Genomic DNA, 57,671 nt, shown 5'->3' on the forward strand with positions numbered 1-57,671 from the left:
CGCTTCTCGCGGCCACCGCCGGGCTTGCCGCTGGTGCTCCGCTCGGGGCGGTAGCCACGGCGGCTGGTTTGCTGCTCCTGCTCGCGACGCTTCACAAAATCGGGGCGGTCGTCTACCAGCTCGAAGTCAATGGTGCGGTCGAGCAGGTTGGCCGATTTCACGATTACCTGCAGCTCGTCGCCGAACTGAATGAAGCGCTTGGTGCGTTGTCCCACGAGGCGGTAGTTGTCCTTATCGAGCTCGAAGAAGTCGCCCGGAATGTCGGCTACCCGAACCATGCCTTCGCACTTGTTCTCCTCAATCTCGACGTAGAGGCCGCGCTCCGTCAGGCCCGAAACTACCCCCGTAAAGGTGTCGCCGATGCGGTCCTGCAGGAACTCCACCTGCTTGTACTTGATGCTTGCCCGCTCAGCGTTGGCGGCCAGTTTCTCGCGCTCCGAGGAGTGCTTACATTCTTCCTCGATAGGCTCCGCCTCCATGTTCTTGCCACCTTCCAGGTAGTGTTCCAGCAGGCGGTGCGCCATCATGTCGGGGTACCGGCGGATGGGCGAGGTGAAGTGCGAATAATGCTCGAAGGCCAGGCCAAAGTGACCGCGCGGATCGGTGGTGTACGTGGCCTTCGCCATGGTCCGAATGGCCAGGTTCTGGATAACGTTCTGCTCCGGCCGGCCTACCACTTCGCTGCTCAAATCGTTCAGCTCGGTGCTCAGCTTCTTCGGATTCGTGAGGTCGAGCTGGTGGCCAAACTTCAGGGCGAAGAGAGCAAAGTTCTGTAGGCGCTCCTCGTCGGGGGCGTCGTGCACACGGTACACCATCGTGAAGCGGGGCTTCCGATTCTTGAGCTTGAACACGAACTCAGCCACCTTGCGGTTGGCCAGCAGCATGAACTCCTCAATCATCTTGTGGGCGTCCTTGCGCTCCTTCACATACACGCCCTGGGGCTTGCCATTCTCATCGAGCTTGAACTTCACCTCCTGGGTTTCGAAGCTGATGGCACCCTGCTTAAAGCGGGCCGCGCACAGCTTCTTGGCGATGTCGTTCATCAGCACAATCTCTGCTGAGTAGTCGGAGTCCAGTCCTTCAATGCGCTCCTGGGCCTCTTCGTAAGCGAAGCGACGGTCGGAGTGAATGATGGTTTTGCCAAACCACGAGCTGTAGAGCTTACCGTTCTCGTCGAGCTCAAACACGGCCGAGAACGTCAGCTTGTCTTCGTTCGGGCGCAGCGAGCAGAGGCCGTTGGACAGGCGCTCGGGCAGCATCGGAATTACGCGGTCTACGAGGTACACCGAGGTAGCGCGGTAGCGGGCCTCTTTTTCCAGGGCCATGCCGGGCTTCACGTAGTGCGTCACGTCGGCGATGTGCACCCCAATTTCCCAGTGCCCGTTTTCGAGCTTCTGAATGGACAGAGCATCATCAAAGTCCTTGGCGTCGGCCGGGTCAATGGTGAACGTGGTGACGTTGCGGAAGTCGCGGCGGCGCTCAATTTCACTAGCCGGAATCTTCTCCGGAATGCCTTCCGACTCTTCCTCCACCTCAGCGGGGAATTCAAATGGCAGCCCAAACTCGGCCATGATGGCGTTGATTTCGGCTTCGTTTTCGCCGGCCTGACCGAAGCTGCGCACTACCTCGCCTACGGGCAGCTGGCCACCGTCTTGGTCCGGAAACTCCGTCACGCGCACCAGCACCTTCTCGCCGTGGTTGGCGCCGTGCATGTTCTCGAAGGGCACGAACACATCAAAGTACAGCTTGCGGTTGTCGGGCTTCACGAAGCCCATGCCGCCTTGTATCTGGAGGCGACCGACAACCTCCGGACGTACCCGGTTCAGTACTTCCACCACGTCGCCGACAGGGCGACCGTCGCGGGAGCCGCGCAGGCGTAGCCGCACCGTGTCGCCGTGCATGGCAAACTTCAGACGGTCGGTGAATACGCGCACATCCGATTCGCTTTCCTCACTAATGACGAAGGCAAACTTATCAGTAGCCAAGGCCACTGTACCCGTAATGATTTCGCCGCTTGGCTCGCGGTGGCCGCGGCGTGGGGTGGTAGGCTCATCGGCATTCGGGAAGTCGAAGCCTGCCTCGCGGCGGCGGTGCACCACGGGATCTTGGCCGAATTCCGTTTCCATAGGCCGGCCCGCTTTGCGGGGGCTAGCGAATGGTTCCTGGTCGTTGCGGCGCGTTTTGCGGCCGCCAGCGGGCTCGGTAGCCGCGCGGGCAGCACCTGGGTCAGTCAGCCGATATTCGTCGTTCTGAAGCAGGGTAAGCAGGCCGCTTTTCTTGAGGGCCTTGAGGTGATTAAAAATCTCGTCGCGCTGCTCTTTGGTCGTGACACCGAGGCGGCGGGAGAGTTGGCGGTAGGCAAAGACTTTGTCGGGGTTGTCGCGGAAAATGCGAAACACCAGGTCCTTGCTAATAGCAGCAGCGGCTTGCTCGCCGCGAGCCGCCTTCGCGCGTGGGGCGCGGGGGGCGGCGGAGTCGTCTTTTTCTTTCATGTAGAAAACGGGCCGCCAGTTGTTGTCTTTTTCGCAGGCGGCGCAGGTTGAATAAGTGGGAAAGCTAGTACCAATACGAGGCTTTCCCGGGTAAAGTAATCCAGCCCGAAAAAGGGCCTCGAGGAGATGATACGGAATATATCGGCGAATAACTATTTCTAGTCGAAAATCCGAGGTTACGGTTGAGTTACTAGGGCGGCCAGATGCGTAAAGCCTGCCACCAAATGAAAGCAGAAGCGAGCTACTAGGCAGGGCCAAGAGCTTTACCCTACGCTAATGAACGAGCCGGCCACAGCAGAACTGAAGACGGCCTAGATACCGGTTTGACTTGTTTGCCGACCTAGGCGCGGCTAGCTACGGCTGCCCGGATATCGGCGGGCTCATCTTTAGGAATAGCGGCCAGCAGTTGTTTGGTGTACTCGTGCTGGGGGTTGGCGTAGAGCTCAGCCGCGGGGCCGCTCTCCACAATTTTACCCTGACGCATGACCAGCAGCCGGTCGCTCATAAACCGGGCCACCGACAGGTCGTGGGTGATGAATAGATAGGTGATACCGAACTCACGTTTGAGGTCGTTGAGCAGGTTGAGCACCTGCGCCTGCACCGATACATCGAGCGCCGATACGGACTCGTCGCAGATGATGCATTTGGGCTGCAACGCCAGAGCGCGGGCAATACAGATGCGCTGGCGCTGGCCGCCGCTGAACTCGTGCGGATACCGGAGGTAGTGCTCATCTTTGAGCCCAACCGTCCGGAGCAGTTCCAGCACCCGCTCCTTTTGCTGTTGCCGGGTACCGCCCACGTGGTGCACACGCATCGGCTCCAGTATAGCTTCGCCCACGGTCATCATGGGGTTCAAGGCCGCATAGGGGTCCTGAAATACCATCTGAAACTCCCGTCGCTTGCGCCGTAGCTCTTCGGCCGGCAGCGTGGCTAAGTCAACTCCTTCGAACAGAATACTGCCTGAGGTTGGTTCCACCAGCCGTAGCAACGTCCGACCCAGTGTGGTTTTACCGCAGCCCGACTCTCCTACTAGGCCCACGGTTTCGCCGGGGTAAATGTCAAAGCTCACCCCATCCACGGCTCGTACATATTCGGTGGTACGGCGGAAGAAACCCTTGCGAATGGGAAAGTGCACGTTCAGGTTTTCTACCTGCAATAGCGGAGCTTGGGCAAGCACGCTCTGGGGCGCTTGGCTTACCAAAGGCTCACTGGCCGCAGAAGTAGCCTGAGGCTCGGAAGCATTAGGTAAGGTTGCCTCACCGTCGGGGGCTAGGCCCGTTGCCGACACCAACAACGGTTGGCCCGATTCTATCCCCGGGGCCGTTTCTAGGCCGAAATGTGGTTCCACAGGGCGTGAAACAGAATGTTCCACGGGAAACGTTTTGGTGGTTTCAGCTCCATGTTGAGGGCCTGATTTGCTTACCTCACCAATTTCAGTAGCAAGCAGTTGCGTTGCGCCAATTTCAGTAGCAATGAAGCCTCCATCGGCCGTTTCCTGCATAAAATCGGCTACTACGGGTAATTTTTTTCGCCCAACTGAAAGTTTTGGGCGGCAGGCCAGCAGGCCTTTAGTGTAGGGGTGTTGCGGGTTGGTAAAGATGTCGAGCACCGAGCCCTGCTCCACCACGCGGCCACGGTACATCACCAGAATGCGGTCGGCAATTTCTGCTACTACGCCTAGGTCGTGGGTGATGAAAATGACGGCCGTGTTGTGCTGACGACGGAGGTCGTCGATGAGGCGGAGCATCCGGGCTTGCACCGTTACATCCAGGGCGGTGGTGGGCTCGTCGGCAATTAGGATGGCGGGGTTACAGGCCATGGCCATGGCAATCATCACGCGCTGCTTCTGGCCCCCGCTGATTTCGTGGGGGTAGCTGCTGAAGATTTTCTCGGGCCTAGGCAACTGCGCCATTGTGAACAGCTCGACGGTACGGGCGGCAGCTTCCTTTTCAGTGAGCGAAGTATGCAGGCGCAGGGCTTCGACTACTTGGCTGCCGCACGTGTATACCGGGTTCAAGGAGGTCATCGGCTCCTGAAAAATCATGCTGATGTCGTTGCCGCGTACCTTCTGCAATTGCTCATCGGTGAGGGTTAGCAGATCAACCTCCCCTAGCGCCTCCGACTGAAACCGGGCCTCACCCGAGGTAATCTGGCCGGGCGGCAGCGGAATCAGCCCCATCAGCGCCAACGATGTAACGGATTTGCCTGAACCCGATTCGCCTACAATGGCCAGGGTTTCGCCGCGCCGAAGCTCGAAGGAGATATCCGCCACGGCCCGCGTATTGCCGCGGTGGCTCTGAAAATCGATGGTCAGGTTGCGAACGGAGAGAATAGGCTGGGACACGGCAACGAAAGACGAAGCGGAAAAAAGTAAAGATAGGCAGGCCCGCTGTAGCTTGCCGTGCCGATCCGGCGTATGCAACTTCCACAGAATATCAACCAATCCATCAAGTTACTAGCTCATGCAGTACCGCAAACTCGGCAAAACCGGCTTCAACGTTTCTGAAATCAGCCTGGGTACCTGGCAAGTAGGAGGCAAATGGGGCGAGCCATTCAGCCACGAAACCGCCGACGCCATCCTGAATTCCGCCGTTGATTCCGGCATCAACTTCATTGATACGGCCGATGTGTACGGCGACGGGGAAAGCGAAAAGGCCGTGGGCCGCTTGGTACGCAGCCGCTCGGAGCGCGTGTACGTGGCCACCAAATGCGGCCGCCAACTGCAGCCCCATACCAATGAGGCCTATCAGCCCGCGGCACTTCGCAAGTTTGTAGAGGCTAGTCTGCGCAACATGCAGCTCGAAACCCTGGACCTGATTCAGCTACACTGCCCTCCTACCGACGTGTTTTACCGGCCCGAAATCTTTGAACTGTTTGATCGGCTCAAAGAGGAAGGCAAAATCCTGAACCTAGGCGTGAGCGTGGAAAAAGTGGAGGAAGGCCTTAAAGCCCTCACCTTCCCTAACGTCACCACCATCCAGCTTATCTTCAACATGTTTCGACAGCGCCCCGCGGAGCTATTGTTCCAGGAAGCCAAGCGCCATGATGTGGGCCTGATTGTGCGCGTGCCGCTGGCCAGCGGCCTGCTCACCGGCAAATTTTCGCCCCAAACCACCTTCTCTGCTGAAGACCACCGCCAGTTCAACCGCGACGGCGCCGCTTTCGATAAAGGTGAAACCTTCTCGGGCGTAGATTACGAAACGGGCCTAGCTGCCGTGGAAGAGCTGAAACAGGTGTTTCCTGGCCAGGAGAACCTAGCGCCCTTGGCCCTGCGCTGGGTGCTGATGTTTGAGGAAGTAAGCTGCGTGATTCCGGGCGCCTCCAAGCCCAGCCAGCTGGCCTCCAACCTGCAAGCCGCCGAGCTACCTGCCCTTACTACGGAGCAGATGCAGGCCGTGCGCCACATTTATGAGCAGCGCATCAAGCCGCTGGTACACACCCGCTGGTAGCACTCTCGGTTTACGCTTGCTCAGACCCTAGTAGCGAGCCTGAGGATAGTTTGCTTCTAGACGAGGCCTAGTAACCTGATTCATAAAAAAGGCCTGCTGGAGTATTCCAGCAGGCCTTTTCAACTTTTAAACCGAAGCATTACACGAGCTCTGAGGCTTCCGCGTCGCGGCGGGCCTGGGCAGCGGCGGCATCATCGGCCGCTATGGGGTGCGCTTCCTCCAAGTGGTGGCCATAGAATCGGTTCTGGAAAATCAGAATTAGCGCTACCCCCACAAAAATGGCCGAGTCGGCAATGTTGAAAATGGGCCAGAGCGAGAGGTGCGTCCCCCCGATCAGCGGCCAGGAGCTAGGCAGAATGCCTTCGTAGATGTCTACGTACAGCATATCAATCACCTGCCCATGCAGCCAGGGTGTGGGCACTCCAAAAGGCGCGTTGTCGTAAATAATGCCGTAAAAGATGGAATCTATGAGGTTGCCGATGGCCCCGCCCAAGATCATGGCAATGCAGATAACAAGGCCATTGGGGGCATGCTGTTTCCAGAGCCGGTAGATGTAGTAGCTAATGCCCGTAACGGCCACCAGGCGGAACAGCGTCAGTAGCGCCTTACCATACGGCGGCGGCAGCTCCACCCCAAACGCCATACCCGGGTTCAGCGTGTAATGCAGCTTAAACCAGTCGCCGATCAGCGGAATCTCGCCGGGCATGCCCATGGTCATGTAGCGGTTCACGGCCCACTTCGAGAGCTGATCAATGACGATGACCAGCAAGGCCACCAAGTAGTATTTCCAGTACTTCATACAGTAGAAGTGAGAGGTTGGAAGCGAGAAGTGAGATGAGCAACTGACAAAAGTGCAGTCTCGGCCCCTAGCTCCTCTCCTAGCACAAAGTGACGAAGAATTTTGGACTTCGCCGCTCTGCAGCTTACTCCTTTTCCTGCGCCTATGGTATATGTTCGCAGAGGCTGTTTGTGCCCTTTTGAACTGATTTAGAGAGACGTTGAAATGCTTTATACGCTGGTGTGCCAACCGGCCTTTTTACAAAACCGATTGGCACCTCAGCCTCAGGCAGTTGCCACGTGTAGCTGCACAGGCACGCTGAACTCGTCGAATTCCAGCACCGAACCACCGTTCAGATCAGGCGCGAAACTCAGGGCCAGCGCTTGCACTTCTTCGCGGATGTAGTCGCCAAACGACTGCACTGCTGCTTCCAGCTCCGGCTGGTGACCTAGTGTTACCCGGATCTTGTCCTGTACTTCCAGGCCGGTGTCTTTGCGCAGGTTCTGGAGGCGGTTCACTAGCTCGCGGGCCACGCCTTCCTGGCGCAGCTCATCGGTCAGGGTCACGTCGAGGGCTACCGTGAGGGGGCCGTCGGTGGCAACGAGCCAGCCGGGCAAGTCCTGGGTCCGGATTTCCACGTCGTCCGGAGCCAGCGTAAGGACTTCGCCATCGACTTCTACGGCCAGCTGGCCGGTCTTTTCGAGGGTGCTGATTTCCTCCGGCGTCATTTGCTGGATGCGGGCGCCTACGGCTTTCAGCTTAGCACCGTACTGCTGACCTAGGCGCTTGAAGTTAGGCTTCACCGACTTCACCAGCACGCCGCTGGTATCGTCGAGGAACTCCACGTGCTTCACGTTCACCTCGGCACAGATCAAGTCTTCCACCTTGCCTACTTGCTCGCGTGTGCTCTCGTTAAACACCGGCACCAAGATGCGCTGCAGCGGCTGACGCACCTTCAGCACCGACTTTTTCCGCAGGGAGTGCGTGAGCGAAGAAATCCGCTGGGCCAGCTCCATGCGCTCTTCCAGCGCCTTATCGATGCGGGTTTCATCGGCCTGCACTAGCAGCGTGAGGTGCACCGATTCAGGCGCCAGCGGCGTGTTTTTAGCCACTGCTTCTTCGCGCATGCCGTCGGTCATGTTCTTGTAGAGCCATTCGGCGAAGAAGGGCGCAATGGGAGCCATGAGTTGCGAAACCACCACCAAGCATTCCTGCAGGGTTTCGTAGGCGGCGCGCTTGTCGGTAGACAGTTCGCCCTTCCAGAAACGGCGGCGCGAGAGGCGCACGTGCCAGTTGGAGAGCTGATCGGTCACGAAGTCCTGAATGGCGCGGGCGGCTTTCGTGGGGTCGTATCCATCATAATAGCCGCGTACTTCCACAATCAACGACTGTAGCTTGCTGAGAATCCAGCGGTCCAGCTCGCTTAGCTCCGTGTAAGGCACACGGTCAAACTCGCGGGCCTGGAAGCCGTCGAGGTTAGCGTAGAGGGCGTAGAAGGAGTAGGTGTTGAACAGCGTGCCGAAGAAGCGGCGCTGCACCTCTGTGATGCCGGCGAGGTCGAACTTGAGGTTGTCCCAGGGCTGGGCGTTAGCAATCATGTACCAGCGCGTGGCATCGGGCCCGAACTGGCTGATGGTCGCAAACGGATCTACGGCGTTGCCGAGGCGCTTGCTCATCTTGTTGCCGTTTTTGTCCAGCACTAAGCCGTTGGCCATTACGTTCTTGTAGGCCACTGAATCCTCCAGCATTACGGCCAGAGCGTGCAGAGTGAAGAACCATCCGCGGGTCTGGTCCACGCCTTCGGCGATGAAGTCAGCGGGGAAATTCTTCTGGAATTTCTCGCTGTTTTCCAGCGGGTAGTGCCATTGGGCGTAGGGCATAGCGCCACTATCAAACCACACGTCGATGAGGTCAGTTTCGCGGTACATAGGCAGGCCAGAGGGCGATACCAGGAAGATATCGTCCACGTAGGGGCGGTGCAGGTCCATCTTCTCCCCGTTGGCGTAGGGGTTATGGGTCATGACTTCAGCCGCAACGGCCTTGTCAATCTCCGCTTTCAGCTGCTCTACGGAGCCAATGCAGATTTCCTCCGTGCCATCCTGGGTGCGCCAGATGGGCAGGGGCGTGCCCCAGTAGCGCGAGCGGCTCAGGTTCCAGTCAACCAGGTTTTCGAGCCAGTTGCCGAAGCGGCCGGTGCCGGTACTGGCGGGCTGCCAGTTAATGGTTTTATTGAGCTCGATGAGCCGGTCTTTCACCGCCGTGGTCTTGATAAACCAAGAGTCCAGGGGGTAATAGAGCACGGGCTTATCGGTGCGCCAGCAGTGCGGGTAGGTGTGCTCGTACTTCTCCACTTTGAAGGCCGTACCGTCGCCTTTCATGCGGATGGCAATGCTTTCGTCGAGGGTCTTGTAGTCGGCGCCGCTCTGGTCGTGGCCATCGTAGTTTTTCACCCAACGGCCGCCGAATTCGCCCATTTGCTGCACGTAGCGGCCGGTGCGGTCCACGATGGGGCCTAGCTTGCCCTCATCGTCGGCTACCATCAGCGCGGGCACATCAGCCTGCTGAGCGGCCCGGAAGTCGTCGGCGCCAAATGTGGGCGAGATGTGCACGATGCCGGTACCATCCTCGGTGGTCACGAAGTCGCCAGGAATCACGCGGAATGCGCGCTCCTCGCCTTCGAAAGCTGGGAAGCCTTTGTCTTGACCGAACAGACGCTCGTAATTGATGCCTACCAGATCGGAGCCCTTTAAGGTGTTTTCGATGCGCCAAGGCAGTACTTTGTCGCCGGGCTTGAAGTCTTCAAACGAAGCGTTTTTGCCTTTCTCCGAGAAGTACTTTCCTACCAACGCCTCCGCCAGCACCACCCGAACGGGGGCGTAGGTGTAGGGGTTGAAGGTGCTCACCAGCACGTAGGGAATGTTCTTCCCTACTGCTAGGCCAGTGTTAGCCGGCAACGTCCAGGGCGTAGTCGTCCAGGCCAAGATGTACACATCCGGCTCCGATGCACTGTCGCCATACAAGGCAGCCAACGGCACCTCGTCTATCTTGACATTGCTGAACAAGGCCTCCGATTTCTCGTTGCGCTTCACCTTGAACTGGGCCACGACGGTTGTGTCCTTTACGTCGCGGTAGGTGCCGGGCTGGTTCAGTTCGTGCGAGCTTAGGCCAGTGCCGGCCGCAGGCGAGTAGGGCTGAATGGTGTAGCCTTTGTAGAGCAAGCCCTTGTCGTAGAGCTTCTTGAGCAGGGCCCAGCAGGTCTCAATGTACTCGGGCTCAAAGGTAATGTACGGGTCATCGAGGTCAACCCAATAGCCCATTTTCTCGGTGAGGTCGTCCCACTGGGCCTTGAAGCGCATCACGGTTTCGCGGCAGCGCTGGTTATATTCCTCAATGCTGATTTTCTTGCCGATATCTTCCTTCGTGATGCCTAGCTCCTTCTCTACCTGCAACTCAATGGGCAGGCCGTGGGTGTCCCAGCCGCCTTTGCGGTTTACCTGCTTGCCCAGCAAGGTCTGGTAGCGGCAGAAGATGTCCTTCACGGTCCGGGCCATCACGTGGTGAATGCCGGGGGCGCCATTGGCCGAAGGCGGGCCTTCATAAAACACGAACGTAGGCTGCCCTTCGCGGGTGCTTACGCTCTTCTCAAAGATGCCGTTCTGCTTCCACCACGCCAGGATATCGGTGCCGACCTGGCCATAGTTGAGCGGCTGCTTGTATTCGGGGTAGTTCATTGAGTGGGGTCGTTGTATCAGAACGTCATGCTGAGCTGGCCGAAGCATCTCTACTGCTGGCTAACTGGCCTATGAAGCAGTAGAGATGCTTCGGCCAGCTCAGCATGACGGTGGTTTTTTAAGTTGTGTTCTGGTTTTAATCGTTCAGTTTCGGCTGCACCTGCATTCTATCCAAGTTGAGTTCGAGGTCATCATCTTCCTCGTGGTAGTTGTCATCGTAATGACGAATACCGGTTTGGTCGATAACATCCTCGTCCTTGCCGTGCTCGAAAGTAACGAGCAGGCAGGGCAGCAGAATCAGGTTAGAAAAGTTGGTTATCAGCAGACTGGCCGACATCAGAAGCCCTAGGGCTTTGGTGCCGCCAAACTCCGAAAAAGCAAACACTGAGAAGCCGAGAAACAGCACAATGCTGGTGTAAATCATGCTGGTACCGGCCTCCGAAAGCGTGGTGCTAATGGCAGCTTTCACGCGGCGGCCATTAGCGGCCATTTCCTGCCGGAACTTGGCCAGCAGGTGAATGGAGTTGTCGCCATCAATGCCCAGTGCTATGCTGAAAATCAGGGCTGTGCTGGGCTTGAGCGGGATGCCGAAGTAGCCCATAATGCCGCCCGTGAGCAGTAGCGTAAAGAAATTGGGCAGCAGCGTAAAGAACACCGCCCGGATGCTACGGAACAAAATCAGAACGACCAAACCCACTAGCACAAAGGCAATTACCAAGCTTTCTTTGAGCATCCCAATCAGGTACTCATTGCCTTTGGTGAAAATGATGGTAGTGCCCGTGAGCTTGACATCCATACCCGTGCCGTTGAAAATCTTGTTGATTTCGGGCTTGATGCGGTTGTTGATCAGGGTATCGAGGTTGTGCGAGCCGATATCGGCAATCTTCAGGGAGATGCGGGCCCGCTGCATAGTGCTGTCGGTGAAGGAGCGCAGCAGTTTGCTGGTCAGTTGGCCCTCGCTGCCCTTCGTCGACTGAGAATGCGCTAAGTAGCTGAAAATGTAGTTTTTCTCGGAGTTATCGGGCAGGCGGTAGTACTCCGGGGAGCCATTGTAAAAGGCCTGCGTAGAGGCCTTCAGGAAGGTTACCACACTGACGGGGGTAGTAAGCACGGGCTGGGTGCGCAGGAAGTTTTCCAGGCGGTCAATCCGCTCCAGCGTTTTCAGCTTCAGCAGGCCTTTGGGCTTGCCAGTATCCACTACCATTTCCAGGGGCATTACGCCGTTGAAATGCTGCTCAAAGAACTTCAGATCGGAGTTGACGGATGAGTCTTTGGGCAGATCATCTACCATATACGACACTGATTTCACCTTCATCACGCCAAACGAAGCCAGCACGACCAGGGCGGCAGCCGTCAGGTACACGGTGCCACGGCGCTCCAACACTAGGTAGTCGAAGAACTCCAACAGCTTAGTAAGCGGCTTGGCCTCCAGGTGTTCCAGCTGTTTGGGCGTGGGCGGTGGCAGAATGGTGAAGATGATGGGCATCAAGATAAACGAGACCATAAAGGCCACGAAAATATTGACGGTGGCCACCAGCCCGAACTGATACAGAATGGCAATGTTGGTGAAGCAGAATACCACAAACCCGATGGCTGTGGTGGTATTGTTCATCAGGGTTACTAAGCCAATTTTGCGCACCACCCGCGCCATAGCCAGCACTTGGTTGCCCGATTTACGGTAGTCGTAGTGGTAGCGGGAAAGCAGGTAGGTGCAGTTCGGAATACCGATTACGATGATAATACTCGGAATCAGGCCCGTGAGCAGATTGATTTTGTAGCCCAGCAGCACCATGGAGCCAATGCACCACGTCACGACGATGAGCACGATGAGAAGCGGGAACACCACCGCCGACCAGGTCCGGAAGAACATGAACAGCGTGAGAGCCATCATCACAATGGTCAGGCCCACAAACAGCTTCATTTCGCTGGCCACTTTCGTGGTCATGGTAGCACGCACGTACGGCAGACCAGCGTAGTGCATTTTGATGCCCGTTTTCTTCTGAAACCGCTCGGCATGGCCCAGAATCTCCTGCATCACGGCTTCGCGGCGCGAGGAGTTCAGGTACTTGGGATCCATGGTGAGGGCTAGCAGCGTGGCTCCGGTAATGGGCGAAATCAGCTGGCCTTTATAAAACTCCTGAGCGTTTACTACCCGCATCAGCGAGTCCAACTCAGGCTGCGTTTGCGGAAAGTTGCGGAAGATGGGCGTGGCCCGGAAGGTTTGGCTAGCCGTGTCTTTTTCCAGCTTCGGCAGGCGCGTAACGCCCAAAATGCCCGTTACGCCTTCTACCTTACTTAGCGTATCGGTGAGGGTACGCAGCTCATTGAAGTTACCGAGCTTGTATACGGAGCTGTCCTGCATGCCCAGCACGAGTACGTTGCCATCCTCGCCAAACGTTCGTTTGAACTTCTGGAAGTACACCATGTCCGGATCCGTAGGGCTTACCACTTGGGCAAAGTCGTAGGTCATCTGCACCTTTCGAGCTTCCCACGCCATAAACACGGTAATCACGGCCAAAAGCCCGATGAGCAAACGGCGGTTCTTAATGACAAACAGGGCGAGGTTCCTCCACATAGGCTGCTAAAATGCAGCAAAGGTACACAACGCCCCGCAGCTATGCGGTTAGTGCACAGCGATTAACCTTCTCGTTTGTAAAGGAGTCTGAAAAAGGAGGTTAGCAATAATTTCATTTTTTGTTCTGAATATAGAGAACTTTTTATGCTATTTATGTCGTAAAAGCAGGTATCCCAGTAAGTTACCTCGGGCAATAATTGTACTTTAACGCTTATTGGTTGTTGTTTTTCATTTTCCATGACTTTGTATTATTCCCCGGACGCCTCGCTTACGTACAACGCGGATTCCGAGACTCTGCATCTTAACTACAATGCTACCCGGCTATCGGTCTCTTTCGGGCAGGCCTACCACCGGGCGCTGGAAGAGATGCTGGCTCATAACGTAGGCAAGCTTTTACTGGACCTGAAGCGCAACGCGACCCCAACTGATGAGGACGACGAGCTGACTGGCCCCCTGGCGACTGTGCTGCCTGAGCAGCTGGCGCGCCCACTGTTTATAGCCGCGGTAGTCTCAGAAGGCCAGTACCAGTATCAGATTGGTAATTCCATTGCTTCCTCCACGCTTCCTTCCTCGCAGGTAGAGTTCAATTACTTTACCTCCCACCGCGACGCTGTGCAGTGGTTAAGTGAGAATTAAGACCTAGTACCACAACATGTTGTAGCAACGCAAAAGGCCGCCGGATTGCTCCGGCGGCCTTTTGCGTTGCTAAGGAACTAGTACCTGCTTACAGCTTTTCGAAAATACGGGAGAAGCTCACGGCCTCGCCAATGTAGCTGCGCAGTTCCGAGATAGGCATGCGCGTTTGCTCGCGCGAGTCGCGGTGGCGCACGGTTACGGTGTTGTCTTCCAGGGTCTGGTGGTCAACGGCAATGCAGAAGGGAGTGCCGATGAGGTCCTGGCGGGTGTAGCGCGTGCCGATGGAGTCCTTCTCCTCTACCACCAACCGGAAGTCGTGGCGCAGGGAGTTATAGATTTCGTTGGCTTTGTCAGGTAGGCCATCTTTTTTCACCAGCGGGAAAATAGCGGCCTTGATGGGCGCCACGGCGGGGTGCAGGCGCAGCAGCTTGCGGGTTTTGGTTTGCTGCTTCTCGCCTTCGCCTTCGGTGATGGTTTCCTCCTGATACGCCTGGCAGAGCGTGGCCAGGAATAGGCGGTCGGCTCCCACCGAGGTTTCTACCACGTAGGGCACGTAGTTGCCGTAGGGCTTGCCGGTTTCAGGGTTAATGTCGTTATCGAAGTACTGCTGCTTTTTGCGGCTCAGGTTCTGGTGCTGGGTCAGATCGAAGTCGGAGCGGGAATGAATGCCCTCAATTTCCTTGAAGCCGAAGGGGAATTCATACTCGATATCAACAGCCGCCTTGGCGTAGTGGGCCAGCTTCTCGTGGTCGTGGAAGCGGAGTTTGTCGGCGGGCAGGCCCAGGGCCTCGTGCCAGCGGCGGCGCGTAGCCTTCCAGGTATCGTACCACTCGCCTTCGGTGCCAGGGCGCACAAAGAATTGCATTTCCATCTGCTCGAACTCCCGCATCCGGAAGATGAACTGGCGGGCCACAATCTCGTTGCGGAAGGCCTTCCCGATCTGGGCAATGCCAAACGGAATTTTCTGACGCGCCGACTTCTGCACGTTCAGGAAGTTCACGAAGATGCCCTGAGCCGTTTCTGGGCGCAGGTAAATCTTGCTGGAGTCTTCGGCCACGGCGCCTACCTGCGTCGAGAACATGAGGTTGAACTGGCGCACGTCGGTCCAGTTGCTGGTCTTGGAAACCGGGCAAAGGATCTGCTCATCAATGATGAGCTGCTTAACGCCGGCTAGGTCCTCGGCCGTGAGCAACCGCCCCATTTCAGCCAGCAAGGTTTCAGCGCGGGCTATTTCGTTGTTTTTCTCGTACTCGGCGGCGCGCTCCTCCAGCAGCACATCGGCGCGGTAGCGCTTCTTGCTGTCGAGGTTATCAATCATGGGGTCGGAGAAGCCATCCACGTGGCCGGAGGCTTTCCAGGTGAGCGGGTGCATAAAGATGGCCGCATCAATGCCCACCACGTTCTGGTTGAGCTGGGTCATGGCCTTCCACCAGAGCTGCTTCAGGTTATTTTTGAGCTCCACGCCGTTGGGGCCATAGTCGTACACGGCAGCCAAGCCATCATAGATTTCCGAAGAAGGGAATACAAAACCGTATTCCTTGGCGTGCGACACGATATCGGCCAGGGTGCTCTCGGCCGTGGCGGCGGATTTCTGCTCGTTGCTCATGAGGGAAAAGTAGGTACTAGGTACGTAGTGGTTCGTAAGCCGAAAGAAGTGAGCTGCTAGGTCGGCGGTGGCCTTCAACCGCTGAATGCGGCAGTCCGGCGGGCTCTACAGTCTTCTTTTGGGTACTGAAATAGCAAAAGTAGCCAAAGCTTTAGCTTGTGCCCTAGCCTGGCCTACACAAATAGCCCAGAGGCGCTGCCACTCAATAATTTACTGTGCATCAGGCCTTCGGGTTAAACCCAACATCGGTTCTTGCGTTTAGCGGCTCATTACACAGGGTGTCCGGCGAGTACGGTAACAATTTCATAATCTTGCGCCCCCTTTGGGCGGTCCTACCTTTGTTTACCGAAACTGAATCTTCACCAATCCCCCCCTTATGTTTGGCTTAGAGCCTCATGTGCTATTGCTGCTAATCGCCTGCTTGGTGGCAGCTTGCGCGTTTGAATTTGTAAACGGCTTCCACGACACGGCTAACGCCGTTGCGACGGTAATTTACACCAACACCCTGCGGCCGTGGGTGGCAGTCGTCTGGTCGGCATTCTGGAACTTCATCGGGGTGCTCACGGGCGGTATTGCCGTGGCGATGGGCATTGTGTATCTGCTCCCGGTGGAAAGCCTCGTCGATCAGAATGTGTACCACGGCATTGCCATGGTAGCAGCCCTTATTCTGGCCGCTATTATCTGGAACGTGGGCACCTGGTACTACGGCATTCCGGCTTCCAGCTCGCATGCTCTTATTGGGTCTATTCTGGGAGTAGGCATTGCCTACAGCTTCCTGCCCGGTGCCCGCGACGCGGCCGTGAACTGGAGCAAAGCCGGCGAAACGGGCCTGGCACTTATCATCGGGCCGGTGTTTGGCTTCACACTCACCATCCTGCTGATGTTCCTGCTGAAGCGCCTGGTGAAAAACAAAACCATCTTTAAGGAGCCGCATAAGCGCAAACCACCACCCCTCTGGATCCGCCTGATACTGATTGTAACCTGTACGCTAGTAAGCTATTTCCACGGCTCCAACGACGGACAGAAAGGTGTGGGCCTGATTATGCTGATTCTGATTGGCATCGTGCCCTCCTATTTCGCCCTCGACCACACCAAGAACCCCTTGGATATGCGCGACTCACTAGTGCGCGTGGAGCAGGTAATGAGCAAGATAAATGTAGGGGACCTAAGTGCCGATGACCGTAAAAACGTAGCCGATATCCGCACTCAGACCAACATCCTCGACCAGGTATTTGTCGAAAAAACGCGGGTGGAAGAGCTGCCGCAGAACGCTCGCTTTGAGATTCGTCGCGCTATTCTGCTGCTTTCCAACAAAGCCAAAAAGATTCAGAGCAGCGACAAAGTAAGCTTGAGCACACTGGACCGGAAAACGCTGGATGATGGCCTAAAGGATATGAAAGGCTTCACGGACTACGCCCCTACCTGGGTGTTCGTGATTGTATCCATCTCTCTGGCTGTTGGTACCATGGTGGGCTGGCAGCGCATTGTGAAAACCATTGGCGAGCGTATCGGGAAGGAACATCTAACCTATGCTCAGGGCGCTTCCTCGGAGCTGGTAGCCGCTACCATGATTGGGGTTAGCTCGGGCCTAGGCCTGCCGTCCTCTACTACGCACGTATTGTCTTCGGCCATTGCGGGTAGCATGGTAGCCAACCGCGGCATCAAGAACCTGAACCCGCAGATGGTGCGCAACATTGCTCTGGCCTGGGTGCTCACCCTGCCGGTCACGATGGCTCTGTCGGGCGGATTGTTCTTGCTGTTCCGGGCCATTATGCCTTCCTAAAATTTTCCTGGAAATACACAAAAAAAGCCGCTCCAATTCTGGAGCGGCTTTTTTTGTGTTCGGCTGATTTTCAGCGCACTGGCTTTATGGAGGGTTTGTTAGCTTTGCGTACCTAGTGTTGGGTAAAACCCCGGACAATTAAGCACTTATCCACTTATCAACACAATTTTTGGTTTGTTTTGTGGATAACTCTAACCTAGGCGGGCCATTGTACCTCTAAGTCGTCGTTGATGAACACGCCGAAGTTGACAAACTGCAGTTCGTTTTCATCGAAATACATGTCAATCATTTCCTTTTCGTAGGAGATGCGCATCTCGCCAGTGTCCATTTTCTCTACTTCGCTTTGCTCGTGTCCGTGGCGCTTCATTAGCTCCTGAATTGCTTCGGGGCTCTTGCCATGAATGGGCTCGCCGTAGAGGCTGATACCGGGGTGGTCTGTCTCGATGCAGCTCAGGCGGTAGTCGTCTTCGCGGTCGAAATACAGAGAATATCCTTCCTCGAGGTAGTTCCAAGCTTGGTGCTCAAACTCATCGTCGTCTTCCGACTCTTCTATTTCTTCGGGCTCTCCCATCAGGGCGCGTACCTCATCCATGGTAGCGCCAAACTTGAGCGGGCCCATGCCGATGCCTAGGCTGATTTCGTTTTCTTCGGTGCTGGAGGATTGGGCTGGTGTCTGCATAACCGTTAGGTCAAGGGTGAAGGGTTCAGGGAAAGTAAAGGTAGGGGTTCTGGAATGTCATTTGCCGTAACGCGCTTCGAACGCGGCGCGTTGCCGCACATAGTCCGGATGCTGCTTAGCCTCGTCCCACTTCTGCTTGAATATAGCAGCCGCTTCAGCCTTTTCAGGGTCTTCGGGGGAACGAGGAAGCTCCGCGCGTCCGTGGGCGCCGCTCTGGCCTTTTTTATCGGCTGGTACGGGCCCGTCATACTTTTTGCCGCCCTGATGGTTGGCGTAGCGCCGGGCCCTAGTAAACCCCATCTGCAGAAACTTACGAGCCATATCGGCCCCCACAAAGTCTTCGTTCTGTAAATAGGCCTCAAACAGCCCGTAGATATACTCCGATGACTCCCGGGCCACATCTGGCGTCCGGAAGCGCCAGTGGGGCAGAATCTCGGCTTTATACGGCTGTACAAGCAGCACCCCCTGCTCGCCTTTACCCACGCGGTACAGCTCGGGGTGCTGGCGGAAATCAACGATCCGGAAATCCAAGGTATAGTCGAACGGCATGGGCAAAGGCAGTAAGGCTGAGCTAAAGCAGCTATACGCCGGTAAGTACCCTAGGGCTGCGTATTTGTTGCTTCCTGAAACCTATGTCGTGGATAACCGGGCTTTTCATGTGGATAACCGGCTGGTTATAAACAACTAAACAATATACATGTGGGCATAGCAACTGCTATCCACAAGCCTATCCACAGAGATGGCCGTTTTGTAGGTTTCAGCAGTTTAGCTTCCCACAAAGCCTAGTGTTTGGGAGGATGCACGGGCGGTTTTCCACGGAAGGCAGCTCTGCATCACCCGGCCGCACCGGTTTGGCGGCCTGAACGACCTAGGCCGTGTGGATAGCGAAGGAAGCACAGTAATGCATAGCGAAGCACCTCGCTTGCAGCACTGAGTTACGAGCCTACTGTCAGCACACGGGACGCTACTAGACCCAGCATAACGCTCTTTCTGCTAGACGAAAACTTTACGGCCTACGCACCCTAGGCCTCGAATTTGCCCAAACCACTTGACGTGCGTTTTCTGAGCCGCAGACTTTTCCGGGCAGCGACCAGGGTCCGAACTGCATTTTGGTTCAGCCCCGCTTTTCCACACAGTTAATAACTTTTAAGATTCTTTTTTAAATAAATTCTTCTTTGTTATCCATCGTTAGGGCTGTGTATAAGTGGATAAGAAAATGAGGTTATGCACACCGGGGATAACATGTGAACAAGAATGCAGTTATACACCGTCTATCAACAGGGTGTGTGGAAAATAATCATCTGATTTATAACACGTTAAATACGTTTTTCACAATTCACACAGCTTGTACACAAATCCACAATTCACATTCCTGTACGATGTGGATTGTAGTATTTTCGGGGGATAGTTATCCACCCTTATCCACGCTTGACTAGGGCTCGAAGGCAGGTGTAAGGGCCACCGAACATCCAAAAAAACTTCTCCGCAAGTTCTCCACGAGTTATCCATAGGTTTCCCCACCATTATCCACAGATTATGCCCTCAGTGAATCAGGACGTGGAAAACTATGTGGATTGCTGTAACCGGGGTAGCTAAAAACAGCCCTGATGAAGCAGGAGGCCCAATTTGCTGTGTGGATATCTAAATGGAGCATAGCCTATATAGCCCGCAGTAGGATTATTCCGACTTCGGTGCCGGCTGCTACTTGTCGGGACACTAATAGCAACTGCTAGCCAGCGCGCCTAGGATGCTACACAGGACTACCCTGACAACAGGCGTACCTATGCGGCTTTGCAACGTGAAGCGACGGCAGAACCATAGGCCAAACAAAACGCCCGATTCCGGAGACCAGAATCGGGCGTTGCTGCGTGAAAACATAGGGAGCTAGAAGCTAATGGCCTCCACGTTATCGAAATTAGAGCGGACCTGAATGGTTTTGGGAAAGAGGTACACCGGCTCCGTAGGCACCCGCAGCTGGGGGTCGGGGCCTTGCCAGCGCCCGTCTTTGTTCGCGTCAATCAGCACCCGAATGCGATAAGCGCCGGGTTGCAGGTTATTGAAGCGGTAGGTGCCACGGGGGCTATCGAGGGTTGTTTGGACCTGGCCGGTACCGTCCAATAGCTGCACCCAATACCGGGTAGCTTTGGTCTGGATGGAGCCGCTGAGCGTACCGGCAGCATTCTGATCTGTTACACGCAAGCGCAACGGCTTTAGTCCAAGCGGCTGCCCCGATAGATTTTGAATAGCTGTACTATCAAGCAGAATAACGACGTTTTTACGGGCAGTGGTGTTTAGAGCTACGGTGAGGGTAGTGCGGTCGGGGCTCAGCGCTCCGTCTTGTGGCACGCGGAGCGGCCGGCGCTTCACCGAGTCTTCTACTAGCGTGCCAAAGGGCCTTTTGGCATCGAAGCGAATGGGTTCATTAAACACAAACCGCACTTGCCCTTGCCGGTACACCTCCCGCGGGCTGCCTTCCACGGCATAGGTAGCGCCCCGTTTGGCCGGTGCCGTGCCCTGAAACCGGACATTGACAGTATCACGGCCTACGTTGCCGGCACTGTCGGTAGCGGCCAGCAGGTAGCGGCCCTCCGTGAGTGCTGGCGTACGAAACAAGACGGCCGTGCGCCCGCGCTCCGTTAGGAGCACACCTTCATTAAGCTGGGGAGCGGCTGGGGCGGCCGCCGTTGCGCCCAGTGGGGCAAGTACAATGCGCTCCACCCCTTCATTGTAAGAAATCCGATACTCCGTTGGGCCGGGCTTTTGGGTAGTGATAAGGGCACGGCGCGAATCGGGGCGTACCAGCTGAAAACGCAGGCTGTCGAGTGTGGTGCCGCTCACAGAAAGCAAGTCGGGCAGATACGCAATACGCTCTCCTTCCTCGTAGCGGTTGCTTTGGTTTTTGTCCAGCAATGCATACGCCCGGTATTTTCCAGCTTTCAGATACTGCAGCTCAAAGGCGCCCTGCTTATCGGTGCGGGCCAGGTAGTAGGGCTTGCCGCGCCGGATATTGGCCGTATCGGTTTCGGGGTACAATACCACCGATACATTTTCGGTGGGCTGCTCCGTGAGTAAGTCGGTTACTACCCCGCGCACCGAGCCCGAGTCGAGCTGCGCGCCGGTGCTAAAGCTAATGATGGCTTTTTCTGCCGGGTTGCTCTCCGTAATGTCACTGATGGAGCTACCGAAGTTAAAGGAGTACGTGGTATTGGCTGCAAACGGCTTATCGAAGAGCAGGGTAATGGAGGTGCGGTCTTCGCGCACTTTATAGGTGTCCTTCTCGCCGAGGACCGGAGCCACAATCAAGTTCTTCTGCAAATCCTTTACCTGCACCTGCTCCGAAAACTCCAGCCGCACTGATTGGCCCTGCACGTTACGCTCGCCGTTGGCAGGTATGCTCTTCACGAGTTTAGGCGGAATAGTGTCGCGGATGCCTCCTTCGGGTGTGCTGATGGCAGCGCATCCGCTCAGGCCCGTAGCGGCCAGAAAGCAGAGAAAAAGACTAGCTCGGGCTGGTTGTAACATATACAATAGGTAGCGGGAACGGAGGCCGGCAGCGGTGGCTGCTTCAGGCACCCCGAAGGTACAACGAGGCGCGGCAACCCTGGCTTACTAGGTGCTCAACGCCGATAAAGGCAAAAACTGACATTCCGGCCCCTGCAAAAAAGCTGCTCACCCACTACGGAAGCATACTTTGTTAGCAGTAGCCGGAATGGCAACTTTCAGAGTGTGTGCAGGGTAGCCTCCCTCCTACCCTGCCGTGGCGCGCTTGCGGGCCACATAAATCAGGCTGGAGTACTGGCCATCGTGGCTGGAGGCGTAGCGGTTCGACTGGTAGCCGGCTTTGAGCACCGTCAGCATTCCACCGCCCCGCTCGGCGCGGTGCTTTTCACTGAGCATGCTCACGTAATAGGCATCCAGCGGCATCGGAAGCACCTCCTGCACCTGCATCTTGTGCTTTTTGAGCAGCTGCTTCATGGTTTTGGGACTGAAATGATACAGATGCCGCGGCACATCGTAGGCGGCCCAGTCCTGGCGGTAGTGTTGCGCATCCAGGCTATCAATGTTGGGCACGGCAATGATGAGGGTGCCATCGGGCTTCAACAACCGGATGAGCTGCTGAAGGGTATCGTTCAGCTCATGAACGTGTTCCAGCACGTGCCACAGGGTAATAGCGTCATAGGTGGCAGTTGGGAGCTGGGCTAAATCCAGGAGTGGCAAGGGCTGGCCAACGCGCTGGGTGGCTTCTTCGCGCGCGCGGGCGTTGGGCTCCCACCCCGCCACCTTCCAGCCATTGGACTTAGCCGCCGCCAGAAAATGGCCCGTCCCGCAGCCGTAGTCCAGCAGGCTGCCTTTGCGCGGCGCCAGCTTATTTACGAGAGCCACTTTACGGCGCATCGTGAAAAAACGAGCCACCTTATAGGCCTGATTGATCATGCCACCGGCACCGCTGTTGTGGGATACATATTCGTCCGACTCGTAATAGCTGCCAATGTGCGCCGCATCGGGCCGCGGATTGGTGAATTGGAACGAGCAGGCCTGGCACTGCTGAATGGCAAAGCTTTCCTTGCTAACCGATTTATCTTCTACTACCAGTTTATTGCTAAACTCGGTTTTGCCACAGACGGGGCACTTCTCCAAACGCTCGTAAACCACAGATTTGCGCTGATTAATTTGATAACGCTGCGCCCGGCAATACAACTGCTACCGCCGTCGGCTGCACCACGAAGGTACGAAACCAAAGATGCCACGAATTCAGCGAGAATCCGTGGCACCGTTTTTTCTGGCAGATCAGCCTAAACACGCAGGTTTAGCTGCCTTACCGACCTAGATACACCATCAGTACCGATACATCGGCGGGCGAAACCCCACTGATCCGCGACGCCTGCCCCAGGGTTTCGGGCTGAATCTTGAGCAGCTTTTCGCGGGCTTCGTGCGAGAGGGCCGGCATGGCCTGGTAGTCCAGGCGGCCTTTAATCTGGAAGTTTTCTAGCTCCTGCACCCGGGCTGCCTGCTGGTGTTCTTTCACCAAGTACGACTCGTACTTTACCAAAATTTCGGCTTGCTCCAGAGCTTCGGGGCCGTAGGGGGCTAGGGACAGCGTAAGGCCGGGCAGCACTCGGGCCAGTGCGGCCAAATCCACGTTGGGGCGGCGCAGCAAGTTTACAGCGCGCGTTTTCTCATGGATGGTTGCCGAGCCGATTTCCGTCAGCCAATCGTTGATTTCCTGGGGCTCGATGCTGTGGTTTTTCAGCAGCTTGGCTACCTCCTGCGTTTGGCGTCCTTTTTCGCGCACTAGCTCCATGCGCTCCTCAGAAGCTAAGCCCAGAGCATGGCCCAGCGGCGTGAGGCGTAGGTCGGCGTTGTCCTGGCGCAGCAACAGGCGGTGCTCGGCGCGGCTCGTGAACATACGGTACGGCTCGTCGGTGCCTTTATTTACCAAATCATCAATGAGCACGCCAATGTAGGCTTCGCTCCGCTTCAGTATGAAAGGCTCTTTGCCGTGCACCTTGTTGTGGGCGTTGATACCAGCCATGAGGCCCTGGCACGCAGCTTCCTCATAGCCCGTAGTGCCGTTGATCTGGCCCGCGAAGTAGAGGTTCTGGATGCGCTTGGTTTCCAGCGTGAGGTGGAGCTGCGTAGGCGGGAAAAAGTCGTACTCAATAGCGTAGCCTGGGCGGAACATCTTCGCGTTTTCGAAGCCCGCAATCTTACGCAAAGCCCGGTACTGCACGTCCTCGGGCAGGCTGCTTGAGAAGCCATTCACGTACACTTCAACGGTGCTCCAGCCTTCGGGCTCCACAAAAATCTGGTGGCGGTCTTTGTCAGCAAAGCGGTTGATTTTGTCTTCTACGCTAGGGCAGTAGCGCGGCCCAAGCCCCTTAATGCGGCCCTGAAACATCGGCGACTTCTCGAAGCCTTCCTTCAGGATTTCGTGGACCTCCGGGTTGGTATAGGTAATGTAGCAGGGGCGCTGCTTTACTAAAGCGGGCGTGTCGAGGTACGAGAACTTGCTGGGGTTTTCGTCGCCGGCTTGCTCTTCCATTTTAGAATAGTCGAGGGAGCGGCCATCTACACGGGGTGGCGTGCCAGTTTTCATGCGGCCAGCTTCAAACCCGAGCTCTTTGAGCTGCTCCGTAATGCCGGTACTGCCTTTCTCGGCGGCGCGGCCACCGCCAAACTGCTTTTCACCAATGTGGATGAGGCCGTTCAGGAAGGTACCGTTGGTAAGCACCACGGCTTTGCCCCGGAACTCAATTCCGAGCTGGGTTTTTACACCAACTACCGTGTTGTTTTCTACCACCAAACCCGTTACGGCTTCCTGCCAGAAGTCCACGTTCAGGGTTTGCTCCAGGGTCATGCGCCACTCTTCAGCAAAGCGCATCCGGTCACTTTGCGCCCGGGGGCTCCACATGGCGGGGCCTTTAGAGCGGTTCAGCATCCGAAATTGAATCATGGTTTTGTCGGTGATGATGCCCGACTGGCCGCCCAGCGCATCTACCTCGCGCACAATCTGGCCTTTAGCCACCCCGCCCATGGCCGGGTTGCACGACATCTGGGCGATGGTGTTCATGTTCATCGTCACGAGCAGAACCTTGGAGCCCATGTTAGCGGCCGCGGCGGCGGCCTCACATCCGGCGTGGCCGGCTCCTACTACAATAACGTCGTACTCTTCTTGCTGTAACATGGACCGCGAAAGCAAATGATGTAAGGCTGCTGGCTGCAAGGCAACTGGTATGCACTACGGCCGGCTGGTAAATGGCTGAATGGAGTAACAGGAAAAGCGAACGACAAAGTTCGCGCGGCCTAGCACGCAAAACGCCCGCGTTTGGGCGGGCGCTTCCAAAGAAATCAGTTCCGAAAACCGGACGCAACACGCTCAAAACGTGTGCAAAGATACGCAGTTACGCTCTTCTTTGCGCACTGCCTAACCGCAAGCTGCCTAGGCCCGGCCCGGGCTTCAACCCCGATAGGCACCTAGGCTGGCTTATTCGGCGGCGTCCTGATCTAGAAAATCAACGGGCCAATCGGTAAGTAAATCAGCTGATTGAGCCGCCACGGTATTCCAGGCAAAGGGAAGCCACCGGCCGCTGGCGCTATCAAACACTTCCGTAGCAGCCTGGCACGGAAACAGTTTGTAGTCGAATTTGGGGTAGTTGTGTACCAGGTAACCCGGATAGTAGTAGTCCATTTGCTGCTGCCGGGCCCGATTGATTTTCAGCAACATCAGGTACTTGCCCAAGCTATACTTGCGGTACGCCGGATGGTAAAAGTTCATGATGCCGGCCATGCTGCGCGCCCCGTTATCCAGGATGCCTGCTGCCACTAGCTGGTCTCCGTCGCGCAACTCAATTATCTCCGTATTGAACACATTGCTGTTGGCCCCAGCTAGTAAAAAGGCTTCAACCGTTTCGGGGGCATCAAACGTAATGGAGCTGCGGTAAAGCCCGTAGAGCTCCTCTAGCTCCTCTGTGAGCTGGAAAGGCTTAATAATGACCGTAAACCGTTGGTTGGCGCGCAGTAGTCGGCGCTGCTCAGCCCCATAATGCACCTCTTCCAGCGCAATACGCAGCCAGTGCACAGTATACAAGGAATTATCAAGGGGTAGAAACCGGCAGGTGAACAGATCCTGGTGCATTCGGTAATACCCTTGGCTCAGATAAAAATCCAGCGCCTCGCCTCGGATAACGGGTGTATAGGAAGGGCTTGCGGCCATAGAGGTAGCTAGTTGTGCGCAATACGGGAAATGAAAGATAACGCACATTAGTGCTAGGTCGCAACCAGCCCTGAACCGCTGACAGTATAATGCGTCCTGCACACTTCTTCACTACCCTTTGTGAGGGGGTGAAGTGCTTCGGGTACCTAGTGGTTTGCTTGCGCTGTAATACACAAAAAAACACCCGCTTGAAGGGCGGGCGTTTTTCTGATATTATATGTTGAAAGCTGTAAGGCCAGCGAATTAGAAGGTGCGCAGTAACAGGCAGTCATCTTCTTTTTTGCGCATAGCCGTCTGGCTAAGCAGGTCCTTGTCAGCGTAGCCGAGTAAGTGTAGCACGCCATGAATCATAACGCGGTGCAGCTCATCACGGAACGAGACGCCCATTTGCGCCGCGTTTTCGCGCACCCGATCCACGGAAATAAAGATGTCGCCTTCGAGAATATCGGCATCATCGGCGTTATCAAATGTGATGACGTCGGTGTAGGTGTCGTGGTTGAGGTACTCCACGTTTACCTTGTGCAGGTATTCATCGGAGCAGAAGATGTACGTGAGCTGTACAATTTCATGCTCGTGTACTTCTGCCACGCGCTCAATCCAGGAGGTTAGCTCCTGGGCATCGGCTAGCTCAAAAACAACATCTTCTACCAGAAATTCAATGCCTGGGCCTTCGTCGCGGCCAAAGTCATCGTCTTCCTGGTCATTGTGCTCGGTTGGCAAATCGCTCATCGTGGCAAAAGGAGGCTAGTAGGTGGCAGTTTCGGCGCCGTTTACGGTAGGCTGAGTGGCCGAAGAAGCAGGCAGCATAAACGTGAGCTGCACGTTGCGGCCGTCTTTCCGGAACTCTACCTCATCCGCCAAATGGCGAATCAGGAAAATACCCCGACCACCTGGGTTCTCCAGGTTTTCAGGAGCCGTGGGGTCAATCAGGTTCGTGTAGTCGAAGCCGGTGCCTTCGTCCTCGATTTCGAACTTTACTAGGTTCTGATCTACAGATAAGGACAGAAACACGTTTTTGTCTTTATCGAACTTGTTGCCGTGGCGGATAGCATTGTTTACTGCCTCGGTTACGGCCACCATGATGTTGCCGTAGATATCGTCTTCGATGTGAAACGTGTCCTTCGAGTTATCGATGAAACTCTCCACAACACGGATATTTTCGACCAGCGAAGGAATCTGAATTTTAACCTGCTTCATATAAAGAAAAAGAGGGGGCAGCGGGGGAAGGGGGTAAAATTAGCTGAACGCTATTTCATTTTCTGAAAATATTCACTCACCTCGCGCTGATAGTACGGAGTAAGCGCCGGTGGGACGGTGCGAAGGAGCTCCGTCTGCCGGTTTTGCTGTCGTTTGTATTGTTGAAACGCGGGCGGAAACACGGGCGGACGGTTTTGGGCTGTCTGGGCTTCGCGCTTGTCATCCTGGTCCCGTTCCCTGGCCGATTTCTCGGCTTCCAGCAAACGGGTAAGGATTTGGCGCTGGCGCATGATAGTCTGCTCCGTCAGCCGCTTGTTTACGAGGTCGGTTTCGGTTTGTTCCATCATTTTTTTTACATCGCCGAGGCCGCCGGCGCCGTCTTGGCCTTTGCCGTCTTTGTTGGAGCCGGGTTTGCCGCCGCTTTTCTGCTGCATGCGTTCTAGCTCCTGCATGGCCTGCCGGAGCATTTGTTGCTGCCCTGCCAGCTTGGCCAGCTCCTCGGAAAGGGCGCGGCCCTGCTTGCCACTTTGCTGTAGTTGCTGAATCTGCTGGTTGAGCTGCTGTTGCATGCGGCCTAGCTGGCCTTCGCCGGCACTACTACCTTTCTTCTTTTTACGGCCGGGTTTGCCCCCACCCTGCTGTTGCTGGCTCTGGCTTTGGCGCTGCTGCTCCTGCATTTGCTGCAAGGCGTCGTTCAACATCAGGGCCAGGTTGTTCATGCTGGTCATGGCCAGTTGCTGGGAGTTGGTTGCCCGGCCAATGCTGCGCTGCCTAATCTGATCGAGGCTTTCGTCCATGCGACCGTTCATCTCGCCTACTTCGCGGGTTACAAAGCTTTTGATCTGGAACACGCGCTTGGCCAAGGCATACAACGAGTCCTGTACTACCCGGGCGTCGTCCTTGAGCTTGCGCTGCGTCTGGCCCAGTTGCACAAAGCGCGGGTCGCTCTGATCAACGGTTCGGAACTGCTTCATCAGGTTTTCCTGGTCGAAGGAGAGCTTAAGCAGGTTTTCCAGAATGTCGCGCAGGTCGTCGATATTTTCCTGCTGCTCATCTGATTCCTCTTGGTCCATTTGCTGCTGCATCTTCTGGGCCATCTGCTGCATCTTCTGGGCGGCTTGCTTCTGACTTTGGCTGGCTTTCTGGTTCTGGCTTTTGCCCAGCTGGTCCTGGCTTTCCTGCTGCTGCTCGTCTACTTGTTCCTGGTCCTGCTTCATCTCATCGGCGCCGTTCTGGCCGTCGAGCTGCTCGTCCAGCTCTTTCATTTGCTTCAGGTCCTGCTTTAGCTCCTCAAACTTTTGCTGCTGCTCGGTTTGCTGCTGTTTCAGGTTCTGCTGCTTTTGCTGCTGCTGGTCTTTGCTGAGGTTGTTGTCGGGGTTGTTCTTGTCGTTTTTCTGGGTTTCGTCGGCCAGCTTCTGCTGCTCCTGGGCTAGCTGCTGCAGCTTTTCCAGGGCCTGGTCCTGCTTCTGCTCAAACTGCAATTGCTTGAACATTTCGAGGGCGCGCTCCAGCTCTTTTTGCAAGGTGTTTTCCTTGTTTTCCAGCTGTTGCAGCAGTTTCTGCATATCGGGCTGGTTTTGGTCCTGCTGCTGGTCTAGTAGCTTTTGCAGCTCCTCGTACAGCTTCTTGGTTTCGGGGTCCAGCAGGGTTTCCATCAGCTTTTTCAGCTCTTCGGCCTTCTGAGCCAATTCCTCGTTTTTCTGCGGATCGAGTTGGTTTTGCTGCTCCTGCAGTTGCTCAAACTGGCGCTTGAGGTCGTTGAGGGCTTGGTCCATCTGCTGCTTTTGATCCAGCATGTCTTTGAGCTGCTTGCGATCCTGAAAGTTTAGGTCGCGCTTCACCTTCAGCTTGTCTTCTGCCTTGGCCAGCTCCCGCTCCATCTTCTTTGACTCCTGCGCCGCTTGGCTCAGTTGGCTTTGTACTGCTTGGCTCTGAGAGGCCAGTTGTTGGCGCAACTCGGTCCGGTTGGGTAAACGGAACTCAGCGGTGCGGCTGCGGGCAGCTTTAGGGCCATGCACGCCGTCGTTGTCCCACACCTGCACGAAGTACTCCAGCCGGTCGCCGGGGCGTAGGTTCAGAGGGCGCACATCCCACTGGTAAGCATAGCTTTGGCTGGGTCCGCTGCCTAGGGGTAGGGCGCGCGTCTGGTAGCCGGCGTTGGGCCGGCCTTTGCTTAGCACACGGTAGTGCAGCTGTAAGCGCGAAAGGCCATAATCGTCGCGGACGTTGCCGCCTAAGGCCAGGTAGCGTAGCGAGGTAGAGTCCTGAAAGGCTTCGAGCGTTACCTCCGGTACTAGGTCCGGAATTACTGTCAACTGGTACTCAATCGGGTCGCGGTTGGGGCTGGCAGCGTTGCGCAAATGCACTGAGTACTGCTGGCTTTTTACCGCGCGGCGGGCTAGTAAAAATTGGCTGGCGTCGGGCTGGGCCGTTACCGTTTCATCGGGATTCCGAAATTTCAGCTGGAGCTGGTCGGTAGCTTCCGTGTCAAACTCCCACCGAATGTCCGAGCCTTCGGGCACGGTGAGGTTGCCGGTGTTGCGGATGGTTTCGGCCGGTTTGCGCAAATAGGCGGGGTAGGAAACGCGCACGGCAAAGTCGCGCAGGTTGGGACGGGCCCGCACTGTCAGGTCGTACTCCGAAGAGGTGAAGCCTGCAGCTGCCAGCTGAAAAGCCACGTTCTGGCGCAACTGCCGAAAATCAAATCGGAAGCGGTTACCAGCTTCCCGAACCAAATGCCGCTCGCGGCCATCATACACAATGCTGATTTCATTGGGCAGGGCAGTGCCTTCCACCGTCACATTCAGCGTGAAGTCTTCGCCCTTAAAAGCCGTTAGGTTCTTGTTTTCCACCACAAACCGAAAGGGAGCCGGTGGGGTGTATTTGCGGTTGTAGTGCAGAATCCGCTCGGTGCCCTGCACAAAAAGACTAGGGTACACCAGCAGCAAAAGTGCCACTACGGCGGCTGGTACGGCCACGTACTTCCATAATGGTTTGGTCTGGGCCTTAATATTAATACCCCGGCTGAACTCTACACCGCGCAGCTGGCCGGCCCGCTGCTCTAGGCTGGCGGCCAGCAGTGCATTGTCCTGGGCCTGGCCGCGCAGCTGCAAGGCGTTCAGTAGCTTATCCTGCACGTCCGGGAATAGCTCCCCTACTCGTTGGGCAGCTTGCTCATCGCTAAGCATGCGGCGCAGGTTGGTCAGGGCTGATAGGGGCTGCCAGATCCAGCGCCCAAAGGCGTACACTACGCCGCCCACAAACCCGAAAAACAACCCGGCCCGCACCCAAGTAGGCAGGTATAGGAAGTACTCGAGTAGGTTAAATACCAGGAAAAGGCTGAGCAGCAGCCCGCCGGTAACCAGCAGCCCGCGCACCAGCAGACTTATATAAAACTTGCGCTTAAAGGCATCGAGGCGGGCCAATACATCGTCCAGCGCCCGAGTCGTTGCGGGGTCTTTCTCCACTACCATAGGTTTGCTGCCTGATACGGGCCTGGGAAAGATACAGATTTCGGCCCGGCGGCTGCATCTACCTGACACAGGAGCTTGGGCAAGAGGTTCCACTACCCCTTCTGTAACCGCAAACTTGACGTATTGTGATGCTTGCCGCCAACAAAAAAAGTCCGGCTCCACCGGAGCCGGACTTTTTAAAGAATCTAGAAGAAAGGCTACTTACTCAGCTTTGGCCTTTGCGTCGTCTTTGTCTTGCTTGGCTTTGCGCTTTTCCTTTTTGCCGTTCGCGTCCTTAGTCTTGATTTTCATCTTTTCCGTGTCGGCAGCAGGGGTAACGCTGGTGGCAGCAGCCGGAGCAGCGGGAGCAGCGGCGGCAGCCACGCGGCCACCATCGGCATCCAGTTCTACTACTTCGTAGCCTAGCTCATTCAGGCCCGGGAAAGCCTTGGCCCGGTCGCCGACTACCACGATGTACATGTTGTCAGCGGGCAGGTACTTCTGGGCTATGGCCTGCACTTCTTCCTTCTTCAGGTTTTTCAGAATGGTGCTCTGCTGCTGCACGTAGTCCTTCGACAGATCGTACTCCAACAAGCGCGCCAGGAAGGCGGCTTTCTGCTGGCCGGTCTCGTAGCGTAGCGCATCGTTCTGGCCCACCGAAGCTTGCAGGAACTGCAGTTCCTCGTCGGTGATGCCGTTGCGGTAGTTCTGGATTTCCTTCATGAACTCCTTCACCGAAGCGGCAGTAGCATCAGCCCGCACGCCGGCCTGCGCCGTGTAAGGACCCACGTAGCGGCTGCCCTGGAAGCCCGAGCGGGCACCGTAGGTGTAGCCTTTGTCTTCGCGCAGGTTCAGGTTGATGCGCGAGTTGAAAGCACCACCCAACAGATAGTTCGAGAGGTATGCGCGGTAGAAGTCGCCGGTAGCATCATAGGTCAGGGGAGTGAGGTAGCCCACCCGAATTTCTGACTGCGCGGCCCCGTCCTTATTCACGAAGTAGATGCGCGTTTTGTCGGGCTGGGCGGCATTTTCGCCGGCTGGCAAGGTCACGCCTTTCTTCTCCCAGCTTTGCAGGAAGCCAAGCTGGCTGGTCAGCGCCTTCTGGTCTACGTCACCCACGGCTACCAGGTAGCTCACGTTTGGCGCGTAGTTCTGCTGATAGAACTGCTTTACATCATCCAGGGTGAGGCCGGTTACGGTAGAGGCCGTACCGCTGGTAGGCACGCTCATGATGTTGGACGGGCCATACACCAGGCGGGCAAACGTTTTGTCGGCAATAACTACCGGCTGCGTGTTCTGGTTGGCAATGCCCTCCAGCGTCTGCTTTTTCAACCGGGCGAAGTCGGCCTCATCGAAGCGTGGGCGGAGTAGACGCTCTTCCAGCAGCTTCATGGTAGCAGGCAGGTTTTTGGTCAGGCTCTGCACATACACCGTCGTGTTGTCGTCGCCGGACGATACGCGGATGCTGCTGCCCAGCTTATCTAGCTCTGAGGTAAACTGCTCAGCCGTGTACTTCTGCGTGCCTTCGTTCATCAACGAAGCCGTGAGAGCTGCCACGCCTACTTTGTTTGGCATAGCCTGCTCCAAACGGTGGCCGCCGCGGATAGTGAGCAGCATGGTCACCGTCGGAATTTCGGTGTTGCGGCTGCCCATTAGGCGCAGGCCGTTGCCGAACGACTCCTGCCATACGGCCGGAACCTGTACTACGGGGTTAGTGCCTGCTTTTGGCTGCTTGCTCCGGTCGAAGGTATCGGTTGCCTTAGCGTAGGTCAGGCCTTCATAGCCATAGTTTGGCGCTTTGTAGCCTTCTTTTGATACGGTGTAATTATCGGCCTTGGCCGGTGCACCACCCGTTTTGGGCAATACGCTCAAAATAACAGCTGGCTTGCCCTTGATGTACTGATTGTACACCCGGTTTACCTCGGCAGGCGTTACCGCGCGCAGCTGCTTTAGCTCTTGGGGCAGGCGATTGGGGTTGCCAAAGAACGTTTGGTTAGCGGCCAACTGGCTTACTTTGCCATTCACGCTGCTCAGGCTATTTACTACCTGTGCTTCGGTGCTAGACTTGAAGCGAGCCACCTGCTCGGCGGTGGCACCCGTGCGCTCAAATTCCTTCAGCGTGCGGCGTACTTGCGCCTCAAGGCTGTCGAGGCCTTTGCCGGGGAAGGGCAAGGTTACCATCGTAAACTCACCGGCCAGCTCCGAGGTGCTGTTATAGGCCTGAGCCTGAATAGCCTGCTGAGGCTTAATAAGGTTTTTGTAGAGCAACGAGTTTTTGCCTTGACCAATGATCTGGGCTAGAGCATCGAGGGCGTACTCATCGGGGTGGCCGCTAGGAACCGTTGGGAACACCACCTGCATCATCGGGAAGCGCACGTTGTCCGTGTAGCTTACGTAGCGGTCGGCCGTCAGCTTGGGGGCTGCCAGCTTCTGGGCCGCTACGGCCGGGCCTTTGCTGATGGGGCCGAAGTATTTTTCAGCCAGTTTCACTACATCCTGGGCCTTCACATCGCCGCCCACAGTGAGGGTAGCGTTATTGGGGCCGTACCAGCGCAGGAAGAAGTTCTTCAGGTCGTCTACGTTCGAGCGGTCTAGGTCTTCGAGGTAGCCAATAGTCAGCCACGAATAGGGGTGGCCGTAGGGGTACAGTGTGCGGGCTACGTTCTCGGAAGCCAGGCCATAAGGGCGATTGTCGTAGTTCTGGCCCCGCTCGTTTTTCACGGTGGAGCGCTGCACCTCAAATTTCTGCTGGGTTACGGCATCAAGCAGGAAGCCCATGCGGTCAGCCTCCAGCCACAGCGCCGTTTCGAGCTGGTTGCTTGGTACGGTTTCAAAGTAGTTAGTCCGGTCGCGGTTGGTAGTGCCGTTGAGGGTACCACCGGCGGCCGATACGAGCTTAAAGTGCTGTTCGTCGCCCACGTTATCGGAGCCCTGGAACATCATGTGCTCAAAGAAGTGAGCAAAGCCCGACTTACCGATTTGCTCACGGGCTGATCCTACGTGGTACGTCACGTCTACGTGCACTAGTGGGTCAGAGTGGTCTTCGTGCACTATCACGGTTAGGCCGTTGGGCAGCACGTACTTCTCGTACGGAATAACCAGCTCCGAGCCTTTGCGGGTTACTTTCTCCACCAAGCGGGCACCGCCAGCGGTAGCGGCAGGAGCTTTAGCAACAGTGGCGGGTTTGGTAGTAGGTTTTTTTTGCTGAGCCTGAGCAGGCTGGAACGCAAGCGAGGCGCCCAGGCCCAGCAGCAACAAGTGGTTGCGAGTCATTATGGGAAAATAGAAATGAGGAAATACGGGTGGAAAGTTACACGGCTAAAGACAATTTCAACGCTAGGCAGGTTGCGTTGTGAAAAGTAACACAACATCTGCCGCAAAGTTGTTGAAATAACAATGCTGTACTTCCAGCCCTAGGCCCTGCAACTCGCTAAACCGGGTTTTCTGTGCCACATGGTTTGCGTAGCTATGGTGCCTAGTGCCTACCGCTTTGCACACCAAAAAAGAGTGCTCTGCTTCCTACTCTACTTTTTCGCGCTAGCCTTCTATTGGCGAGCAACCTAGTACCGCTAAAGAAAAGCCAGTACCAACCAAGCCGGCAGGTGCCCCGGCCTGATTCTGCTTTGCATATCGGTTTGCAGCCCGCCGCGCCCGCATGGCTACTAGGGCAGTGTCTGTCCCCTACCCCTCGGCCCAAGTGTACCGGCGCTCTTTCCAGTGAATGCCAGTGGGCCACCACGTGTACGTGAGCACCGCTAACGACATAAAGAGCAGATAAACATCATACAGCAGCAACACGTGCAGCTTTTCCCGATGCCCGGCCTGCCGTAGGGTAATGGCCAGGAACAGTGTCTGGCAGGCCACTTTGGCAGCATACAAGGTTACTAGGGTGCCAACAGGCAGCAACCCCGGCCAGCCCAGCACCGTGTAGAAAAACCCGTACGAGCTGAACAGTATACCAACCTGCCAGGGCAGCCGAACCGCGCCTTTCATCCAGCGTTTCCGTTGTTGCAGTAAGTGCCGCACAGTGGGTTGCGCAACCGAAACACCTAGAGCACTAGGCGTCACAATGTTGCGGTAGCCCCAGCCCTGAGCTACTACCTTCTCAAACAGCTGCAAGTCCTCGGTAATGCTAAAGGCCAGCGCCTCATAGCCCCCGATGGAGGTATAGGCAGCCCGCGTTACCAGCATGTTGTTGCCCACCGCCGTAATGGGCAGGCGCAAATCCGTCAGTATTCTGATCAGGCTTAGTCCAAATAGCCAGTCGAGGCCTTGGAGTCGCCCGAAAAGCGTGCCTTCAGCCGTGGTGATGCCCGTTACGATACCTACGCCTTCGGGCGCTGCGGCCAGCATCGTCTGCACCCAATCGGGGTGCAGGGCCATGTCGGCATCGGTGAACAGCAGGTAGTCAGTGGAGGCTGCGCGGCATAGGTGCGCTAGCGCGTTGCTTTTGCCCCGGGCCGAGCCAAGCTGGTGCCGGACAGACAGCAACCGAAACTGTGGCTTGTCTTGAATAAAGGCCTCAATGAGGGCGGCCGTGTTGTCGGTAGAGGCATCGTCGCCAATCAGGATTTCGAGCTTTTCGGCCGGATAATTCAGTTTGGTAAGTGCCGTGAGGCAACGGATTATGGTTGTTTCCTCATTCCGGGCCGCAATTAGGATACTCACGTGGGGCCGAGCGCTGGTTTCTGGTAAAACTGGCCGTGATAGCACTAGCAGGAGCAACACCAGCAAAAAGATGCCGAAGAATAACCCAAAAAAGAGGATCGGAAATGTCATATGGCTACCAGTAAAAAGAGGAAGCCACGCAAATTTCATAATACATAGAAACGTAGCTGCTTACCTAGCTAATACGACTGTGCAGCTAGGTGTTGTTGCCGGGTAAATGCTGATTTTACTAAACTATACTTTTGTATAAATACGTAGTTGCTAAAACGCAAAAGGCCCCTTCTATAGGTAGAAGGAGCCTTCTTTTAATTAGATATAATCAAGGGGGCTACAGGCGCGGGTCGGTTTCTACGGGTGCTTCATAGGCTCCAGCCGGCGTGGCCAATACCGTGCCCTCAGCAGGAAGGCGAATGTCATCGGCATCATTTACCCGAAGCGTAAGTAAACCGGAGATGATCATGGAGCAGCCACCCAGCACGAGCGTGTAGACCGACTCACCTCCAAAAACCGACTTGGTAAAGAAGCCTAGGATCAAGCCAGCTACTACCTGCGGAATGACGATGAAGAAGTTAAACACGCCCATATAATAGCCCATTTTGTTGGCGGGCAAGGCGCCGGCTAACATCGCATATGGCACGCTCAAAATAGAAGCCCAAGCAATACCTACCCCTATCATCGACACGAGCAGCATTTTAGGGTCCTGAATAAAGTAGATGGAAATCAGGCCAATGCCACCGGCTACTAGGCAAAGCAAGTGCGTAACGCGGCGGCTTGTGGCGCGAGCAATAACAGGCAGCAGCAGGGCCGCAATGGCTGAAATACCATTGTACACCGCAAAGCATACTCCTACCCAGTCAGCCCCTTCGTTGTAGAGCTTCGAGGTAGTATCCGTGGTATGGTAAATGTGGCTGGTTACGGCAGGAGTTGTGTAAATCCACATCGAAAACAGCGCCAGCCAGGAGAAGAATTGTACAATGGCGAGCTGGGCCATCGTTTTGGGCATGTTGGTTATGCCCTTGAAAGACTCTCGGATGCCGTTCCAGAAGCCTGCCGTACGGCGCTTTTCTTCTTCAAACTCAGCCATGTTGGCTGGTGGGTACTCTTTGGTGTTCATCACCGTCCAGAGCACGGCCAGGAAGAATACTACCCCCCCAATGTAGAAAGCGTACTTCACAGACGGCGGAATCTGGCCGGCCGGTGCCGTATTGGCAATACCGAACCAGTTAGTAAACATCCAAGGCAGCATAGACGCTACTACGGCCCCCACCCCGATAAAGAAGGTTTGAGCAGCAAAGCCAGTTGTGCGCTGTTCAGAGGGTAGTAAATCGCCAACTAAAGCCCGGAAAGGCTCCATACTGATATTGATGCTGGAGTCCATGATCCAGAGCATGCCTACCGCCATCCAGAGGGCCGATACGTTAGGCATCACCAGCAGCGCAAATGAAGCCAGGATGGCCCCAACCAGAAAAAACGGGCGCCGGCGTCCCCACTTTGGGCTCCAGGTCCGGTCCGACATGTACCCGATAATAGGCTGCACCAGCATACCAGTTAGCGGGGCAGCCAGCCAATACAAGGCAATTTCGGTTCCGCCTAGGGTTTCAAAAATGCGGCTGACGTTGGCGTTTTGCAGCGCGAAGCCGAACTGAATGCCGAGGAAGCCGAAGCTCATGTTCCAGATTTGCCAGAAGCTGAGGCGGGGTTTTTCGCGGGTGCTAGTGGGGGTAGCCGCTACGCTGGTTGCCATGGAGGGAGGAATGTAGAAGTGGGAAGTTGAAAATCAGAGAGGAAAGCAAACCGCGAAGCCGAATGCCACTGCTCGAGAATTAGTTTTTAGGCTTGATTTCGAAGATGTAGGCGCTCTGGGGGGCTAGTGTGAGGTTCAGGTACTCCACGGGCGGGGCTTGGTTCAGCAGTTCGGTGTAGGTGTAGCGTTGGGCGGCGTTCAGGCCCATCAGCTCCATGGCCTGTTTCGGAATCTGGAGCGTAGGCTTGTAGGTTTTATCGGGGCTGAAGTTGGCCACGATGAGCAGCTTCTGCTTGTCGGTAAAGCGCAGGTAAGTGTACACCTGGCGCTGGTTGTACTGGGCATCGAGGTTGTTGGCGTCCTGTAGCTCGTAGAAGCGGCCCTTACGGATGGCGTCGCTCTGGCTGGTGAGGGTAAGCAGGCGCGTGTAAAAGTCGTGGAGCTGCTTTTGCTCGGGGCTGAGCTTGCCGCCATCAAACTTGCCGCCGTTCATCCACTTCTGGTGTTCCGGCACACCCCAATAATCGAAGATGGTGGTGCGGCCGTCCTCCCCTGAGAAACCCTCGGAGGCCAGAGCAGGCTCGCCTACATCCTGCCCAAAGTACAGCATCACGGGGCCCGTAGCTAGGGTAGCCGAAACCGTCATGGCCGGGATGGCGGCGCGAGGGTTGCCGGCAAAATCCTTGCTAGCAATACGTTGCTCGTCGTGGTTTTCCAAGAAGCGCAGCATGTGGCCCGAGAACCCGCGGCTTTCTTCGCGCCACACCTTCGTAATATCCTCAGTGGTGCCCTCGCCGCGCATCAGGCGGCGCAGGCCATCGTACAGGCCCACCTTATCGTAGAGGTAGTCGAAGTGGCCCTGCTCGATGTACATCCTGTAGGTTTTGGCGTCGTAGGCTTCCCCAATAAAGATGAGGTCGGGGTTCACCTTTTTCAACTCCGGAATTACCCAGGCCCAAAACTCTACCGGCACCATTTCGGCCATGTCGCAGCGGAAACCATCTACATTCTTCTTGGTCCAGAAGATGAGGATGTCGCGCATTTTCAGCCACGTGTCGGGCGTTTTCTCAAAATGCTTGGCCCGGCCGTTCTGGTAATCGACGCCGTAGTTGAGCTTGATGGTTTCAAACCAGTCATCCACGCTCGGGGCCTCCGAAAACACGTCGTTGCCGGTGGCTTTGGCGGGCACTTCCTGAAACTTCTTGTCTTCCCTAGGTCCGCTTAGCGGCCCAAGTGGGTTGTAACCGGCCGGCACCACAAATGACTTGCCGGGCAGGTAATAGAAGTTATTATTGGGTGTGAAGGCCTTGGTTTTATCATCCTTCTGGCCCAGATCCACGACGCCCACCGGGTGCGCATCCGACTTATAGGTGCGCGCTACATGGTTGGGAATAAAGTCGATGATGACTTTTAGCTTGTTGTCGTGGGTGCGCTTTACTAGGGCCTCAAACTCCTGCATCCGGTTCTTCACGTCCACGGCCAGGTCGGGGTCTACATCATAATAGTCCTTGATGGCGTAGGGTGAGCCGGCGCGGCCTTTTACCACATCGGCATCATCGAGGGCAATGCCGTGCTTGGTGTAGTCCGTCATGGTAGCGTGCTCAATCACGCCGGTGTACCACACGTGTGAGGCGCCCATTTTCCGGATGGCTTGCAGGGCGGTGTTGCTGATGTCGTTGAACTTTCCCACGCCATTTTCCTGGAGCGTGCCGTAGGATTTGTTCACGGCCGTTTTGTTGCCGAACAGGCGGGTCATCATCTGGTAAATTACCAGCTTATGATCTTGGGGTTGTTCGTCGGTGGTATTGGGGTCCGAGGAGAAAGCGGTTTCTGCCACAGGCACGGAAGGTTGCGAAGTCGGGGAAAACAAAGAAAACGAAGCTAACCCCAGGGAAAGGGCCGCCGCAGGCAGTAGCAGGTGTTTCATAGATAGGTAAGGTAAGCAGTTGTTGGTTGCGGGATGCCGGCTACCTAGTACTTGCGGGCAACAGGCAGCTCGCAACCGGCAACTGAAAGATTACCACTCTTGCGTTAAGGGGTGTAGCATCAGCTCATCTACCACCACGTGGGCCGGTGCCTCCAGCACGTAGCGGATGGCTTGGGCTACATCGGAGGGTTTGAGGTGCGTTTTTTCGGTGTCCAGGCCGCCAGGTTTCGACTCATTGAAATAGGTGTCCACCAGGCCGGGGTATATCGTGCTGACTTTCACGCCAAAGGGCCGCACTTCCTTGCGCAACGAGCCTAGCATGGCATCCTGCGCAAACTTGCTGGCCCCGTATACGGTGCCATGCTCGAAGGTGCGCTTGGCTACATCAGAAGCAACGCCTACAATGTGGCCCGAGCCCTGCGCCTTCAGGTGCGGCACTACGGCTTTGCACATGAGAAAGGTGCCCTTTACATTGACGTTGAACATCCGTTCCCACTCATCGGCCTCGTAGTTTTCGAGCAAGTTAAAGGAGCCCACGCCCGCGTTGCAGATCAGGATATCGAGGCGGCCAAATCGGCTCAGGGTTTCGGTCACAACTAGCTCAGCATCGGCTTCATCCGAAACATCCGCCGGAATGGCTAGGCCCTGGGTTTTGGCGTTGAGTTCGTTAAGCTCCTCGGAGCTGCGGGCTACGGCTACCACTTTGGCGCCCTGCATGGCGAGCAAAAGCGCCGTAGCGCGGCCAATACCGCGGCTGGCTCCCGTCACAATGGCTACTTGATCGGTCAGGTCGGTCATAGGATTAGCAGATTTAAGCTGAAGATACGTAACCGGGTGGTACTGCATAAGTGGCACGGGGCGGCGGTGGTTCCCGCTGCCCCGTGCTAATCTTACTTCTTCAGCTCAATAACCCAAGCCGTGCGGCCCGGAATCCGGAAGCTCTTCAGATCCGAAACGGTGGCGCCGGTAGTTATTTCAGTACCAGAAGTGAAGCCGTTGGTACGCTCCACAAACCGGGCGCCGTCCACCGTCTTCTCTTCCTTGTTGCCGTTCAGCATTACCATAACGGTTTCACCCTGCTCGTTGTAGCGGAAGTAGGTGTACACGCCATCCTGCGGAATAAACTGCATCAGCTTGCCGGTAGCCACCACGGGGTGCGCCTTGCGGTAATTGGCTAGGGTGCTCAGATAGGTAAAGGCCTCGCCAGCCTGGCCCGTACGGCCTGCCGCCGTGAAGTAGTTCTGCTTGTCGCCGGGGAAACCGCCGGGGAAGTCCTCGCGCACTTTACCATCGGGGTTCGAGAAGTTCTTCATCAGCACCTCCGTGCCGTAGTAGAGCTGCGGAATGCCTCGGGTAGTAAGCAGCCACGCCACGCCCAGCTTGTACTTCGCAAAGTCCTCCCCAATAACAGAGTAGAACCGGCTCATGTCGTGGTTATCGAGGAACGTCACGTTGCGGGTCGCGTCCTCGTACATCCAGTCGCCTTGCAGGGCATCATAGATCCGGTTCATATTGGGCTGGTCGCCGCGTAGCGCATCGTGCACCGCGCCCTGCGACTGGAAATCGAACACCGAGGCCAGGTTGGACTTAAAGCCATCCACAGGCTGGAAAATGTTGCGGGCAAAGAAAGCCTGCTGGGCCGTGCTGCCTACCCAGGCCTCACCGAACATGAACAGCTGTGGATACTCATCGGTAAGGGCCTGGCCCCACTGCATCAAGAACTTGGTATCGGAGTAAGGGTAGGTATCGATGCGGTAGGCATCGAGGCCGGTGTACTCTACCCACCACAGGAAATTCTGGATGAGGTAGGTAGCTACCAGCGGGTTGCTCTGGTTTACATCGGGCATGGTGGTGTCAAACCAGCCGCGGTTGTAAAGCTTGCGGTCCAGCTCCGAGCCGTAGGGGTCATTCAGGGCCTGGGAGTTGTAGTTGCTGCGTGTAAAGCTGGGCCACTGGTTGAACCAGTCTTTGGCGGGCTGGTCCAGGAACAGGTAGTTCTTGGAGCCCATGTGGTTAAGCACTACGTCGTGCACCACCTTAAACCCGTTTTGGTGCGCCTTGTCCACAAACTGCTTGTACTCCTCAGTCGTGCCGTAGCGCCGGTCGGTGTTGTAGTAATCGGTGAGGGCGTAGCCATGGTAGCTGGCCTTGGGCATATCGTTCTCCGTGACGGGCGTCATCCAGAGGGCCGTTACGCCTAGGCTCTTGAAGTAGTCGAAGTGATTTTCAACGCCTTTCAGGTCGCCGCCGTGGCGCGCATACATCGAGTCGCGAGCCGCTTTGGGGGCACGCATCCCTTTGATGAAGTCGTTTTTCGGGTCGCCGTTCGAGAAGCGGTCCGGCATCAGGAAGTAAATGAAGTCCTGCTGGGTGAGGCCCTGCACCTTTTGCTTGTCGCCGGGGGTAGTACGCTGGCGTAGCTCGTAAGCGTAGGTCTGCTTCTTGTCGCCTTTAAACTCCAGCTGCAGCTTGCCCGGCTTGGCCGTGGGGCTGATGGTGAGGTTAAGCAGCAAGTAGTTGGGGCTTTCCAGCTTCTGCACGCCATCTAACGATACCCCTTCATACGCCTTGAGGGTAGCGGTGCTGCTAGCAATGCCGGGGCCATGCACCAGCAGCTGCAGCTTGGGGTTTTTCATGCCTACCCACCAGAACGTGGGGTCGATACGCTGAATACCAGCGGCCTTGGCAGCCGAAGCAGGGCTAGCAACGGTTACAACAGGAGCTTTAGCGGCGAGTACTGGGCTAGTTGTAGCGAGCAGCGCGCCCGCCAGCAGGGGCAGAAAACGAGTAGAAATCATACGCGAGTGGGATTCAGAAACGGAGCTGGCAAGGTACGCAGCACATGCCGTGAAACGCTAGTGCTAAAGCCGCTCTGAATGGTGACGTATTGACGGATTTCTGGTGCCTGCTTGATGGGTTTGGTGATATAGCTTATTTCAAATGGCAAATGCGGTTGTACCTCGCCTTGTTTCGTATCTCGCCAAAAAGCCGGTTTCATGAGTGTTTCAGGCTGAAGCTGGTTCACGAAAAAGCCCCGCCGCCGGCGGAGGCCAGCAACGGGGCGTTGGGGTTTAGTAGCGGTAAGTGCCTAGGCCCTACCGCTAGCGCAACTTACTGCAGCTTAGCCAGCCACAGGGAGGCGTTGAGGTGCAAGCGGGCGTGGCTTACGTTCTCGTTCCAGCCGTCGTACACGGTGTTGCCGGGCGAGCCGGTGCCGTCGTCAGCCGGCGAAGAGTCGCCGATGATAACTACGCGACCCGTACCGAAGGTGCTGCTGGCCGCCATGGCCAGGCTGTTGCCCTGGGTAGCAGAAGTGCGCCACATCAAGCCCTGCACGGTGCTGTTGGCGGTGGGCGAAAGCGTCATGGTCGCGCCGTTGTGGAAGGAAAGCTGCGAAACTTTGCCTTGCGAGCCGTTCATAATGGTGTTGGTGGTAGAAGCCAGCGCGTTGGTGCTGTTCTCCACAATGTTGTCCATGTTTACCGAGAAGCCGAAGGGGTTGGCTTTCACGGAGTTGTTCTGCATCAGGTCGTTCCAGATTTCGGGCGAGTCCCAGCCGTCGTTGTTGCGGTCGGAAATAGTGTGGTCCGAAATCATGAACAGGCCGCCGCCGTTCTGCACAAACTGCAGAATAGCCGTTTTCTCGGCGGCCGTGAACACCGTGTTCGGCTCATCTACCACAAACACGCTGTAGTTGGCCAAATCCTGCGGGTTGCTGGTGTTGCCGTAGCTGATGGTCGTGCCGGTAGGCAGCTGCTCTACGCTGTGGCCGAGCTTCACGAGGGCCACGCCCCACGCTGACACGGCTCCCGTCCAGTAGGTTTCGGCGGTGGTGCTGGTGATGCCGCTCTGGGCCGGCGACGGGTAGCGTGGGGTCAGGCCAGCGTCTACATCCAGTACCCAGTCGGCGTTGCCGGCCAGCTCCCCGTGCGAGGCATCGAACAGGAATTTCTTGCTGCCAGTGGCTGGAGGCGTGGTGGTGCCGCCGTACTGCTCCACCGTCACGTTATCAATGTTGATGCGGTTGGTGCCACCCGAAATCTTCCGGATTTGCAGGCGCACGCTGCCGCTCAGGTTCACGGTAAAGGAGGCCGTGCTCAGGGCCGCGCTGCTGGTGGTGATGGTGCTGCCGGTTTTGGTGTAGGTACTGCCGCTGTTCTGGCTTACCCACAGTTCCCATTGCGAGCTGGCATCGGTGCCGTACACGGCGTGTTGCACGGTTACTACCCCTGCGCCGGTGGTCAAGTTAAAGTTGGTAGTGAGGGAGCCTACGTTCCGGATGCGTACCGATTGCGCGCCGGTTTTGGGGTCGGCGGTGGTGTTGCCTAGCAGTGCGTCGTTCAGGGTCCAGGAGCCGGAGCCCAAGGTAACGGAGCCCGTAGTGTAGGCTGTTTTGGTGCCAGCTTCAAAGCCCTCCGGGAAACCGGCGCTGCTGACGTTCGTGGTGGCCGTGGCACTGATGGCCGCTGGCGAGGGAAAATTTTCCTGCTTGGCACAGGCAAGAACAGAGAGGCTCAGCACGGAGGCTGCTAGCCAGCGCAAGGGGTAGCGCATAGGAAAGGGTTTGGTTGTGGAGTGGTGATAAGGGCGTGTTTAACGGGGCAAAGCTACCAGCAAGGGCATCCTGCCAACGGTAGGATAATGTTAAGGAATTATTACTATATCAACAGGAGTAGAAGCGTTTACCACCCTTCAGCCCCGGGGTTCGAGCCCCTTTGCAGCCTAGGGTTGCGGCTGCCCCCAACTCCGGCCAGATGATGCTTGTTTGTCTATTACTAATGCCGGGTTTGCATTTTGCGGTTCTGGCTACGCCTTGGCCTACACAGTCCGCACTTTTCCGCTTTTTTTGGGTACGGATTCGTACGCGCATTCGTATTGGCGGAGGTTCCGCCTTCTCTTACCCCTAGTCCCACCGCGCTTTATGGCATTTGATCTGAAGATGTACACCCCCGCACCGGAGTTCAGCACTCCGGCTGCTTATTTTTCTATGGAATTCGCCCTGGATCAGGCGCTGAAAACTTACTCCGGCGGCCTCGGCTTTTTGGCCGGCTCCCACATGCGCTCTGTGTATGAGCTCAAGCAGAACCTAGTGGGCATCAGCATCCTGTGGTCGTTCGGCTACTACGACCAGGGCCGCAACGAAGACCAGAGCATGCGCGCCGATTTCCGCCTGAAGCACTACAGCTTCCTGCAGGATACCGGCCTGGTGTTCCCCATCGAAATTCACAACGCGCAGGTGCTGGTGAAGGCCCTGTACCTGGCCCCCGACACGTTCGGGACGGCGCCCATGTTCTTCCTGACCACCGACATTCCGGAGAACGATTACCTCTCGCGTACCATCTCGCACCACCTCTACGACGCCGACACGGCAGCCCGCGTGGCCCAAAGCATTCTGCTGGGCGTAGGTGGTGGCAAACTGCTTGATTTGCTGGGTCGCCACACCGACATCTACCACCTCAACGAAGGCCATGGCTTGCCCCTAGCGTTTTACCTCTACGACAAGCACGGTCGCAACCTCGAGGAAGTAAAGAAGCGTCTGGTTTTCACGACCCATACGCCCGAGCTGGCCGGCAACGAGGAGCACCCTATAAAGCTGCTGCACGACATGTCGTTCTTCGGGCACGTGCCCTTGGAGGAAGTGCGTCGCCTAGGTCTGATTGAAAATGAGCGCCTGAATTACACCCTCACGGCGCTGCGTTTTGCCCGTATTTCGAACGGCGTTTCGAAGGTGCACGGCGAGGTAGCCAACGACATGTGGGGAGGTTATCAGGGCATCAGTCCGATTATTGCCATCACCAACTCACAGAACGGCACCTACTGGCGCGACCAGCCCCTGCACGAGGCGTTAGTAGCCAACGACGACGCAGCCCTGAAGGCCCGCAAGCGCGAGCTGAAAAAGCAGCTCTTCGATATCGTGGCGGACCAAACCGGTACGCTGCTCGACCCTGAGGTGCTGACCGTAGTGTGGGCCCGCCGCTTTGCCGGCTACAAGCGCGCCGACCTGATTCTGCGCCACTTTGAGCGGTTCCTGGAAATTGTAAACCAAGCTGGCCGCCCCGTGCAAGTAATTTGGGCGGGTAAGCCCTATCCCAAAGACTTTGGCGCTATCGGTCTGTTTAACAGCATCATCGAGAAGACCAAGAACCTGAACAACTGCGCCGTACTGACGGGGTATGAGCTAGCCTTGTCGGCGGCCCTCAAGAAGGGTTCCGATATCTGGCTGAACACGCCGCGCTACCCCCGCGAGGCTTCCGGCACCAGCGGCATGACGGCCGCCATGAACGCCTCGGCCAGCTTGAGCATCGCCGACGGCTGGATTCCGGAGTTCGTGCGCCACGGCGAAAACGGCTTCATTGTGGAGCACACCGATATCAACCAGCCCGACCACGTGAAGGATGACATCGAGGCCACCAACCTGTTGGATGTACTCCAGAACGAAATCATTCCGCTGTACTACGACCAGCCGGAGAAATTCCTGGAGGTAGTAAAAACCGGTATGCGTGAGGTAGAGCCCGAGTTCGAGTCGCACCGCATGGCTACGGAGTACTACGAGCGGATGTATAAGGCGTAAGTAGGTTCACGGCGCTTTGGTGCCTAGTAAAAAGCCCGTTGGGTTGAGCAGCTTGCTCAATTCAACGGGCTTTTGTTCGTTACTTGATAGGTTGTTAGGTCCTTACGGCGTCAGAACCCGTTCCAGCACGGCCCACACGTTATTGGCCAGAATCTTCTGGCCTTCGGCGTTGGGGTGCACGCCATCGGGCAGGTTAAGGTGCCGCTGCCCGATGACACCGTGCAGCAAGAAGGGCACAAAGTCGAGCTCATTTTTCTCGGCCAGCAGCCGGAACAAGGCCTTAAACTCCTGGGCGTAGTGGCCCATGCGGCCGCCACCCAAGGTAGCCAGCGGCCCTAGGTCGAAGGGGAACTCCAACCCTACCAGCACCACGCGGGCCTCGGGGTGTTGACGGCGCACTTCATCCAGAATAAACTGCAGGTTTTGAGTGGTTTCGCGGACCGGGATGCCCCGCAGTCCATCATTAGCGCCCAATTCCAGCACAAACACGTCAATCGTTGGAAAGCGGCTGAGCACCGAGCCGATGCGTTGGCGCCCGCCGGCGGTAGTTTCGCCGCTCACGCCGTAGTTGTGGGCTTTATACGGAAGCCGAAGGGCGTCGATTTTTTCCTGAATGCGGGACGGAAACGAGTCGCTGGCCCGCAGCTGATAGCCAGCCGTAAGCGAGTCGCCGAAGAAAACGATGGTTTGCATAAGAAGAAAGGCCACGCTGTAAAAAGCTGTGGTAGAGTGAGGTATAGGTTGGTGCGCACTAGGTCTGGCTGAAGCGTAAAGCCTGTTTAGCTCCGGCCTCATGCATGCAGTACAGCAGTTTAAACACGTAGATGAACGCGGGTTATCTGGCAGGGTTCGGACCAAGTGCGGGCCTAGTACGGTTGGCTGTATCCGGCTGGTTAGCTCGGAATTAGAGCAAAAACAAACTTTTTTGTCCGTTTCGGGCTTTACCTTTGTCAGCAGATAAGAATCGTTCTTATCTGCTGATTGCGTTTTGAAACCAACAACCCATACAATGTCCGTAACGAAAGCCACCGACGCTGATTTTCAACAACTACTGCAGGAAAACGAAAAAGTAGTGGTGAAATACTACGCCGATTGGTGCGGTAACTGCCGGCTGTTTTCACCTAAGTTCAAGCGCCTGGCCGAAGCCAACGAAGGCATTGCCTTCCTGGATGTAAACGCCGAAACCAGCCCTGAGGCCCGCAAACTAGCTAGCGTAACCAACCTGCCATTCTTTGCCGTGTTCCGCAACGGCGAGTTGGTAGATACCGTGGCCGCCAGCAAAGAAGAGGCCGTAGCCAGCCTGATTTCTCGCCTCAACTAAGCCTGCGCCGCCATGAAAATGCCCGTGATCAAGCGCCTGGTAGAAACCCAGACGTTGGAAAGCCTAGTTGCCGCCGAAGAAGCGCTTCTGGAAGAGAAAGCACCAGCTTTTGAGGTAGAAGGCGAAGACGAAGGCGAGCAGCTCACGCACGTGTTTGCCGCCATCTTCATCCTCAACCACATGCAGGATACCGGTGCCGACTTCAAAACGGCCCTGCGCGAGTACACTGCCAAAGTGCGCGTGTCCATCAGCTAGGTCCTGTTGCTGCCCAAACCCCAAGAAAGCGGGCCCGAAAATCTATCTGATTTTCGGGCCCGCTTTCTTGATTTAGTAGGATGTGTATTGGCTTAAAGCTTAGCGAAATGGTGTGCTGCCAGCTGCAGACCCGCCTCGGTACACAGGCCGCGCACGTACGGGAAGAACAGGTTGCGATATACCTCGGCCAGGTTGGTTTGCGCCGGCGGAAACAGTTGGTCGTTGAGCAGCATACTGAACTGCGAAAGCAGGATATGCGCAATCAGGCGCGGGTTCAGATCGGCCCGCAGGTAGCCTTCCTGCACCGAGGCCTCTATCAGGCGCGTCAGGAGCGGAAACGAGTACCCGTTGATGTAGTCCTGCATCAGCTTCCAGGCTTCCGGATACTGCTCGCGTACCACATGGTAGTCGTAGTTAGGCGCCAGGCGCAGTTCCTGCAGGCTGTGATTAAGCAGCCCGAGCAAGCACTCAAGCGGAGTAGCCAGATGGGCGAACAACTGCTCGTGCTCCTGGCGCTGCCGGTTGGTGTTGCGCTGGGTTACCAAGCATAGCACAGCGGCCTTGCTGCCGAACAGCTCGCGGAAGGCCGGCGGGGTCAGGTCGAGAGCAGCGGCTAGCTGCTCATCGTGCAAAATGCCCACGCCTACCGCCGAAAAAAGCGCGGTGGCACGGTCCAGGAGTTCATGGTGTAAAAGCTCTTCCATGGGAAGGATAAAACTAGGCTGGTTCTGAGTGAGGCGCGTTTGGCTGTGAGCTAACGCCGCAGTGCAGTTACGCCAGCATACCCAACGCGAAGAAAAACAGCAGTTGCACCAGGTACACAAACGGAACCAGAGGGTTACGCTTCACAAAATCGACGCGGTTGAAGTATACCTGCAGGATCAAACTAACTGCAAACCAGCCTTTGAAGTTCAGCAGTGGTATGATGTCGTACTGCCAGCTCCAGAAATCATACTGCACCGCTACCGGCTCCAGGCACACATCTAGGCCCACCAGTAGCAAGGCTGCCACTACGGCCCGCAAAAAGTTAGGAATGGGCAGGTAGCGGGCCAGAATACCCGCCGTGTACGTCAGCATTAACCAGTTGACGCCAATCATAAGAGGCACGTTTAGCCACTTGGGGCCTAGTGTAGCGCCGTACTCATAGTGCCCGAACAGCAGGCCGGTGCGCACGCCTACCACCTCCACGAAAAAGCCCGCTACCATTACCACCACGCAAAAGCTCCAGAACGCGGCCGTGCGGCGCGGCTGGAACGCCAGCAGCAGGCCCAACGTCAGCAGCAGGTTGAGCGGCACGAACTGCAGGAAAAAACTGGGGTCTTGGGAGAAAGCCAGGCCTAGCAGCCCCGTGGCGTGGAACAGCAGCAAGATGCCCTGAGCCCAGCGCAAACGCCGACGGTACACCTCGCTGGACGGGGTAGTAACTGGGGGCATTTCTTGAGTTGGTTCAGTCATGAGGGGAGAAAAAAGCAAACAATAAGAGGGAGGCAGCCGGCCGGTTATGCACAAATCAACTTCCGGCCTCTCCCTATCATGTTTCAGCGCTTAGTTTTTAACTAGATCAGAGACAATACGGGCTGAAAGCAAACACAGTGGAATGCCGCCGCCCGGGTGTACGGAGCCCCCGCAAAAGTACAGCCCGGCTAGCTGTCCTGAAAAATTGGGGTGGCGCAGGAAGGCTGCCAGCGCATTGTTGCTGGAACTTCCATACAACGCACCCCCGAACGAAGACGTGCGTGCTTCAATTCCCGGCGGGTCCCAGATGTGCTCGGCCCGAATCAGGCTGCCCACATCGGTACCCAGCGCCTCACTGACCCTGGCCAGCACCGCCCGGCGGGTTTGCGCTACCAGTGCGGCCCAGTCCTGGCCTTGGTCATGTGGTACGTTTACCATCACAAACCAGTTTTCGTGGCCCTCAGGCGCATCGGTAGGCGTGTGGCCCGAGGTGATGTTCACGTACACGGTCGGGTCGTCGGAAATGGTTTTCTCTTGGAAAATGGCCTCGAACTCGCGCTTGTAATCCCGGGAAAAAAAGATGTTGTGCACGCCCAGTTCCGGAAAGCGCCGCCCAATGCCCCAGTAGAATATCAGCGCCGAAGAAGACCTGGGTTGGCTCAGCGTTTTTTCCGGGGCAGGCTGCTGCGGAAGCAGGCGCCGGTACGTTGGCACCACATCCATGTTGCTGACTACCACACCGAAGTCGTATACATCTTTGGCGGTGCGCACCCCGGTTACATGCTTGCCGGCGGTCAGAATTTCCAGGACTGGCTCCTGATAGTGAAACTGCACGCCCAGCTCCTCGGCTAGTTTCACTAGGCTTTGCGCAATGGCATAGATGCCGCCTTCGGGGTAATAGGCACCTAGGCCATGCTCCAGATGCGGAATTAGGCTGAGGGTAGCGGGGGCTTGATAGGGGTCGGAGCCATTGTAAGTGGCAAACCGGTCGAAGAGCTGCACCAGGCGCGGGTCATCGAAGGCGGCAGTGTGGCGCTCGTGCATGGTGCTCGTGAGGCCCAGCTGCGGCAGCGCTGCCAGCGCCTTCAGTACCTCGGGGCTGAGGTAGGTGCCGGCTTTGTGCAGCGACTTTTGCAGAAACGTACCGGCCGTGGCCTCGTAGGCGCGGCCGCTGCGGCCCAGAAATGCCAGCACCTCGGAGGCCGGCACGCCTAGCTTCTCCTCTACCTCCTGGGCAAACCGGGGGGCGTCGGCCCAGGCTGTGAGGCGGGTGCCATCGGCAAAAAAGTACTGCGTAATGGGGTCGAGGCGCTGGTAGCGGAAGTAGTCCTGTGGCTCGCGGCCCACCAACCGGAACAGCTCATCCACGAGGTGCGGCAAGGTGAACAGCGACGGGCCGCCATCAAAGCGGTAGCCGCCGGGCAATTCCAGCTGGTGCATTTTCCCCCCAAACGACTCTTGCGCTTCAAACACCGTCACGCGGTGCCCGTGCGCCGCCAAGCGCACCGCAGTGGCAATGCCCCCAATGCCAGCCCCGATTATGGCCACGGGTTGTTTGGGAGCAGCAGATTTGGAACGCGACACGGCAGAAAAATAAAACAAGCCGCGGGGCGCGGCAGCAATAAATAGTAAAGGGGTAACAGTACGAAGAACGGGCTGTTTCTCGCACCAACACAAGTTTAAGCCAGTAAATGTTTGCCGGGCGAGCCTCCGGGCAACGAATACGACAGACAGCTAAAAATATTTGCCGAATCCACCGGCTTTTCCTCGTGTTTTTTAGCCGCCGCTAGCTCACAGGCGAGCTTTATGCCGTTGATGAGCCTAGGCAATTTTGCGTGTGTTGTAAGTGTATAGCGGCAAGTGTGCGACAATGTAAAAACGCTGCTCACGCCGCGCAGAGGCCGTTTGCAGCTTGTTTTTCTTGCACTAGTACACCTATATTTGATCAGAGCACACCACGTCGCAGCTCCTCTCTGCCCGCGTGAAAATAGGGGTGCCGCCTATTCGGTTGCTCGCCACTCGGCTCGCATCAGCCGCGCCAGGTTTTTGCTTCTTCCCTAGCCTTCAAGTATTCGCAAACCCCTCATCTGGTGGCTAGGTCTGCTTTGGCGCTGGGCCGTTGAGCTTTAAGGCCAACGCATTAGGTAGCGCAAGAGCACCAAGGTGCCGTTCCTTCGGATTTCCTTAATGCAAAGTGCTCCTACGATGCGGATATAGGGCTTGGTAGTTACTACTAATCAAATTATTGGGTGTGAAAAAGAGCGGAAACGGGGCGGAGCATCTTTGCCCTGTTTTTTTCTTTCAGATGCCCACATAAACTACTTGTTTCTAATAGTTTACGCTGATGAGCTGCTGCCCCACACTGCTCCCACCTCCCCGGAGCAAGGCCCGATGTACTCACCCCTTTCTCGTGCTGCTGCTCTTGCTGGGCGCGCTTGCTACCCACGCCACTCCGCGGTTGAGTTGGCTGCGGGCCGCTGGGCCCAAAACAATAGATGAAAACGGCCGGGAGGTAGTGCTGCGCGGGTTCAACGTGGGCGGGTGGCTGCTCCAGGAAAGCTATATTCTGCAAACCGATACGCTCAACAGCCAGTGGCGCATCAAGCAGGGCTTACTCCGAACTATGCCAGAGGCCGAAATGGAGGACTTTTACCGCCGGTACCGCCAGAACTTCATCACCAAAGCCGACATCGAATTTATTGCTAAACAAGGCTTTAACGCCGTACGGCTACCCTTTCACTACGATTTATTCCTGACCCCGGAGCATCGCCGCGCCCGCACCGAGGTAATTCGGGAGCCCCAGAATCAGCAGAAACTAACGGCGTATGTGCAGCGCTTAAGCACGTGGTATGATGCCGATAAGTTGTTTGTAGACAAGAACCTGGATGGGTTTCGGTTCATTGATGAGGTAGTGAAGTGGTGCGCCGCCAACGGCATGTATGTGATTCTGGACCTGCACGCCGCGCCCGGTGGCCAGGGCACCGACCGCAACATCAACGACAACTTCCAGCCTCTGGACCTGTGGAAGCGCCAGGACGACAAAGGCCGCCTGCTCTATCAGGACATGACGGTGCGGCTGTGGGAAAAGCTGGCGGCCCGCTACCGCAAGGAGCCTCGCATTGCCATGTACGACCTAATTAATGAGCCGCATAACCTGAATGCCGCTAATGGTATGTCGGCTGATAATCAGGAGCTTCAGGTGCTGTATGCGCGGCTCATCAACGCCGTGCGCGCCCAAAACGACCAGCACTTGGTGATGGTGGAAGGCAATGGCTACGGTAATGAATACACCAACCTCACGCCCGACAAGCTTCCCATCAAAGACAAAACCAACCTCGTTTATAACGCCCACCGCTACTGGTGCCCCAATACTGCTGACGCAACCGACCCTAACCCGAACCAGATCAACCTGATTACCAATCTAGTGGCTTTTCGTGACCGGTGGCAGGTGCCGGTGTGGGTAGGCGAAACCGGGGAAAACTCCAACGAATGGTTTGCCGCAGCGGTGCAGGGGCTTAACGCCCAGAACATTGGCTGGTGCCACTGGAACGTGAAGCGCGTAGATGCTGGTACCAGTCTGCTGCGCATCAAGCCCTACGGCAGTATTCTCACGCCCGAAGGACGCGCTACCCTGCTGGAAAACATCAAGTTCGCTAACTGTCAGCCCAACCGGGATGCCATAGCGGCTCTCACGCAACCTGCTGGCGCCCAGGCTCCTTTTGCGGCCCTTATCGTGCCCGGTACCATCTTGGCCACCGACTACGACCTGGGCCGCGACGGCGTAGCCTACCACGACACCTACTCGGCCCGCACCGATTTCCGCAACCTAGCTCCTACCAACCAAGGCGGCGCCTACCGCAACGATGGCGTTGATATCAGCCCTGGTACGGAGGCTCCGAATGGGTTTGTGGTTGATAACATAGCTAGTACGGAGTGGCTTGCCTATACTGTAACAGTAACAAATGCCGGTACTTATACCGTGGAAATGCGCGTGCAGCCAGGCGCAGCTCCGGGCCGGTTGGCGTTGCAGCTGGATGGGCTCCCGTTGGGCTCAGCTACTGTTACTGCGGGCACTGCCTGGTCTACGGTTTCCCTTACTACCCCTGCTCTACCTGCCGGGCGGCATACGCTGCGCGTACTGGTAGAAGAACCCGTGCAGCAACTGGCCTGGCTGCGCTTTGTACCAGCGTCGGCCGCGGGCGGAGCGGGCGGCCAATAGTAGAAGGCGCCTGCTTTTGCTTACCTTGAAGCACCATGAAGCTCGTGAATTCCCACTTCCCACCGCGTCGGGCTACCTGGTTATCTTTCCTGACGCTGAGCAGCCTGCTGTTCCTGATCCAGTTGGTCAGCTTCCCGGCTCAGGCTAAACCTGCTGATACACTGCGGGTTCGGGCTGAGTTGGAGGAGCTGTTTATTGAACCTTCTTACTATAGTGTGCTGGAAGACCCTACCGGTCAGCTCACTATCTCCGACGTGCGCCAACCCGGCATAGCTCGTCAGTTCCGGCCTGGCAACACCTTGCCCACCACCATGGACAACATTGGGGCGGCCTATTGGCTGCGCCTGGTAGTAAAGGCCGAGGGCCCATTAAGTCAGCATTGGTACCTGGAAATGTTCGACTCCCACCTGAACGGAGTACAGTTCTTTCCAGATAACAGCACCACGCCCATCACCACTGGCGCCGATTTACCGCTGGCTACCCGCAAGTTTCCCTACAAAAACTTTCTGTTCAAGCTGCCGTTGCAGGCCAACGAGTCGCAGACGTACTACTTGCGCCTGACGTCTACCTCCAAAACTACGTTCCTGTCCCGCCTGCGTACCGAGCAGGTGCTGGCCGTTCACTTCCAGACCGAATACGGCCTGCTGGGGGGCTTTTATGGCGTGCTGCTGATAATGGTGGTGTACAACCTGTGCCTCTACCTCTTCATTGGCGAGCAAACCTACCTGCGTTACGTGCTGTACGTGCTCAGCTGCAGCCTAGTGTTTCTCTCTGAGGATGGCCTCGGGTTTCAGTACTTGTGGCCCGATAAGCCGGAGGTAAATTCCCTGATTATTGCGGGCTCGCCAATTCTATTGCTGCTGACGTTCAGTTACTACGCCCGGCAGTTCCTCGATACGGCCCAGCGCCTGCCCCAGTACGACCCCTGGCTGCGCGGCGTGGTGCTGCTAAGCGTGGTGGGCCTGCTCATGGACGGCCTGTGGCTGAACTCGGGCTGGGGGTTCTGGTTTTACTTATTGCCCTACGGCATGATGTACTACGCTGCCTTCCGGGTATGGCAGCGCGGACAGCGGGCGGCACGCTTCTTTCTGCTAGCCCACGCTCTAGTAGCCGTAAGCGTAGTGTTCCTTATCTTGAGAAAGCTAGGAATCAATACGTTCACCACCACCGCCACGGTGTACAGCATGAACGTGGCCTTCGTGATTGAGGTGGTGGTACTGTCCTATGCCCTCGGCGAGAAAATAAAGAGCATAAAAGACGCCACCATCCGGGCCCAGGCCAAGCTGGTGAAGCAGTTGCGCAAAAAACACCAAGTGCAGGAGCAGCTAGTGGAGCAGCTCCAGCACAACCAAGACCTGAAGGACCAACTCAACTCCGAACTCGAAAGCCTGGTAGCCCAGCGCACCGAGGAACTGCGCCAGCAGAGCGATACCATAGCCGCCCAGAACCGCGACCTGCTGCACGCCAATGGCTTGCTGGCCCTGCAGTCGGCGGCCATTGAGAAACTAAACACAGACCTGCAGCGCGACTTACAGGAGGTAAAAACGGCGCGGGTGCTTTCCAAAGAGGTTGATTTCGGCGAGTTCAGCCAGATTTATCCGGATAAAGATGCGTGCCTAGTGTACCTGGCCAACCTGAAATGGGCTGATGGCTACCAATGCCGCAAATGTGGCCATGAGAAGTACTGTGATGGGCGCGAGCCCCACTCCCGCCGCTGCACCAAGTGCCGCTACGTAGAGTCGGCTACGGCCTACACGCTGCTGCAAAAATGTAAGTTCTCGATTATCAAGGCCTTTTATGCCGTGTTCCTAATTTGCACGCACAAAGGCAATTACTCTTCGCAGGAGCTTTCCAGGATGCTGGATCTGCGCCAGGGTACCTGCTGGAGCTTCAGCCAGAAAGTACTGGAAGCCATGCGCCGCCGCCGCTACGCCCCCGATTTCGACGAGAACGAAGGCTGGACACACGTACTGCTGGACGCCACCGGCGCCGAACCCGAAGAAGCCACTTCAGAAGAAACTGCCAACCAAGCCTAGCTCCCTAGGTACCTATCAGCCATCAACCCTCCTGTATCGGCATAGCCTCCTTGCCGCGTCGTCAGGAGCAGTTGCGGCTGCCGGTACGCCTAGTGAATTCCGACGGAAACACTCCCCACAAAGTGAGTTCCGGCGGTAGGGTTCTGGCATTGTAGAAGGCTAGCCTTGGATCTAGCCTTCCCCGTGCCTGTATGGCGAATAGCCATTGCAACCGGTGAGTGAGTAACAGCTTACTATGGCTATAAGTGTAAGAAAGTTAAGAAAGAGGAGTGTTTTTTTGATTGTTTTTTACGTGTTGCCAGCCTTGCGTAGTAACTCCTCTACTGGCTGATTCAGGGCATAATCTCCTTCTTTTAAGTGTGAGGTAAGTGTATAGCCTACGTGTGTGGTAAAGTCAAAAACCGCCTAAACAGGCTTGATTGCCTGTTTTTGCTATTGCTTTTCCTCACCACGGACGGATATATTTGGGCATTCTCCCCTACCTTACTGTACTTCTCGAGCTTTAGCCGGAAGTGCTAGGTAAGGTTCCTGAGTCGTTTCGGTCTTCTTTGCCCTCCTCCCCGTCGCTAGGGGGCTGTGCAAGAGACTACCTACTTCCTGCTTCTGCTATCCATAAGTAGTGTGCTTGATTTCCCCGATGCACACCTGATTTCGCTCCTCGTTCAGCAGCTTTTTTGGTATCCTAAAGCCATCGTTCAGTAGCTGCTGCCCTTGCTTTTTTGCATACGCTTGCCTGGTAGCCGAGCCTCCCCAACGGCCGGTTTTGTAGCTAATGAAGCATCAGCGTTTACTTCCCTCAATTCCCACAAACCCATGAATCAACACCTCTACACTCAGGCGCTGCGCCGGGCAATGTGGCTGGCGGCCTGCGGGCTGCCCACCCTTCCGGCGGTGGCTGCTCCATCTGCTGCCGGCCCCGATGCCAGCACAACGTTTGCCAGCAGCCGTACTGTGCTGGCTGATGTACCGGTTTCGGGCCGCATCACCCAGGGCAACGGCGACCCACTGCCGGGCGTTACCATCATCGTGAAGGGTACCACCATAGGTACTACTACGGATGCCGATGGCCGCTTCTCCCTGAACGCCCCGGACAACTCTACCCTGATTATCAGCTACGTAGGCTTTACACGCCGTGAGGTGCCCATCACGGGTGCTACTACCAGCCTGAACATAACCATGGCCGAAGACACCCGCGCCCTGAGCGAGGTGGTAGTAGTAGGCTACGGTACACAGGAGCGCGGCAGCGTAACGGGCGCCGTATCTTCGGTGTCGGCGCGCGAAATTGCCTCTCAGCCCGTGGCGGACGCTACCCAGGCCCTGCAAGGCCGGGCAGCTGGCGTTACGGTAACCTCAAACGGGGGCGCACCGGGCGGCGCCGCCGGTACTTCCATCCGGGTGCGCGGCATTACCTCCGCCGGCAACAACAACCCGCTGTATGTAGTGGATGGCTTTCCGCTGCCAGAAGGCGGTGAAAACCAGCTGAACGCTATCAGCCCCAACGATATCGAAACCATTGACATCCTGAAGGATGCTTCGGCCACGGCTATCTACGGGGTGCGGGCCGCTAACGGGGTAGTAATTATCACGACCAAGCGCGGCAAGGCGGGTACATCTACCATCAACCTAGATGCCTACCGGGGTGTGCAGCAAGTATGGCGCAAGCTGAGCCTACTGAACGCCCAAGAGTACGCCGTTATTAACAACGAAAACCGCTTGGCTAACGGCGACGCCATTGTGGTAGACCGGTTGCGCGACCCCGCCGCCCTAGGCGAAGGCACCGACTGGCAGGATGAGGTATTCCGCCGCGCGGCTATTCAGAACTACTCGCTTTCGGCCACGGGCGGCAGCGAGAAAGCCCGCTTTGCGGTGTCGGGTAGCTACTTCCAGCAGGATGGTACCATCGTGGGGTCTAACTTCGAGCGGTTTACGCTGCGGGCCAACGGTGACGTGCAAGTGAATAAGGTCTTGAAGTTGGGCAACAGCATCTCGCTCACCCACCTCTCCGACCGGCAGATTACCAGCAACAGCGGTGAGTATGGCACCGTGCAGCACACGCTCCGTATTCCGGCCATCATTCCGGTGTTCCGCCCCGATGGCTACTACTATGAGCCTCGCGGCCAGCAGGATAACTTTATTGAGGAAAACCCCATTGTGGCGGCTACCCTCAACAACCAGCGCTTCACCCGCAACCGGGCGCTTACTACCCTCTTCGCTGAACTCGAGCCAGTAAAAGGCCTGCGCTTCCGTACCAACGTGGGCGCCGACTTCATCTTCGACAACTTTAATTCCTTCCGCCCCACCATTCCGGAGCTGCGGGTAGGCAATGAGGTGTACAGCACGCGCTACAACCTGGCGGGTGCTTCGGCTACGGCCTCCTATGCGCCGAGCTACCTGATTGAAAACACCCTCAACTACGACCACCTGTTCGGCGATAAGCACCAGGTAACGGTACTGTTGGGCCAGTCGGCGCAGTGGTTTAACTACAGCAACGTAGAGGCGTACCGCACGGGCTACCTGCGCAATGATCTGCAGGTAATCAATACGGGCCCGCTGAACACATCTTTGGCCAACGCCGGTATCATCAACCCTACCTCGCACCTGGCCAGCTACTTCACGCGGGTTAACTACGAGTTTGCCGGCAAGTACCTGTTCCAGGCCATTGCCCGCCTCGATGGCTCGGGTAGCTTCGAGCCCGGCGAGCAGTTCGGCTTCTTCCCTGGCGTATCGGCCGGCTGGCGGATTTCGGAGGAGGATTTCATGAAGGATAACAGCTTCATCAGCAACCTGAAGCTGCGCGCCGGCTACGGCAAGGTGGGTAACCCCAACAATGCCGGCCGCTTCGCCTACCTCTTCGCCATCAACTCCCAGATTCAGTACCCATTTGGCCCGAACGGCACCATCCAGACGGGTGCGGCGCCTACCCGCCTGGCGAATAACCAGTTGCGCTGGGAAACCAACAACCAGACGAACATCGGTATCGACCTGGGCTTCTTGGAAAACCGCTTCGAGGCCACCATCGACCTCTACGACCGTACCTCGCCCAACCTGATTGCGCCGGTGCCAGTGTCGCTGGTGTCAGGTACGTACGAGGCCGTAAACCGCAACGCGGCCAACGCCTACAACCGCGGTATCGACTTCTCCTTTACCTCGCGCAATATACAAGGAACAGGCAAGGCCCTGAATTGGACCACTACCCTGAACGTGTCGGCGTACAAAACCGAGCTCGAATCGTTGGGTGTAGGCCAGCCCTATGACGGACTAGGTGCCTTAAGCGGCGTAATCGTGCGTTACGATGCCGGCCAGCCTTTCGGCTCGTTCTATGGCTACGTGGCCGATGGCCTGTTCCAGACGCAGGCAGATATTGACGCCCACGCCACCCAAAA

At 56.6% G+C, this 57,671-nt stretch carries 35 protein-coding genes (2 of these 35 only partly in view); 9 read left to right on the forward strand and 26 right to left on the reverse strand.

Annotation, left to right across the window (positions count from 1 at the left end; translation table 11 throughout):
- Positions 1 to 2,492 carry the 5' portion of a ribonuclease R family protein gene (gene rnr / locus ACYVHC_RS08125; protein WP_460613191.1) on the reverse strand. Its footprint begins 10 nt before the window's first position, so the window shows 2,492 of its 2,502 coding nt (coding positions 1–2,492); its start codon is at positions 2,490 to 2,492; its stop codon lies off the left edge, out of view.
- A gap of 340 nt (positions 2,493 to 2,832) precedes the next feature.
- Entirely contained in the window at positions 2,833 to 4,836 is a 2,004-nt protein-coding gene (locus ACYVHC_RS08130) for an ABC transporter ATP-binding protein (RefSeq protein WP_460613192.1), read from the reverse strand.
- Between the two features lie 118 nt (positions 4,837 to 4,954).
- Here ACYVHC_RS08130 and ACYVHC_RS08135 point away from each other — a divergent pair, with 118 nt between their 5' ends.
- Entirely contained in the window at positions 4,955 to 5,941 is a 987-nt protein-coding gene (locus tag ACYVHC_RS08135) for an aldo/keto reductase (protein ID WP_460613193.1), read from the forward strand.
- A 139-nt stretch (positions 5,942 to 6,080) separates the two neighbouring features.
- On the opposite strand, the gene ACYVHC_RS08140 is transcribed toward ACYVHC_RS08135, so the two are convergent.
- The 3 genes from ACYVHC_RS08140 to ACYVHC_RS08150 all read right to left on the reverse strand — a co-directional run bounded on the left by ACYVHC_RS08140 (position 6,081) and on the right by ACYVHC_RS08150 (position 13,025).
- Positions 6,081 to 6,740 (reverse strand): lipoprotein signal peptidase, encoded by a 660-nt coding sequence (locus ACYVHC_RS08140; protein ID WP_460613194.1) that lies wholly within the window; start codon positions 6,738 to 6,740, stop codon positions 6,081 to 6,083.
- 263 nt (positions 6,741 to 7,003) lie between these two features.
- Positions 7,004 to 10,450: an isoleucine--tRNA ligase gene (ileS, locus tag ACYVHC_RS08145; protein WP_460613195.1), complete on the reverse strand. Its 3,447-nt coding sequence runs from the start codon at positions 10,448 to 10,450 to the stop codon at positions 7,004 to 7,006.
- 136 nt (positions 10,451 to 10,586) lie between these two features.
- Positions 10,587 to 13,025, reverse strand: coding sequence for an efflux RND transporter permease subunit (locus ACYVHC_RS08150; protein WP_460613196.1), 2,439 nt, complete (start codon positions 13,023 to 13,025; stop codon positions 10,587 to 10,589).
- Positions 13,026 to 13,262: 237 nt separating this feature from the next.
- Between ACYVHC_RS08150 and ACYVHC_RS08155 the strand changes: the two genes are divergently transcribed.
- A complete protein-coding gene (locus ACYVHC_RS08155; RefSeq protein ID WP_460613197.1) occupies positions 13,263 to 13,661 on the forward strand; it encodes a hypothetical protein in 399 nt (132 codons plus the stop codon).
- 88 nt (positions 13,662 to 13,749) lie between these two features.
- Here the strand turns inward: ACYVHC_RS08155 and ACYVHC_RS08160 are convergent, their stop codons facing one another.
- Positions 13,750 to 15,267 carry a glycine--tRNA ligase gene (locus ACYVHC_RS08160; protein ID WP_460613198.1) on the reverse strand — a complete coding sequence of 506 codons (1,518 nt, stop codon included), beginning with the start codon at positions 15,265 to 15,267 and terminating at the stop codon, positions 13,750 to 13,752.
- A gap of 376 nt (positions 15,268 to 15,643) precedes the next feature.
- Between ACYVHC_RS08160 and ACYVHC_RS08165 the strand changes: the two genes are divergently transcribed.
- Positions 15,644 to 17,050: an inorganic phosphate transporter gene (locus ACYVHC_RS08165; RefSeq protein ID WP_460613199.1), complete on the forward strand. Its 1,407-nt coding sequence runs from the start codon at positions 15,644 to 15,646 to the stop codon at positions 17,048 to 17,050.
- Positions 17,051 to 17,246: 196 nt separating this feature from the next.
- Here ACYVHC_RS08165 and ACYVHC_RS08170 read toward each other — a convergent pair whose 3' ends face one another.
- The 16 genes from ACYVHC_RS08170 to ACYVHC_RS08245 all read right to left on the reverse strand — a co-directional run bounded on the left by ACYVHC_RS08170 (position 17,247) and on the right by ACYVHC_RS08245 (position 42,985).
- Positions 17,247 to 17,729, reverse strand: a complete 483-nt coding sequence (locus ACYVHC_RS08170; RefSeq protein WP_460613200.1) for a hypothetical protein — start codon at positions 17,727 to 17,729, stop codon at positions 17,247 to 17,249.
- Positions 17,730 to 17,786: 57 nt separating this feature from the next.
- Positions 17,787 to 18,278, reverse strand: a complete 492-nt coding sequence (locus tag ACYVHC_RS08175; protein ID WP_460613201.1) for a DUF4385 domain-containing protein — start codon at positions 18,276 to 18,278, stop codon at positions 17,787 to 17,789.
- 1,335 nt (positions 18,279 to 19,613) lie between these two features.
- A complete protein-coding gene (locus tag ACYVHC_RS08180) occupies positions 19,614 to 21,251 on the reverse strand; it encodes an Ig-like domain-containing protein (protein WP_460613202.1) in 1,638 nt (545 codons plus the stop codon).
- A gap of 225 nt (positions 21,252 to 21,476) precedes the next feature.
- On the reverse strand, positions 21,477 to 22,382 hold the full coding sequence (locus tag ACYVHC_RS08185; RefSeq protein ID WP_460613203.1) for a class I SAM-dependent methyltransferase: 906 nt from the start codon (positions 22,380 to 22,382) through the stop codon (positions 21,477 to 21,479).
- 163 nt (positions 22,383 to 22,545) lie between these two features.
- Positions 22,546 to 24,414 carry a tRNA uridine-5-carboxymethylaminomethyl modification enzyme MnmG/GidA gene (gene mnmG, locus ACYVHC_RS08190; protein ID WP_460613204.1) on the reverse strand — a complete coding sequence of 623 codons (1,869 nt, stop codon included), beginning with the start codon at positions 24,412 to 24,414 and terminating at the stop codon, positions 22,546 to 22,548.
- Positions 24,415 to 24,714: 300 nt separating this feature from the next.
- Positions 24,715 to 25,443 (reverse strand): GNAT family N-acetyltransferase, encoded by a 729-nt coding sequence (locus tag ACYVHC_RS08195; RefSeq protein WP_460613205.1) that lies wholly within the window; start codon positions 25,441 to 25,443, stop codon positions 24,715 to 24,717.
- Between the two features lie 243 nt (positions 25,444 to 25,686).
- Positions 25,687 to 26,172: an rRNA maturation RNAse YbeY gene (gene ybeY / locus ACYVHC_RS08200; protein WP_460613206.1), complete on the reverse strand. Its 486-nt coding sequence runs from the start codon at positions 26,170 to 26,172 to the stop codon at positions 25,687 to 25,689.
- 15 nt (positions 26,173 to 26,187) lie between these two features.
- Positions 26,188 to 26,640, reverse strand: a complete 453-nt coding sequence (locus ACYVHC_RS08205; RefSeq protein ID WP_460613207.1) for an ATP-binding protein — start codon at positions 26,638 to 26,640, stop codon at positions 26,188 to 26,190.
- Between the two features lie 50 nt (positions 26,641 to 26,690).
- The gene (locus tag ACYVHC_RS08210; protein WP_460613208.1) at positions 26,691 to 30,113 is read right to left on the reverse strand and encodes a DUF4175 family protein; all 3,423 of its coding nucleotides are present in this window, start codon (positions 30,111 to 30,113) and stop codon (positions 26,691 to 26,693) included.
- A gap of 201 nt (positions 30,114 to 30,314) precedes the next feature.
- Positions 30,315 to 33,365 carry a M16 family metallopeptidase gene (locus tag ACYVHC_RS08215; protein WP_460613209.1) on the reverse strand — a complete coding sequence of 1,017 codons (3,051 nt, stop codon included), beginning with the start codon at positions 33,363 to 33,365 and terminating at the stop codon, positions 30,315 to 30,317.
- A 408-nt stretch (positions 33,366 to 33,773) separates the two neighbouring features.
- The gene (locus tag ACYVHC_RS08220) at positions 33,774 to 34,871 is read right to left on the reverse strand and encodes a glycosyltransferase (RefSeq protein WP_460613210.1); all 1,098 of its coding nucleotides are present in this window, start codon (positions 34,869 to 34,871) and stop codon (positions 33,774 to 33,776) included.
- A gap of 217 nt (positions 34,872 to 35,088) precedes the next feature.
- Positions 35,089 to 36,504, reverse strand: a complete 1,416-nt coding sequence (locus ACYVHC_RS08225) for an MFS transporter (RefSeq protein ID WP_460613211.1) — start codon at positions 36,502 to 36,504, stop codon at positions 35,089 to 35,091.
- A 79-nt stretch (positions 36,505 to 36,583) separates the two neighbouring features.
- The gene (locus ACYVHC_RS08230; protein WP_460613212.1) at positions 36,584 to 38,431 is read right to left on the reverse strand and encodes an alpha-amylase family glycosyl hydrolase; all 1,848 of its coding nucleotides are present in this window, start codon (positions 38,429 to 38,431) and stop codon (positions 36,584 to 36,586) included.
- Positions 38,432 to 38,521: 90 nt separating this feature from the next.
- The gene (locus ACYVHC_RS08235; RefSeq protein WP_460613213.1) at positions 38,522 to 39,229 is read right to left on the reverse strand and encodes an SDR family oxidoreductase; all 708 of its coding nucleotides are present in this window, start codon (positions 39,227 to 39,229) and stop codon (positions 38,522 to 38,524) included.
- Positions 39,230 to 39,321: 92 nt separating this feature from the next.
- Positions 39,322 to 41,229 (reverse strand): glycoside hydrolase family 13 protein, encoded by a 1,908-nt coding sequence (locus ACYVHC_RS08240; RefSeq protein WP_460613214.1) that lies wholly within the window; start codon positions 41,227 to 41,229, stop codon positions 39,322 to 39,324.
- A gap of 313 nt (positions 41,230 to 41,542) precedes the next feature.
- Entirely contained in the window at positions 41,543 to 42,985 is a 1,443-nt protein-coding gene (locus tag ACYVHC_RS08245) for a hydrolase (RefSeq protein WP_460613215.1), read from the reverse strand.
- A 367-nt stretch (positions 42,986 to 43,352) separates the two neighbouring features.
- On the opposite strand from ACYVHC_RS08245, the gene glgP reads away from it, so the two are divergent.
- Positions 43,353 to 45,002 (forward strand): alpha-glucan family phosphorylase, encoded by a 1,650-nt coding sequence (glgP, locus tag ACYVHC_RS08250; RefSeq protein WP_460613216.1) that lies wholly within the window; start codon positions 43,353 to 43,355, stop codon positions 45,000 to 45,002.
- Between the two features lie 102 nt (positions 45,003 to 45,104).
- On the opposite strand, the gene ACYVHC_RS08255 is transcribed toward glgP, so the two are convergent.
- Positions 45,105 to 45,695: an arylesterase gene (locus ACYVHC_RS08255; RefSeq protein WP_460613217.1), complete on the reverse strand. Its 591-nt coding sequence runs from the start codon at positions 45,693 to 45,695 to the stop codon at positions 45,105 to 45,107.
- Positions 45,696 to 46,011: 316 nt separating this feature from the next.
- Between ACYVHC_RS08255 and ACYVHC_RS08260 the strand changes: the two genes are divergently transcribed.
- Together ACYVHC_RS08260 and ACYVHC_RS08265 are read left to right on the forward strand one after the other, a co-directional pair.
- Entirely contained in the window at positions 46,012 to 46,323 is a 312-nt protein-coding gene (locus ACYVHC_RS08260) for a thioredoxin family protein (protein ID WP_460613218.1), read from the forward strand.
- Positions 46,324 to 46,335: 12 nt separating this feature from the next.
- Entirely contained in the window at positions 46,336 to 46,578 is a 243-nt protein-coding gene (locus ACYVHC_RS08265; RefSeq protein WP_460613219.1) for a DUF6952 family protein, read from the forward strand.
- Between the two features lie 92 nt (positions 46,579 to 46,670).
- Here ACYVHC_RS08265 and ACYVHC_RS08270 read toward each other — a convergent pair whose 3' ends face one another.
- The 3 genes from ACYVHC_RS08270 to crtD form a co-directional block, all read right to left on the reverse strand.
- Complete coding sequence (locus tag ACYVHC_RS08270) at positions 46,671 to 47,282, reverse strand: hypothetical protein (RefSeq protein WP_460613220.1); 612 nt, start codon at positions 47,280 to 47,282, stop codon at positions 46,671 to 46,673.
- A 67-nt stretch (positions 47,283 to 47,349) separates the two neighbouring features.
- Positions 47,350 to 48,033: a carotenoid biosynthesis protein gene (locus ACYVHC_RS08275; RefSeq protein ID WP_460613221.1), complete on the reverse strand. Its 684-nt coding sequence runs from the start codon at positions 48,031 to 48,033 to the stop codon at positions 47,350 to 47,352.
- A 90-nt stretch (positions 48,034 to 48,123) separates the two neighbouring features.
- On the reverse strand, positions 48,124 to 49,617 hold the full coding sequence (crtD, locus tag ACYVHC_RS08280; RefSeq protein ID WP_460613222.1) for a 1-hydroxycarotenoid 3,4-desaturase CrtD: 1,494 nt from the start codon (positions 49,615 to 49,617) through the stop codon (positions 48,124 to 48,126).
- 826 nt (positions 49,618 to 50,443) lie between these two features.
- Between crtD and ACYVHC_RS08285 the strand changes: the two genes are divergently transcribed.
- The 3 genes from ACYVHC_RS08285 to ACYVHC_RS08295 form a co-directional block, all read left to right on the forward strand.
- Positions 50,444 to 52,252, forward strand: coding sequence for a cellulase family glycosylhydrolase (locus tag ACYVHC_RS08285; RefSeq protein WP_460613223.1), 1,809 nt, complete (start codon positions 50,444 to 50,446; stop codon positions 52,250 to 52,252).
- Between the two features lie 35 nt (positions 52,253 to 52,287).
- Positions 52,288 to 54,288, forward strand: coding sequence for a 7TM diverse intracellular signaling domain-containing protein (locus ACYVHC_RS08290; RefSeq protein WP_460613224.1), 2,001 nt, complete (start codon positions 52,288 to 52,290; stop codon positions 54,286 to 54,288).
- Between the two features lie 813 nt (positions 54,289 to 55,101).
- Positions 55,102 to 57,671, forward strand: partial view of a SusC/RagA family TonB-linked outer membrane protein gene (locus ACYVHC_RS08295; protein WP_460613225.1) — the 5' portion only. 589 nt of this gene lie beyond the right edge of the window; only the first 2,570 of its 3,159 coding nucleotides appear in the window; its start codon is at positions 55,102 to 55,104; the stop codon falls past the right edge of the window.

The sequence above is a fragment of the Hymenobacter seoulensis genome (genome assembly GCF_054780535.1).

Bases quoted from the DNA above. Each gene is read 5' to 3' on its own strand.
- ACYVHC_RS08240 (WP_460613214.1), bottom strand. From the start codon at position 41,229: ATGATTTCTACTCGTTTTCTGCCCCTGCTGGCGGGCGCGCTGCTCGCT.
- ileS (WP_460613195.1), bottom strand. From the start codon at position 10,450: ATGAACTACCCCGAATACAAGCAGCCGCTCAACTATGGCCAGGTCGGC.
- ACYVHC_RS08205 (WP_460613207.1), bottom strand. From the start codon at position 26,640: ATGAAGCAGGTTAAAATTCAGATTCCTTCGCTGGTCGAAAATATCCGT.
- ACYVHC_RS08155 (WP_460613197.1), top strand. From the start codon at position 13,263: ATGACTTTGTATTATTCCCCGGACGCCTCGCTTACGTACAACGCGGAT.
- ACYVHC_RS08230 (WP_460613212.1), bottom strand. From the start codon at position 38,431: ATGAAACACCTGCTACTGCCTGCGGCGGCCCTTTCCCTGGGGTTAGCT.
- ACYVHC_RS08150 (WP_460613196.1), bottom strand. From the start codon at position 13,025: ATGTGGAGGAACCTCGCCCTGTTTGTCATTAAGAACCGCCGTTTGCTC.
- ACYVHC_RS08165 (WP_460613199.1), top strand. From the start codon at position 15,644: ATGTTTGGCTTAGAGCCTCATGTGCTATTGCTGCTAATCGCCTGCTTG.
- ACYVHC_RS08245 (WP_460613215.1), bottom strand. From the start codon at position 42,985: ATGCGCTACCCCTTGCGCTGGCTAGCAGCCTCCGTGCTGAGCCTCTCT.
- ACYVHC_RS08220 (WP_460613210.1), bottom strand. From the start codon at position 34,871: ATGACATTTCCGATCCTCTTTTTTGGGTTATTCTTCGGCATCTTTTTG.
- ACYVHC_RS08135 (WP_460613193.1), top strand. From the start codon at position 4,955: ATGCAGTACCGCAAACTCGGCAAAACCGGCTTCAACGTTTCTGAAATC.
- ACYVHC_RS08275 (WP_460613221.1), bottom strand. From the start codon at position 48,033: ATGACTGAACCAACTCAAGAAATGCCCCCAGTTACTACCCCGTCCAGC.
- ACYVHC_RS08160 (WP_460613198.1), bottom strand. From the start codon at position 15,267: ATGAGCAACGAGCAGAAATCCGCCGCCACGGCCGAGAGCACCCTGGCC.
- ACYVHC_RS08265 (WP_460613219.1), top strand. From the start codon at position 46,336: ATGAAAATGCCCGTGATCAAGCGCCTGGTAGAAACCCAGACGTTGGAA.
- ACYVHC_RS08290 (WP_460613224.1), top strand. From the start codon at position 52,288: ATGAAGCTCGTGAATTCCCACTTCCCACCGCGTCGGGCTACCTGGTTA.
- ACYVHC_RS08195 (WP_460613205.1), bottom strand. From the start codon at position 25,443: ATGGCCGCAAGCCCTTCCTATACACCCGTTATCCGAGGCGAGGCGCTG.
- ybeY (WP_460613206.1), bottom strand. From the start codon at position 26,172: ATGAGCGATTTGCCAACCGAGCACAATGACCAGGAAGACGATGACTTT.
- ACYVHC_RS08235 (WP_460613213.1), bottom strand. From the start codon at position 39,229: ATGACCGACCTGACCGATCAAGTAGCCATTGTGACGGGAGCCAGCCGC.
- ACYVHC_RS08170 (WP_460613200.1), bottom strand. From the start codon at position 17,729: ATGCAGACACCAGCCCAATCCTCCAGCACCGAAGAAAACGAAATCAGC.
- ACYVHC_RS08255 (WP_460613217.1), bottom strand. From the start codon at position 45,695: ATGCAAACCATCGTTTTCTTCGGCGACTCGCTTACGGCTGGCTATCAG.
- ACYVHC_RS08270 (WP_460613220.1), bottom strand. From the start codon at position 47,282: ATGGAAGAGCTTTTACACCATGAACTCCTGGACCGTGCCACCGCGCTT.
- ACYVHC_RS08210 (WP_460613208.1), bottom strand. From the start codon at position 30,113: ATGGTAGTGGAGAAAGACCCCGCAACGACTCGGGCGCTGGACGATGTA.
- ACYVHC_RS08180 (WP_460613202.1), bottom strand. From the start codon at position 21,251: ATGTTACAACCAGCCCGAGCTAGTCTTTTTCTCTGCTTTCTGGCCGCT.
- mnmG (WP_460613204.1), bottom strand. From the start codon at position 24,414: ATGTTACAGCAAGAAGAGTACGACGTTATTGTAGTAGGAGCCGGCCAC.
- ACYVHC_RS08140 (WP_460613194.1), bottom strand. From the start codon at position 6,740: ATGAAGTACTGGAAATACTACTTGGTGGCCTTGCTGGTCATCGTCATT.
- ACYVHC_RS08260 (WP_460613218.1), top strand. From the start codon at position 46,012: ATGTCCGTAACGAAAGCCACCGACGCTGATTTTCAACAACTACTGCAG.
- ACYVHC_RS08215 (WP_460613209.1), bottom strand. From the start codon at position 33,365: ATGACTCGCAACCACTTGTTGCTGCTGGGCCTGGGCGCCTCGCTTGCG.
- ACYVHC_RS08225 (WP_460613211.1), bottom strand. From the start codon at position 36,504: ATGGCAACCAGCGTAGCGGCTACCCCCACTAGCACCCGCGAAAAACCC.
- glgP (WP_460613216.1), top strand. From the start codon at position 43,353: ATGGCATTTGATCTGAAGATGTACACCCCCGCACCGGAGTTCAGCACT.
- ACYVHC_RS08175 (WP_460613201.1), bottom strand. From the start codon at position 18,278: ATGCCGTTCGACTATACCTTGGATTTCCGGATCGTTGATTTCCGCCAG.